Source organism: Caldithrix sp. (assembly GCF_056497305.1).
The window spans coordinates 1-54739 of record NZ_JBSMDE010000144.1 but is presented as its reverse complement, the minus strand read 5'-3'; the positions used below and the strand labels follow the sequence as shown (position 1 = coordinate 54739).

26 protein-coding genes and 1 pseudogene are annotated in these 54739 nt (G+C 46.5%); 21 read left to right on the top strand and 6 right to left on the bottom strand.

All coding sequences use genetic code 11. The annotated features are described in order from the left end of the window. Window positions 1-4: 4 nt before the first annotated feature. The gene (locus tag ACWB0I_RS12140; RefSeq protein WP_479388333.1) at window positions 5-277 is read right to left on the bottom strand and encodes a hypothetical protein; all 273 of its coding nucleotides are present in this window, start codon (window positions 275-277) and stop codon (window positions 5-7) included. A 132-nt stretch (window positions 278-409) separates the two neighbouring features. On the opposite strand from ACWB0I_RS12140, the gene ACWB0I_RS12135 reads away from it, so the two are divergent. The 18 genes from ACWB0I_RS12135 (at window position 410) to ACWB0I_RS12050 (ending at window position 42933) form a co-directional block, all read left to right on the top strand. Next, window positions 410-1237, top strand: coding sequence for a tetratricopeptide repeat protein (locus tag ACWB0I_RS12135; RefSeq protein WP_479388332.1), 828 nt, complete (start codon window positions 410-412; stop codon window positions 1235-1237). A gap of 9 nt (window positions 1238-1246) precedes the next feature. Then, a complete protein-coding gene (gene mfd / locus ACWB0I_RS12130; protein ID WP_479388331.1) occupies window positions 1247-4567 on the top strand; it encodes a transcription-repair coupling factor in 3321 nt (1106 codons plus the stop codon). A gap of 72 nt (window positions 4568-4639) precedes the next feature. After that, a complete protein-coding gene (locus ACWB0I_RS12125; RefSeq protein ID WP_479388330.1) occupies window positions 4640-6352 on the top strand; it encodes a peptidylprolyl isomerase in 1713 nt (570 codons plus the stop codon). Next, complete coding sequence (locus ACWB0I_RS12120) at window positions 6349-7185, top strand: peptidyl-prolyl cis-trans isomerase (protein ID WP_479388329.1); 837 nt, start codon at window positions 6349-6351, stop codon at window positions 7183-7185. Before ACWB0I_RS12125 ends, ACWB0I_RS12120 begins: the two co-directional genes overlap by 4 nt. Before the next feature lie 14 nt (window positions 7186-7199). Continuing rightward, a complete protein-coding gene (locus tag ACWB0I_RS12115; RefSeq protein ID WP_479388328.1) occupies window positions 7200-8486 on the top strand; it encodes a peptidylprolyl isomerase in 1287 nt (428 codons plus the stop codon). 2 nt (window positions 8487-8488) lie between these two features. Further along, window positions 8489-9802 (top strand): sigma 54-interacting transcriptional regulator, encoded by a 1314-nt coding sequence (locus ACWB0I_RS12110; RefSeq protein ID WP_479388327.1) that lies wholly within the window; start codon window positions 8489-8491, stop codon window positions 9800-9802. Between the two features lie 20 nt (window positions 9803-9822). Further along, entirely contained in the window at window positions 9823-11421 is a 1599-nt protein-coding gene (locus tag ACWB0I_RS12105; RefSeq protein WP_479388326.1) for a sensor domain-containing diguanylate cyclase, read from the top strand. Window positions 11422-11513: 92 nt separating this feature from the next. After that, window positions 11514-12662 (top strand): tetratricopeptide repeat protein, encoded by a 1149-nt coding sequence (locus tag ACWB0I_RS12100; RefSeq protein ID WP_479388325.1) that lies wholly within the window; start codon window positions 11514-11516, stop codon window positions 12660-12662. Beyond that, window positions 12659-14404, top strand: coding sequence for an HD domain-containing phosphohydrolase (locus tag ACWB0I_RS12095; RefSeq protein WP_479388324.1), 1746 nt, complete (start codon window positions 12659-12661; stop codon window positions 14402-14404). Before ACWB0I_RS12100 ends, ACWB0I_RS12095 begins: the two co-directional genes overlap by 4 nt. Before the next feature lie 112 nt (window positions 14405-14516). Next, window positions 14517-15005 (top strand): hypothetical protein, encoded by a 489-nt coding sequence (locus ACWB0I_RS12090; protein ID WP_479388323.1) that lies wholly within the window; start codon window positions 14517-14519, stop codon window positions 15003-15005. Between the two features lie 16 nt (window positions 15006-15021). Next, window positions 15022-29157, top strand: coding sequence for a hypothetical protein (locus ACWB0I_RS12085; RefSeq protein WP_479388322.1), 14136 nt, complete (start codon window positions 15022-15024; stop codon window positions 29155-29157). Window positions 29158-29178: 21 nt separating this feature from the next. Continuing rightward, window positions 29179-31092 (top strand): PorV/PorQ family protein, encoded by a 1914-nt coding sequence (locus tag ACWB0I_RS12080; RefSeq protein ID WP_479388321.1) that lies wholly within the window; start codon window positions 29179-29181, stop codon window positions 31090-31092. A gap of 15 nt (window positions 31093-31107) precedes the next feature. After that, on the top strand, window positions 31108-34731 hold the full coding sequence (locus ACWB0I_RS12075; protein ID WP_479388320.1) for a SpoIIE family protein phosphatase: 3624 nt from the start codon (window positions 31108-31110) through the stop codon (window positions 34729-34731). Window positions 34732-34757: 26 nt separating this feature from the next. Further along, complete coding sequence (locus ACWB0I_RS12070) at window positions 34758-35468, top strand: STAS domain-containing protein (protein WP_479388319.1); 711 nt, start codon at window positions 34758-34760, stop codon at window positions 35466-35468. 15 nt (window positions 35469-35483) lie between these two features. Then, a complete protein-coding gene (locus ACWB0I_RS12065; RefSeq protein ID WP_479388318.1) occupies window positions 35484-35981 on the top strand; it encodes a DUF456 family protein in 498 nt (165 codons plus the stop codon). A 70-nt stretch (window positions 35982-36051) separates the two neighbouring features. Then, window positions 36052-36696, top strand: coding sequence for a DUF4159 domain-containing protein (locus ACWB0I_RS12060; RefSeq protein WP_479388317.1), 645 nt, complete (start codon window positions 36052-36054; stop codon window positions 36694-36696). A gap of 172 nt (window positions 36697-36868) precedes the next feature. Continuing rightward, window positions 36869-40258 carry a hypothetical protein gene (locus ACWB0I_RS12055; protein WP_479388316.1) on the top strand — a complete coding sequence of 1130 codons (3390 nt, stop codon included), beginning with the start codon at window positions 36869-36871 and terminating at the stop codon, window positions 40256-40258. Between the two features lie 26 nt (window positions 40259-40284). Then, window positions 40285-42933 carry a patatin-like phospholipase family protein gene (locus ACWB0I_RS12050; RefSeq protein WP_479388315.1) on the top strand — a complete coding sequence of 883 codons (2649 nt, stop codon included), beginning with the start codon at window positions 40285-40287 and terminating at the stop codon, window positions 42931-42933. Between the two features lie 152 nt (window positions 42934-43085). Here ACWB0I_RS12050 and ACWB0I_RS12045 read toward each other — a convergent pair whose 3' ends face one another. The 3 genes from ACWB0I_RS12045 to ACWB0I_RS12035 form a co-directional block, all read right to left on the bottom strand. Then, window positions 43086-47948, bottom strand: coding sequence for an Ig-like domain-containing protein (locus ACWB0I_RS12045; protein ID WP_479388314.1), 4863 nt, complete (start codon window positions 47946-47948; stop codon window positions 43086-43088). Window positions 47949-48038: 90 nt separating this feature from the next. After that, window positions 48039-48929 (bottom strand): formylglycine-generating enzyme family protein, encoded by an 891-nt coding sequence (locus ACWB0I_RS12040; RefSeq protein ID WP_479388313.1) that lies wholly within the window; start codon window positions 48927-48929, stop codon window positions 48039-48041. Between the two features lie 138 nt (window positions 48930-49067). Continuing rightward, window positions 49068-49559, bottom strand: coding sequence for a Spy/CpxP family protein refolding chaperone (locus ACWB0I_RS12035; protein ID WP_479388312.1), 492 nt, complete (start codon window positions 49557-49559; stop codon window positions 49068-49070). A gap of 33 nt (window positions 49560-49592) precedes the next feature. On the opposite strand from ACWB0I_RS12035, the gene ACWB0I_RS12030 reads away from it, so the two are divergent. From ACWB0I_RS12030 to ACWB0I_RS12020, 3 genes are all read left to right on the top strand, one after another. Beyond that, window positions 49593-49928: a hypothetical protein gene (locus ACWB0I_RS12030; protein WP_479388311.1), complete on the top strand. Its 336-nt coding sequence runs from the start codon at window positions 49593-49595 to the stop codon at window positions 49926-49928. 1331 nt (window positions 49929-51259) lie between these two features. Beyond that, window positions 51260-52276: a lipopolysaccharide heptosyltransferase II gene (waaF, locus tag ACWB0I_RS12025; RefSeq protein WP_479388310.1), complete on the top strand. Its 1017-nt coding sequence runs from the start codon at window positions 51260-51262 to the stop codon at window positions 52274-52276. A gap of 99 nt (window positions 52277-52375) precedes the next feature. Then, window positions 52376-52759 carry a DUF1893 domain-containing protein gene (locus ACWB0I_RS12020; RefSeq protein ID WP_479388309.1) on the top strand — a complete coding sequence of 128 codons (384 nt, stop codon included), beginning with the start codon at window positions 52376-52378 and terminating at the stop codon, window positions 52757-52759. Between the two features lie 69 nt (window positions 52760-52828). On the opposite strand, the gene ACWB0I_RS12015 is transcribed toward ACWB0I_RS12020, so the two are convergent. After that, window positions 52829-53989: a radical SAM/SPASM domain-containing protein gene (locus tag ACWB0I_RS12015; RefSeq protein WP_479388308.1), complete on the bottom strand. Its 1161-nt coding sequence runs from the start codon at window positions 53987-53989 to the stop codon at window positions 52829-52831. A 53-nt stretch (window positions 53990-54042) separates the two neighbouring features. Then, window positions 54043-54739: pseudogene (locus tag ACWB0I_RS12010) on the bottom strand (hypothetical protein); the annotation flags it as partial.

Below are 54739 nucleotides of genomic sequence, written 5' to 3'. Positions count from 1 at the left end.
GCATTTATTCTTGTTTGGGTAAACCGTTTATCATTAAGATTTCAGGATAGTAGGTCTCGATTTTTCGTAAGTATAATGTTGTAATTAATTCCAAACAAGGTGCTGTAAAGGAAAAAACGCGCGGAAGTTCACGCATTAAGTAAAAGAATTTTGACCAATTTATTCTCTTTTTGTTAAAAGCCCACTCTAAAGAGTATTGCAGCCCAATGGCTTCTAAAGTTAAATAAAATTTTTTTGTGCCAATCAGTAAAATCCATAACATTTCTACTTCACTCATAAATTTAAATTTGCAAGGAAAAACGAAGAAATGGCCCGGTTAAAAACCTGCCCAGACAAAAAAATAAATTTGCCATTACCTTTCCATTCTGGTTATTTTAAATGATTTAATTAAACAAAATCAGGTAACAACATGAAAAAACAAAGCGCATTGGAAATCGCCCGTAAATATTTGAGCAATCAAAACTACAAAAAAGCCAAAGAAACCTATTTACAGGCTTTAAAAGAAGCGACCGACGACCAGACCAGAGCCTTCATCTGGGCCGAACTGAGCTGGACCTTTTACAATTTACAGTCGTTCCAGAGTTGCATTGAAGCGGCTGAAAATTGCCTGAACCTTAATGCCGATTACAGCGCCAAAGAAGATCTGTACCGTTTGATCGGTTTTAGCTACATGAGCATGGGGCAGGATCAAAAAGCGATTGAAAATTTAGAACAATCGATTCGCATTGATCGCAGCTCCGTCAAACAGCAGTACGCTCTGTTTAATCTGGCTAAATTGTATTTTAAACATCAAAAGTACCAGCAGGCATGGGAACTGCTCAACGAGGCAGAGGGTTTCTTTTTTCAGAACGATAAAGATTACTGGCTTTCGATTCTGTACATGAAGGGCTTTGTAAAATATTATCAGGACCAACTGGAAGAGGCGGAAAGGATTTTTGAAGAATTGCTGGAAAACGCCGCTGAGGGCAAACAGCGCGCAACGGCCCTGTTTGGTCTGGCCTTTATCGCCTTTGATCGTAAAGATTATCTAAAAACCATCAATTTGTGCGAGGCCACGGCCAAACTGGACGAAAATTTTTACGACAAAGAAACCCTCGGCTTTTTGACGGCCGCTTCCTTCCACTACCTGGGAAGGAACGATGTTTTTGAAAAGTATTATCAGCAAATGATCAAAACCTATCCCGAAGGCCGCTATCGTAAAGAACTGGACATGATCAAATCCAAAATTAGCAACTGAAGCGGAGCAATGAACTGGCTTAAGGAAAAACTAACCGGGCTTGCGGCGTTTAAAGAACTTCTGCAGCATGTGCAAAAAAATAAAACCGTTCAAATAAAAGGTCTGAGCGGTTCTTTGCGGGCTTTTGTTGCCCAGGGCCTGAGCGAAACATTAGATCGCCCTTTGCTCTACATTGCCAATGATCTGGATTCCGCCGAAAAGCTGCGCGACGATCTGGAGCTGCTCGGCTTGAAACTGCCCTTTGCTTTTATGCCCCCTCTTAAATTTGAACCGTACGACACGGTAGAAGCCAGCCCCAGCCTATTGCGTCTGCGCATTGAAGCCACGCAAACCTTTATCGAACATGAAAACTGGTTGTGCGTTACCACCCCTCAGGCCCTGCTGGAATCCTTACCCCTGCCGGAAGAATTTGTCGATTTTCAGCTGTACCTCAAAATTGGCATGGAAATCAGCTTTGAAAAATTAATTCCACAGCTGGCTGAAATAGGTCTGGAGCGCGTGGATATTGTGGAAAATGTAGGGCAGTTTAGCGTGCGCGGTGGCATTGTGGATGTGTACGTCTGGAATTACGACGATCCGTTGCGCATCGAATTTTTTGGCAACCAGATCGATTCCATGCGTTTTTTTGACGTTATTTCGCAGCGCTCTGTCAAAAAAATTGACGAAGTAACCCTGTTGCCCAATTTACAACATCGGGAAAACAAAGCGTTTATCGATCAACTGCTCCCGCAAAATACCATCCTGTTTTTTGAAGACCAAAATTTAGCCTACACTAAGGTAGAGCAGTTTGGGTTCAAAGCGCGTCAGAATTTTAAGGACCAGCAGGAATTAGGCATCGAAGCTCCGCCGCCGGATGCCGTTTTTATGCCTCAGGAGCGTTTTGACCAGATGGTTGACCACCTGACGGTTTGTAAAAGCGATTTAATCCACGATCCTCAGGCCCCGCTGGTCGATTTTAACGCGCGCCCTCATCCGGATTTTAACGGAAGCATTAAACTATTTGTCCGGTTCCTAAAAAAACAGATGGCTGAACAGCCGCAACGTCTGATTATCATTCAGGCGCCCAACGAGGAACAGAGGGAGCGTCTCAGGGAGATTGTTGAAGAAGAAGGGCTGCAATTCCGCGGTAAAATAGAAATCGGCACCCTGCACAACGGTTTTAGTCTGGATGCCCTGCAACTGGACATTTTAACCGACCACGAAATTTTTAAGCGCTACAAACGCAAGAAGGCTTACCGCCGATTTAAAAGCGGCGAATACCTGCGGCAGTTGAGCGGTTTGAATTTGTACGATTACGTGGTGCATGTGGATTACGGCATCGGGCAGTACCTGGGCATGGAAACCATCAGCTACGGCAATGTTAAAAAAGAGTGTATTAAAATCGGTTACCAGGATGGCGATTACCTGTACGTTACGGTTGATCGCCTGAATCGCGTGCAAAAATACAGCTCCGAAGGCGGTAGCGCGCCCAAACTGACTAAACTGGGAACCAGCGAATGGGAGCGTGCCAAGCTCAAAACCAAAGAATCCATCCAGAAGATCGCCACTGAGCTCATTCAAATTTACGCTGCCCGCAAAGCCCACGGAGGCTTTAAATTTTCGGAGGACAATTATCTGGTAAAGGAATTGGAGGCCAGCTTCCCCTACGAAGAAACGCCGGATCAGTTAAAATCCATTCAGGAAGTAAAAGCAGATATGGAAAAAGCGCAGCCCATGGATCGCCTGCTGTGCGGCGACGTGGGCTTTGGCAAAACCGAAGTGGCTCTGCGTGCCGCCTTTAAAGCCATTCTGGACGGCAAACAGGTGGCTTTGTTGGTGCCTACTACCATTTTAGCCTTTCAGCATTTTGAAACCTTTAAACAGCGTTTTAAAGAGTTTCCGGTAAATATTGAAATGTTGAACCGTTTCCGAACCCGGGCCCAGCAAAAAGTTATTTTAGAAGGGCTGGCCAGCGGAAAAATCGATCTGGTCATTGGCACGCATCGGTTGCTTTCGGAGGATGTAAAGTTTAAAGACCTGGGTCTGATGATCATTGACGAAGAACAGCGCTTTGGCGTACGGCAAAAGGAAAAATTAAAAAAGCTGCGCGTTTCGGTAGATGTGCTTTCCATGACGGCCACCCCCATTCCACGCACCTTACACACGGCGTTAATGGGGGCGCGCGACCTTTCCAATATCGATACTCCGCCGGCCAACCGCCTGCCTGTTCACACCGAAATCATCCACTGGAACGATCGGCAATTGCGGCACATCATTTTAAAGGAAATGAAACGCGGCGGCCAGGTCTATTTTGTGCACAATCGTGTAGAAACCATAATGGGCATCAAAGAAGCCCTTGCTCAGATTGTGCCCGAAGCGCGTATTGCCGTGGGGCATGGTCAGTTGCGTGAAAAGCAATTGGAACAGGTCATGCTCGATTTTATGGCCCAAAAATACGATGTACTGCTTTCCACCATGATCATCGAAAATGGGCTGGACATTCCCAATGTCAACACCATCATCATCAATCATGCCGATAAGTTCGGTTTGGCCCAGTTGTATCAGTTGCGCGGCCGCGTAGGGCGATCCAATGAGCAGGCGTACGCCTATTTGCTGGTACCGCCCATGGAAAAATTGAGTTCTCTGGCGCGTAAACGTCTACGGGCCATTATGGATTTTACCGATCTGGGCAGCGGCTACAAAGTGGCCCTGCGCGATCTGGAATTGCGCGGCGCCGGAAACTTACTGGGCAAAGAACAATCCGGTTTTGTGCAAAGCGTGGGCTTTGAAATGTACTGTAAAATTCTGGAAGAAGCGGTCGAAGAGTTGCGCCAGGGAGTGAACATCGAAGAGCAGGAGATTGAAGAAAAGATCAAACCTGGCCGGGCCACAGACCCCAAGGTCGATGTCGATTTTGACCTGTTGATTCCCCAGGAATACATTCCGATTGAACTGGAGCGCATTACCATCTATCATCGTCTGGTCAACTTCAGAGCCGTGGAGCAGATCGAAGAGTTAAAAGAAGAATTGATCGATCGCTTTGGGCCTTACCCGCCGGAAGTGGAGCGCTTTCTGATGGCCATTGAGCTTAAGATTCTTGCCGGCCGATTATTTGCGGAACGGATTGTACTTGCCAATCGTAAAATAAAACTCTTTTTTGATCAAGCAGCCGAAAATGAAGCGCTATTTTTTGACAAGTACATGCCGGCCATGATGCATCAGACCATGGCTCCGGTACGCTTTTTAAATCAAAAAAGGTTGGGGGTTGAGTTTGAATTGGAGGGGAGCAAAAAAGAAGAACAAATGGCTTTTGCTATTAAATTATTGCATTACATCATAGCTGAGTCGTAAATTAACTTAACAAAAGCATTTTTAAGGATTTCGGTTTAGAAAAGAAGAAGTTAAAATTTTAAAGGAGATTCCATGAAAAAGCTACTGGCCATTGGCGCTTTAATTTTGGGTCTGTATTGGATTTCGGGCTGCGGCCTTTCGGAAGATACCGTGGCTAAGGTAGGAAAAGAAACCATCACGGTTGATGATTACAAATTCGTACTGAATCGTCGTTTTCCCGGCAAAGCCATTGCAAAAATCGATTCGGCGCAACGCTGGAGCATTTTAAATTATATGATCGACAAGTATTTGCAGGTCAATGCAGCCAGGGATATGGGGCTGGACACCACACGCCTTTACCTGAGCGAAGTGGCCGATTATCAGGCCCGGCTGATCGGCAACAAATATTTTGAGAAGGTTATCGTCGATGTGTTGGTTCCGGAAGAGGAAATTCGCCAGGCTTTTGAAAAACAACGCGATGAGGTCAAAGCGCGGCACATTCTCATTCAGTACAAGGGGGCGCGCAACAGCAGAGCCAAACGCTCCAAAGAGGAGGCCTTTAAACTGGCCGAAAAAATAGCCCGCGAGGCAAAAAGCGGTAAAACCAGCTTTAACTATCTGGCCGAAAAATATTCCGACGATCCTTCCGCCAAAGGAAATAAAGGCGATTTAGGCTATTTTACCTGGGGCCAGATGGTTGATGCCTTTCAGAAAAAGGCCTTTTCCATGAAGCCCGGCGAAATTTCCGATCCTGTGGAAACGCCCTATGGCTTTCACATCATCAAAGTGGAAGATCGGCGTAAAAATCCCTTCTTTGACGAAAATAATTACGAATGGCAAAAGAAAGACATTAAACGCAACCGCTATTTTGCGCACCAGGATACGGCCTTGAAAATGTGGAATGCCAAAAAGAAAGCATTGAAAGAGCAGTACCAGGCTACCATTCTGAAGGCCAATGTAGATTCCGTGACGCGCTTAGCTAAAAAGAAACGTCAAAGCGGCCATTACAAACCTAAAAACTACACCCGGGCAGAAAAGGCAATGGTCCTGGCTCAATGGAATGGCGGACGCTTAACCCTGGACGACATCTTTTTGATGTACGGCGGCCGACGCTTTGTGGCCCTGCAGCGCCGAATTACCGATCCTGCTAAATTCGAGAACATTGTGGATCAGATTCTCTTATCCAAACTTATCGAAAACGAAGCAAAAAAAATGGGCTTGTTTGAGGATTATGAAGTAAAAACCAATTTAAAAGATTTTAAAGTGCAAAAACTCTCTTCGCTGGCTTACAGCAAAGAGGTGAAGCAAAAAGTGGAGCCCACAGAAGATGAAATCAAAGCCTACTACGAAGAACATTCAAATGAGTTTGTAAAGCCGGCCGAAATTGAGCTGTGGGAAATTTCTTTAAAAGATGAAAAAACGGCCAACAAAGTTTTACGTCTGGCAAAAAAGGGCTATGACTTTGAAAAGCTGGCCGAACAGTACAGCGAAGATCAATATTATCGCAAGAAAAAAGGCTACATTGGTTTTAAAACCAAAAACCGACGCGGCGAAGTTTCCAAATTGGCTTTTAAATTAGGGGAAAACAAAATCGGCGGGCCGGTAAAATACCGCAACTTTTACGTGGTTTTTAAAACCGGTAAGCTCCATCCAGAAACCATTCGCAGTTATGAAGAAGCCTACCAGCAGGTTAAAGTACGGGTACGCAATGCGAATTTGAAAAAACGCCGCGACCAATGGTTAGAAGAATTAAAAGATCATTACTCTGTAAAAGTAAACCGTAAATTAGTGGATTCGTTGCAATGATCAAAACAAAGTTAGTGACCATTAGCCTTTTTATTTTTATCCTTGGCTTACTGGGCTGCCGGCGTAGCGAAAAAATTCCGGACGACCTGGTAGCCCAGGTGAACGATCGTTATCTGCGCCTGACAGAAGTTAACCAGAGTGTGCCAGAAGGCATCCCCGATGACCTGGCGCTCTCTTTAAAAAAGAATTTAATTTCTAAATGGGTAGAGAATGAAACCCTCTACCAGATGGCTTTGGACGACAATGTAACCCTCGATGAATACCAGCGTTTTCTGGTAGAAGAATACAAAAAATCCCTGATCGTTCAGAATTATCTGGACCAGACCATCAATCCTTCGTTCAAGGTTTCGCGGCGCGAAATAGAAGACTATTACAAAGCCCATCAGGATGAGTTCCGAAGGGCAGAGGATGAAGCGCATGTGATTCATCTGTTCATGGATCAATACGACCAGGCTATCTTTAAGGAGATCAGAAACGCGGACAATCTGATGCAAATTATTAAAAAGTACTATTTTGACGAAAAGTCGAGTATCGAACAGCCGAATGGCGACCTGGGCTACGTGCCGGTGTCTCAATTGCCGGAAAAGCTGGTTAAAGCGATTAAGCGATTGCAGACCGGCAAAATTTCCAGGCCGATCAAAATTGGCGATGGCTACCATTTTGTACAACTCATCGATTACCAGAAAAAAGGCACCATCCGCGATCTGGCCCTGGTCGAAGACGAAATTATTTTACGCCTGAAGAAACAAAAGCGCGATGAGATGTACCAGCAAATAGTTCAGCAGGCGCAGAAAAAAGTTCAGATTCAGACCTATTTAAGTAAAATTCAATAACAACAGGAAAGCTCATGAAAAAGGCACAATTATTCATTCTTTTAATCAGTTTTGTGATCGGTATGGGGCAGGCCTATGCCCAGCAGTTAGTGGAGAGCATTGCGGCCATTGTCGATAAAGAAATCATTTTGCGCTCAGAAGTTGATCAGTTTACGCAGAACTACATCTTGCAGAACCGACTGCAAATCCGTCCGGGCTCAGAGGAGTACAACAAACTGCGCAAAAAGATGCTGGAAGGCTTGATTGAGCAAAAGTTGCTGTTAGCTAAGGCCGAGGCCGATACCGTAAAGGTGGACGACCAGATGCTCGATCAACGCGTTGAGGAGCGCATTAAATACATGATTGAGCAGGCGGGTTCGCAGGACAAGTTAGAAGAAATCTTTGGCAGCTCCATCAGCCAGATTCGCAAAGATACGCGCAAGTTGATGAAGGAGCAGATGCTGGTAGAGCAGGTGCGCGCCAAGCGCTTTCGGGACGTAAAGGTGTCTCGTCGCGAGGTAGAAGAGTTTTACAAAATGTACAGAGACAGCCTGCCTTCCAGGCCGGCTACCGTGGATATCAGCCATATTTTAAAGGTCATCAAACCCTCGGAAGAAGCGCAGCTAAAGGCTTACCGCAAAGCAGAGATGATTCTGGAAAAACTTAAAAATGGAGAAGACTTTGCCAAACTGGCCAAACTCTATTCCGAGGATCCGGCCTCTGCCAAACGGGGAGGCGATTTAGGTTTTACCCAGCGGGGCGATCTGGTGCCGGAATATGAAGCCGTGGCCTTTAATTTAAAGGATGGAGAAATTTCCGGAATTGTGCAAACCCAATTTGGCTTTCATATTATTCAGTTAATTGAACGCCGGGGAGAACGCATTCACACACGGCACATTTTAATTCGGGTGCAGCCTACCAAAGAAGACGAAGAACGCATAGTCAATCAGCTAAAAGAGATACGCCAGAAAATCCTGGAAGGCGCGGATTTTTCTGAAATGGCCCTAAAATATTCGGATGACGAAAATGTGACCAAAGACCGCGGGCATTTAGGAACCTTTGAGCTGGACAAATTGCAAATTCCTCAATTCCGCCAGGTGTTGCAAAACATGGAACCGGGACAGATCAGCGAACCGTTTAAAACCGATTACGGTTACCACATTGTCAAATTAAATGCCAGGCAGGAAGCTCATAAATTAACGCTGGAAACGGATTGGGAACAAATTGAGCAAATGGCTCTGAATTTTAAAATGCAAAAAGAATATCAAAAATGGCTGGCCCGTCTGAAAAAAGAGATATTTGTTAAAATAAATGATTTTTAAACATGGTTCGTGTGTTAATCTTAGAACCATCGGCAGAACGCAGAGCTTTACTTGAAAAGCACCTGGATGGTTCGCAGATAAAATTGAAGTTTTTTGAAGATGTCAACGATTTACAGCAAAAGGTAAACAACCACGAACCACACCTTGTTTTAATCGATATTGATTTTTGGGAAGCAGAGTATGGCCCGATTGTGGACGAAATTCAGGAGAATGCATTTGACCATCGGGTAATCGGCTTCAGTCAAAAACCGCAAGCCGAACTTTTACAATTCAGTTTAGAACATCAATTGTTGGTCATTCCCCTGTCCAATGCCTCCTTTTTTACGCGGCCCAATATCTTAACAGCCATTCAGGACGATCGGAGGGGGCAGGGCGAAGCATCGCTTCCGGAAGCGGATGTGTCCTTCATCGGCCGTTCGCCGGTCATCCAGGCCATATTGCAAAAAATCGATTACATTGCGCTTAGCGAGGTGCATGTTTTAATCACCGGAGAAACCGGCAGCGGGAAAACTGTTCTGGCCAAACTGATCCACTTAAAATCGAAAAGGCGCAAGCAGCCGTTTTTTCACATTAACTGTGCGGCCATTCCTGAACAGTTGCTGGAGGCCGAACTTTTTGGTTTTAAAAAAGGCGCTTTTACCGGAGCCGTACGCGACACCCAGGGCAAGTTTAAGGCCGCTGGCCGGGGTACAATCCTGCTGGATGAAATTGGCGAAATGCCGGTGCATTTACAGGCCAAAATTTTGCGGGTTCTGGATGAAGGGCTCTATTTTCCTGTGGGATCGGTAAAAACAGAGAGTGTTCATGCCCGTATTATTGCGGCTACCAACAAAAACATCGAAGACGAAATAGCCAGTAAAAAATTTCGAAAAGACCTTTATTACCGTCTGAGCACCATTGAAATCCATATTCCGCCTTTGCGTGAACGCCGCGAAGATATTGCGCAACTATTTGATTTTTATCTTGATAATTATGTAAAAAAGTATAATATTAAAAAACCGGCAATTCAGCCGAATGTATACGATGTTTTACGCCAGTACAACTGGCCGGGGAACATCAGAGAATTGCAGAATATAGTTGAAACGGTAATGTACATGAAGCCTCAGCAAATAACCATTGAAATGCTGCCTCAGAAGCTGTTCAGTAACATTCCTTCAACTCTGCTCAGAGCAGCCAATGAACAATGGACCCTGGAAGAGGTGAAAAGAGAGTATGCGCGTTACATTTTTAATCGAATGAATAGAAATAAAACTAAGAGTGCAAAAATTTTGGGTGTCGATGTCAAGACTTTCAAAAAATTACTTAATCAGGTTTAATCATTTTTGTGAGGTTTGATATGGGAAATATGTTGAAAACTTTGTGGAAAATCCCTGTTGTCAAACATGCGATTAAAAACAAAATTTTACTACAGAGCCAATTTGTTTTTAATAAAATGGTAAAAGAGTTTGTCACAGCAGAGGAGTCCTCCGAACAATGGCAGGCCCTTTCAGGGGCCATCAAAGAGTTAACCTATCCTTTTCGAGACGATTTTCATGTTTTGTACCATAAAAAAGGCAATAGCGATGTCTGGCAGGAGCTTCAGGAAGCTCTCAATTACAAAATTAAAAACACAGTTAAATTGGAGATGATGATTGACAAAAATCTGATTTTAAAGTTAAAGCCGTTGAAGAAGTTTCTGATTCCGCCGGAGGGCATGACCATTGACGAAGCCTTTGCCTTTACTTTAGGCCCCGGCCATTACTACATTCTGGCTCATCAGGTCAGCGATCCTTTTGTCAGGCAGATGTTTAAAAATTTTTATTATCAGTTTGCTTTGCTGGCGCACAGTTTAAACGCCAAAATTGAAAAAAACAATTTAAGCCGGCAAATTCAAAAGTTAAAGGCCGATTTGCTGGAGTCCAGCGACAAAATTCTGGAAGTGGAAAAAAATCTTAAAAAGCGCTTGCATGAAATCGACCAGATTTTTCAGGTAAGCAATGAACTGTTTACCATTCACGATCGAGAAGGTCTGATCAACACTTCCTTGCTTACCCTGGTTGGGCAATTGGGTTGTGACCGGGCCTTTATTCTGCTCAAAAATGAAAAAGAGGGCGACTTTTCAGAGTTCTACTCCAAAGGGTTTGGAATTGAGCAAAATGTTTTCAAAATAGAGCAGACTCATCCTTTGATTGCTTATTTTGAAAAAGGCGGCGAAATTCTCTATCAGGATGAGATCCGGTTTAAAGGGGAAATGGCTGCCCTGGAACCGTTCTTTAAAGAGACCAATGCGCGAATGGTGGCCCCTGTGCTGGCCAATGAGCGGTTGATCGGCATCATGGTTTGCGGTGAAAAACTATTTGGCGGATCGTACGATTTAATCGACCGGCGCATCTTTAAAGTGTTGAGTAACACCATTAATCTGGCCTTTACCAATCTGCACATTTACGAACAGGCCGCCGGCGAGGCCTTTGTGGACAAGAATACAGGCATTGCCAATAAAAAATATTTTGAAAAACGGGTTCAGGAAGAAAAGAGCCGTATTTTGCGCCAGAACAGCTCTCTGGGGCTGTTGTCCATCCGTTTGAAAAATCAGGAAAGTTTAGAAAAACTGGACAGCAATCAGTTAAATCGTTTTGATCGGTTATTGGTGCAGCAGATTAGCCCGGTAGTTCGCACCGAAGATTTTCTGGCCTATATTGAACCAGGTTCATTGGTGTTGTTGATGCCGGGCATAACGGAAGAGACTATTCAGGTAGCGGTAAACCGATTTAAAGACCAGTTGGCCGGGCTCAAATTGCCTGATGACCTTCCTTTAAAGGATCTGGAGCTGGATTTCAATTTTGTAATTTATCCTGAACAGGAAGAAGAATTTGAAAAGATTGTTGCAAGCTTGATTGAAGAAGAACAGCCCGAAGAAGGCGAAAAGTTTTTTTCTGATTTTGATTTTGGGCTCTGATGGCCAGAAATAAATTGCCTTTTTTCAGAAATCATTGTAAAATAAGAAATAAATATTCTTAATGTAGCTCCGATTATTAGGAGAGTGAGAGCATGCCTGATATTGGGTTTAATGATAATGTAGCTATTGGCAATAGATTGTTTCACGTCCAAACCGCGACAAACAAATCCAAAGGTTTGGTGCGTTGCGAAATTTTTGAAAAGGGTCGTTTGATTACTATACAAACGTTTCACTATGAACGACGTAAAGGAGAACAGACCACCCCGCCGGAAGACCACATCAAAAACTTTGTAAAAGATGTCCACCAGTCAACCATTGATGAAATCCGATTCCTTTTTAAAGTGGCCGATCGAATCAATCAGGCGCCGAACAGTAACTCATTGATTAAACTGGGTACACTCTTCCTCAAACATAACCTGATTTCCGATGCCATTCGAACGTTTAAAAAGGTTTTAGAAATCGATCCCAAATCGAACAGGGCTTTAATTCTTCTGGCTACCACCTATACCAGGCTCAATCGGAACGACGAGGCGATCAATTTGCTAAACCGTGTCGTTAAGTCGGGTTACACCTATGCTGATGTTTACAATCGCCTGGGCATGGCCTATGCCAATAAAAAGAATTACTCTAAAGCGCTGAATTATTACCAGGAAGCTTTGCGCATTAATCCCAATTACCATGAAGCGCAGTACAACACGGCGATTACCTATCTGGACAGCATTCTAACGCAGAAGGAAAACACCTATTTGCCGCCGCCTTCCATTCGAATTGACCGGGCCAGGCAGTTATTGCGCAAGGTTAAAGAGGCCTCCCCGCTTTTTAGTGAGGAACATTTTTTAAGCGTTGAACAACACATCGACCGCTCAGAATTTCAGGAGGCCATTCGTCTTTTAGTCAGTCAACGGGAACGGTTGTTCCCGCAGGACACCAGCAGCTTAATCAGTACCAGCTTCTATTTAAAATTCATGTACGATGGCGTCAATTTAACCGATCGCGAAATTCAGCAATATGAACAGGAATTAAAAGAAGCCATCAAAGTTAAGCCCGAGTATGCCGATTTGTGGAACAGTTTAGGGGTGGTGCATTTAATTCAATGCCGCAACTTATTTTTACAGGCATTAAATGAATTTGATCGCGCCCTGGAAATTAATCCTTCTTACGAAAAGGCCATGAAAAACAAGAAATTGGTTGAAAATGACGGTAAAGAATTTCTGATCTTATTAAGAGCTATTTTAAAATGATGAAAACAGAACCTTTTATTTTTGAGAAAAAGGCTGGCCCTGTATTTGCCGGGCTAAAAGCCGTTGTTTTACTAATCAGTGTTTTGATCATTTCCTTTCCACCGGCCAGAGTTCATGGATTGATCTACTCTCTGGCCCTGGCGGGCCTTATTCTTCAGGCTCTGTCTCTGGTGAGCTGGTTGATCTTTACCTATCAAAAGAAATTTGTCCCTTCGATGGCAGCCTTTGTTTTGGGGCTGGACCTCATTACCTTATTTGGCGCTCTTTATCCTCTTTCCGGCGGATCCGCGCTATTTATGGCTGCTCCGGCTCTGTGTATGGTGAGCAACGCCCTGCTGTTAGAAGAAAAATATTTTAAGCGCATTAACTACCTGGGCGGCCTTTTGCTGATGGCCAGTAGCCTGGCTTATGGTTTTGCGTCCTACATTCCGGATTTTCTGTTTCAATTGGTAAGCCAGTCGATTGTGTACGGTGTGCTCAGTTTCAGTATTTACCAGGGAAAACGATTAATCAAGCAATTTCAACTTGAGAAAAAAAAGCTGGAAAGCCAATTAAAACAGGTTCAAAAAGAAAGAGAGCATTACAAAAAGAGTTTAACTATTTTACAACAAGGGTCAGAAGAGCTAAATAGGAATATTAAAAGGCGTGAGATTGAAATTCAAAATATTCTGACCATAAGCGAACAGATCCAGATAGGGAAAGATTCCAAAGATGTGCTTCGGTCTTTTTTGCTAACGGCTCTGGGGCAAATGGGCAGCAGCCACGCTTTTATTATGGCCCGTGAAAAGAAGAATCAGAATTACTGGGGCGTTCTGGTGGAAAAAGGTTTGCGATCTGTTAAAACCGATCAACTGCGTATCTTTCTGGATAGTAACATTATTACCATTTTGCGCGCCTTCAGAGACCCGGTGTTTGTCAAAGATTTACCCAAAGACAATGTTTTTACCGATGAACTGCAGTTTTTGCAGCAGTTTGAAAAAGATGTCATCTGTCCTATTTACACTAAAAATCGTATTATTGGAATAGTGGTGTTCGGTCCTAAAGTGACCGGCGCAGATTACACCAGAGAGGAGTTTAATTTAATTTCAGTGGTGGCCAACCAGAGCGCGTTTATTCTGGAACAGGTGCAGCAGTCGGACGAATACCGCGATCAGTTTGCCAGGACGGTGAGGGCCATACTTTATGCCATGGAGGCCAAGTTTATCTTTAATCGGGGGCATCTGATCCGTACCGCAAATTATGTTTCGGTGACGGCAAAACGCCTGGGTTTCTCTAATAATGAGATTAAACAGCTGGGGCTGGGGACTCTGATGCATGATATTGGTAAAACAGCTATTGACGATCGCTATCTGTTGTACGATAAGTCGCTTTCAAATACTCCCAGAGACGAAAAGATCAAAGAACGCATTTTGACGCACACACTGGAAGGCGGGAGGATTTTAAAATCTGCCGGCTTTAATGAATTGATGATCGACATGGCTGTCCATCATCACGAGTATTTTAACGGAAGAGGCTACCCGCATCGTATCGGAGGAGAGGAGCTGTCCCTTGAAACGCGCTTGCTGGCTGTTTGCAATGCTTATGATGCCATGACCTCCAGGCGCCCTTACCGCGATGCCCTTTCGGAAATTCAGGCCATCGAAGTTTTAAAACAACAGAGCGGACAGCAATTCGACCCGGAAGTGGTGAAAGCCTTCATTGATATCGTCAAGCATGTTACTCCAAAACCTACTAAACATTAGGCTGCCTGAATTTGAATTAATTTTTTACTTGTGTTTTGCATCACTGAGAAAAGCTCAGACAGAGACGAAATTTAAAAATAATCATTTTAATAGGTTGATGAGGGAGTGTAGAATGAAAAGAATCAATTGGTTTGTGCTTCTGCTTTTGCTAAGCGCCCATTTACTACAGGCACAAAATTACACCATTTCTGTAAAATCCAATTTCAATCCTCATAGAACGGAAAACTGGAATGTTAGCCTTCAGCTAAACGGAACACAAAATGTTAAAAATGGGCTGGCGCTGAGTTTTCCTTCTAGTACCCATTTTGTCCCGGTTCAGATTTTCTCCGGAGAGAAATTGTTCTGGTTAAAAAACAGCGAGTCCGTGCCGGATTCGCAAAATGTCATCCACTGGACGCGTGTCGATTCGCTGTTAATTTTGCGTTTTGCTCCGGGGATTACTTTGCTGGGAGGAACCTTGACCATTCAGCTAAATCTGAACAATCCACGGCCGGGGCAGGACCGGGGGCTTTTAAAATGGTTGTCTTTGCAACAAAACGGCCAACCGGGAACGGTGCTCAGCCAGGCTGAAATCAATTTTCAGCAAAGTGTTACCAGGTAAATGAGGTGTGTAACAAATGAATAAAATCATCCGCTTCCTTTTCATTTCACTATTTTTCGGGGTGAGTCCCCTTCTGGCCAATCAGGGCGGTAATGACGCCTTTGGGCACATGTGGACCGATTCCAAGGGAACTGTGACGGTTCCTTACAGCTGGATTGACATTTATTCCAGTAGCAATCAGATTTTTGCCGCCGGATTCAATGATGAAGCCCCTGTGGGCGTAAAGCTCCCGTTTAAATTTACCTTTTATGGCGTGGCTCACGACAGTCTGTTCATCTCACCTAATGGCTGGGTAAGCTTTAAAAATCCAGGCACTAATTCTTATCCGGTGAATGATTCCCTGCCTGGAGCCGGGGCACCGGACTCGATTATTGCTCCTTACTGGGATGATTTAATCACCGATTCACGTTATGATGGCGGCGTTTTTTATGCCGTTCAGGGCTCCTCTCCCAATCGAAAGGTCATTGTGCAATGGAATGCGGTTGATTCGGACCTGGGACAGACTAAAACGCTCATTTTCGAAGTGATTCTGTTTGAACATTCAAATTTGATTAAAATACAATACCACACCGTGGATTCTGGTTACAATGGCGGTGGAACGGCTACCATCGGTATTGCGGCCAACAGCAGCGATGGCTTAACCTATTATTATGGGAGCGGCCTGGGCCTGGGCCCGCTCACTTCGAATATGGCCATTCTTTTTCACAACAAATCATTAACCTCAGGCGTAACGGCGGCCATCTCGCCTTCCAGCGGGAAGGCAGGTTCCTACACCACCTTTCACTACACCTTTTATGATATCGATCTGCTCGGAGCAAAAGGATTGGGTAAATTAGACCGTTTTGCCATTAAAAATCCGTTTGCTTCGGTCCCTTCGGTCAATGCCATTTACATCAACGGCTCTTCCGCCTATTTGCAGAATAGCCAATCACAACCGGATGATCCGGGTTTTGCTACCTGGTATTACGATAATGCCAGTGACTCCCTGTTTATCCGAACATCTTCATTTGATGTGATTGATAGTCTGCGCGTTGTTTTTGGGTTGAGCCTGCCCACTTCGCTTTCTCAGAACAATGCATTCCCCAGCACCTATGACGCCGTTCTGGATTCCAGCGCCCGGACTGCTACCTCAGATGGCGGATATAGTGTAAATGTGGTCGCTGACAATGTTTCCTATTACACCTTTTCGCCTTCCACAGATCAAAGCATGACGGCCGGGGGCAGCGTGAATTTTACCATCACGGCCCGCGACCAGTACGGCAACGGGGTGATCAATTCGGGCACGGTCAATATCAGCACGCCGGGCAGCAGCACAGCCACAGTCAGTCCCTCCAGCAGTTTGACCTTTAACAACGACAGCACCTTGAGTTTTAGCGTGTCGGACACAGTAGCCGGCAGTTTTACGGTACGCGCAGTCAATGCCAGCAACAGCGATGTAAACGGAGAGAGCGGTTTAATCACAGTAAACGCGGCCGCAGCCGATCATTTTGTGCGTCTCACGGCCGAAGATGCGATTGAAGTGGGCAACGATCGTTTGTTGCAATTTCGTCTGGAAGATGCTTACGGAAATGTGATTGAAAGCGCTTCAGTAACCTTTACGCGTGTACGGGGCAATGGCACGTTTTCCAATGGTCTGGACAACATCAGCGTGACCACGGATGCCAATGGCGTGGCTGAAGCGCTTTACAGCGCCAGCACCAGTACCAGTTATGGTTCGGACAGCATCGATGTGGTTTCGGGCAGCGTCAGCAGCACTTACGTGATGAGTTTACAGGCCGGGAGTGTTTCCTATTACACCTTTTCGCCTTCCACAGATCAAAGCATGACGGCCGGCGGCAGTGTTAATTTTACCATCACAGCCCGCGATCAGTACGGCAACGGGGTGGTCAATTCGGGCACGGTCAACATCAGCACGCCGGGCAGCAGCACAGCTACGGTCAGCCCCTCCAGCAGTTTGACCTTTAACAACGATAGCACCTTGAGTTTTAGCGTTTCGGACACGGTGGCCGGCAGTTTTACGGTGCGCGCAACAAAGAGCGATAATAACGATATTAAAGGCGAAAGCGGTCTGGTTACCGTTAATGTAGGTTCCCTGTCTTATGTATTGATTCGCAGTGAGGCCAACAACGGCGGAAGCGAGGTGGGAAATCAGAGTTTGACCACCGATGATGCTTTAACCCTGTACGCAGCCGGATATGATCAATATGGTAATTACATTTCAGACAGCGATGTAACCTGGAGTTCGACCGGCACTCTGGAAAGCGTTAACGCTACCGGTACCAAATACACGTTTAGCCCGTCCCAGGCCGGGGGGAGCGGACAAATTGTGGCCACGCCTTCTGGAGGAGCCACGGCTGATCAGACCGGCACCATTACGGTTTCTACGGGTGCGCTGGCCGAATTGCGTTTACAAACATCAGACTGGGATGGAGGGCAGACTCTGGGCGACACTTCCATTACAGCCGATGAAACGTTAACCCTGTTTGCCATTGGATATGACGCGGACGGGAATTACATTGGGCAAACTTCAGCCAACTGGACGTTAAACAATTTGAGCGGCAGCCTCTCCCCTGCGAATCCAACGACTTCTGTAACCTTTACACCCGATTTAGCGGGCAGCGGATCTATTGAAGCCTCGGCTGCCAGCAATTCACAGATTTCAGATCGTACCGGGCGAATTGCCGTGAATGCCGGAGCCATATCCTATGTGTTGATCCGCGATGAAGCCAACGGAGGTGGGCAGGAGGTTGGTGCGGTTACTTTAACGGCCGGACAAACCCTTACCCTGTATGCCGCCGGCTATGATAGCCATAATAATTTTGCAGCAAATGCCGATGTAGATTGGTCAACAACAGGCACATTAAGCGGATTAAGCTCCAATAATACCAACACCTATGTGATCACGCTCAATCCTACAGAACCGGGATCGGGAACGGTAGTGACCAGCAATGCCAATGGCTGGACAGATGACGAAACCGGAACCATTACCGTTAACAAAGCCGAATTAGCCAGCATTAAAATCCGGACGGCGGCTAATAATGGCGGAGTGGAACTGGATGATTCAACGGCTATAGCCGGTGATAGCTGGACGCTTTACGCGGCCGGTTATGATATCTACGGCAATTACCTGGGCGACGTAGCTGTGAAATGGTCGGCTTCCGGCGATTCCATAGGTTACTTTTCCACAGTCGATTCCGCTTCTTCCAATGTTTTTAATTTTACCCGAGTAAATTCCGGTAAACTCAACATTCACAAATATTATGCTGGAAATACCTTAAGCGATGCCTCGGGCATTTTAAAAGTCAGCGCAGGAGCGCCTTTCAGTATGGCTTATGTTTCATCCAGCACGTTTAGTGGCTCTGCCGGTTCCGAATTAGATGACTCGCTGGCGGTAAAAGTGCTGGATGCTTTTAATAATCCTGTACCCGATGTGACGGTTAATTGGAAATTACAGGATCAAACGGGTTCCTTAAATCCAACGACCGATTTAACCAACGGTCTGGGTATTTCGCGCAGTAAATGGAAATTGAAAACTTCGGTTGGCAAAGATTCGGTCTATGCGGTGGTAAATGCGATTCCAGATTCTTTAAAATTTACGGCTAATGTTCTGGAATCGCAGGCCAATAGCATCAATCGTTGGGTGGATGCCAGTAACGACAGCGCGCGTAGTGGTGTGGTTCAAACCCAATTGGCGCAACCCCTGGTTGTAGAGGTAACCGATAGTCTGGGCAATCCTGTAAACGATGTGCCTTTGACCTTTGCTGTTCTCAATTATCCGCAGAGCGGAGGCGATTTTGCCTTTTCTCCAGGCGCTTCGACGACGAGCGATCAGACCGGGCGGGCTTCTGTCTATTTTACGCCGGGCAGCAAAAGCGGTTTGTATCAGATTACGGTTTACAATGAAAATCTGTTGAACAGTGGCAGCGTATTCTTCAGCATTACAGCCGATCCGGCGGCAGCAGATCATCTTGTGTTGCTTAGCGAAAACAATAAGCAGGACACGGTGGCTACCACCTATGGTGATTCTGTGCGCGTTAAAGTGGTGGATGCTTACGACAACCCGGTGAGTGGCGTCACCGTTACCTGGCAGGCAACCTCAAGCGGACAGGTGAATCCCTCTTCTTCTGTTTCCAATGTCAACGGACAGGTAGCCACTCAGTGGACTTTACGCCAGATGGTTGATCGCGACACCTTAAAGGTCAGTAGTTCCGGTTTGAGCGATCTCTTTGTTTACGCCAATCTGCTCCCTGACCAGCCCTTTACCGTAATTGCCGATTCAGGCGATCAGCGCACAGGTGTTGCCGGCAACAGTCAATTGCTGCGGGCTCGCGTTGAAGACCGCTACGGGAATGTCATTTCTTCACAAAACATTTCTTTTGAACCGTTGAATTCGGACGGCTTTTTGTCCAGTTATTCGGTCAATACGGATGCCAACGGTCTGGCTCAGACGACCTACATCAGCCCGGAGAATGTCGATAGTTCAAAAGTGCGGGCGTACATTGCCGGAGTGGACAGTGTTTTGTTTACGGTTTATGCCATTCGCTATCAGAGCAATTCTCTGTCGCCGAAAATTGTCAACTTAAATCAGAGCGTCGCTTTTTATGTTACGGTGAACAATCCAGGGCAGGATGTGGTGCCGCTGGATACCAGTCAAACAACCTTTAGCTTTGCCAATGCGCTTTACTCTACCAAACTCGATTCTCCATTAACCCTTGCTCTGGGCAGCAATCGGCTGAAGTTTAAATCGAAAACCATACCCGCCAGTATTGACGCCGGTAATTATACGCCTAAATTGGCTTTTACGGGCACAGGAGCTTATGCGGGTTTGAAAGGCAATACGCTTACCGATGATGGCGAATTAAGCGTTGAGCCGGTTCGTTTATTGTCCGTAACGGTTCCGGCTCCCAGGACGGTCCAACGCGGGCAGCAAAAAGATCAGATTCGTCTTAAAGTTCGCAATTCCGGTAACTATGACGTCAAAGTCGATTCCGTTCATCTGACCTTTACACCGGATTATGGCTTTCAACAGGTTCGAACAGCCGGCGTGGATACCATACTGGCCGGTACGGATGTCACTTTTGACTTTACGGTCACCGTTCCGGAAACGGCCCCGGAGGATTCCATTGTAGTAGATGCTGAAATTTTTGTTACAGCGCTTTCAACCGGCGAGCGTGTTACGGATAATTCCGCAGATCAGACCGATTATTTCCTGATTACCAGTCAGGCCGATTTACAATACGTGTCGTTTGCGCCGCAGGTGGTTTCTGAAAACCAGCAGGTTCAATTTACCTTTCAGGTGCAAAATCTCGGACAGTACGATGTTATTCTGGACAAAACGCAAACCCGGCTGGAATTTGGATCGCAAACTTTTTACCTGACCGATAATCAAACTGTAAGCGGCAACAGCACCAGTGAATTAACGTTTGCCAGCGCCACGCTCTCGCTCTCGGCAGCAAGTAGTCCTTATGCCGGTGTGCTGTACACGGTGGGCACTGAAAATACGCAAACCGTTTACGACACGCTTTACACCGCATCCGGCAATGATTCGTTAACTGTGCAGACCATTGCCCAGCTGAGTATTGCTAGCATTACGTTAAGCGACACCCTGGTGAGCCAGGGAGAACAGGGCGATACGTTACGCATTCATTTACAGAACAGCGGGCAGGCCACGGCTCGCATTGCTCTTGGCGATAGCGTTACGTTGCACTACAATTCGGATTACATCTTTTCACCTTTGCAATCTTTTCCCTTTGACATACCCGGCAATTCCGGCAAAGATCTAAATTACCTGATCAAAGTAGCGGCCGATGCTCCGCTGGGCCTGGATACCATCCGCGCAGAAATAGGCTATCAGGATGTCAACAGCCAGACCGACTACCATGCCAGCGATCCACAGAAATACGATTCCTGGCAGGTCCTGGGCCAGGGCAGTTTATCGATTTTGTCTGTGTTAACCGATTACGATTCGGTTAGTACCGGACAGGACAGCATTCTGGTGATCATGCGTTTTGCCAACAACGGGCAAAATAGCGTGCGTATTGACAGCGCCGGTCTTAGTTTCTCTTACGGCAGCTATGCCGCTTCGACCATTAAACGCGTGCTAAATAAAACATTAGCCGTAGGTGCAAGCGATACTCTGCAATTTAAGGTTCAGGTTGATTCCGCTTCCCTCACTGGAACGGCCTCTTTGAACGGTTGGTTGTACGGCCATGATGATTATTCGGGCGCCGTGCTTTCGGATAACGGAGCCGATACCACGGACAGCTGGCTTATTGTAAGCGCAGCGGATTTAATCGCACAAAATTTTGAGCCGGAACGTATTTCTTCGGGCCAGATGGTAGAGCCCTGGGTTATTGTGCAAAATCAGGGACAGGCCGATGTACAATTTGATCCGAACAAATCCTATCTCTACCTGGAAGCCGACCCCAGTTTTAAACGCTATCTGGTAAGGCCGTTATCGTTAGGCGGCCAACAGAGCGACACCTTGTTTTTTGAAAGCGACCCGGCCAGCGGCGCATCCGGCCAGTACGCTTTAAAAATGAATTTAACCGGCAACGAAAATGGTTCGTTTTACAATCAAAACATTGATGTGCCAGACCCCTTAACCATTGAACAGGGGGCTGTGTTAACCATCGATTCCGTCATCGCTACTGCAGAGAATATTTCTCAGGGCACCGATACCGCTGTGGTGGTGACCGTTCTGAATGAAGGAGAGGCCACCTTACTGGTAGATTCACTCTATCTTTCGGCCTATCCGCAAATCGAATCGGTTTCGCCGGCTTTACCAGCGGCTGTGGCCGGCGGAGCTAAACAGCGGTTTACCTTGCATTTTTCGGTTCCTGCCGATGATGCGGAAGGCTTAAAAGTGCTGGATGCGGTGGCTCGGGGCCGCGATCAAAATCTGGTAACCAGCAATATTGACTCGACCCTGTCTGATGATGCTGCCAATGTTCCGGATAGCTGGACCGTCTATTCTGCGGCCAGCGTCCAGATTACGGCCATCACCTCGCCCGATTCGGTCGTTTCGCAGGGCGATACCGGTAAACAAATTCTTGTTACTCTGAGCAATACCGGCCATGCTCCGGCTTTAATTAATGAGCTGACCATTTTAAAAACCATTGGCCTGTACGACTTTACCTATCCTAACTTGCCATTTACCCTGGGTGGCAGCTCCGATACCACCATCACAGTATTAACAGATGTAAAAAACAATTCGGCAACCGGTTACGATACTCTTTCTGCACGGGTGAATTTTACGGATGTCTATTCCGGTTTAACAACAGAAACGACCGGCAGCCAACAGTTGATCTGGCAAATTATTACCGGCAATCCTTTAATTACCGTCATCTCTGTCAAGGCGACGCCGGAAGAGGTGTCGCGCGGCCAGCAGGGCATTAATGTTCTTATTCACCTGAAAAACAGCGGCGATAAAGACGCAGAAATTCAGAACCTTTCGCTGAACTTTTTGAATGGCATTGCCAATTACACCCAGGGCACGGTAAGTCCCGCGCCAGGAACCTTGCAACCGGGTGTGGAAAAGACCTACACCATTCCTGTGGATGTGAAAGCCACGGCAACTGTCGGCCCGGATACGTTCTGGGCGGTGGTGGATGTACATGAACCAGCCACCGGCCGCGATTATTCGGTTGAAAATAGCGACGTCAATGACGCCTGGACCGTTCAATATCGCCCGGATGTTTCCATCCCTAAAGTGGTGGTTGATCCGGACACGGCTTCGACAAATCAACAAAATCTTGCGGTAAAAGTGGTGGTCAGCAACGCCTCGGCCAACTATCGTGCCGATGCCCAGATCAATTCCGTGGAAATTGTGGTGCGCAAGGATGGCGAGCCGTTTACAGACCAGTTTAATATTACGCGTTTAAATGAACCCACCCTACCCATAGTTTTGCAAAGCGGTAAACGACTGGAATTTGAATTTGACGTAGATGTCAAACCGGATGCGGAATCGGGCAATTACGACTTTTATGCCCGGGTCAATGGCGAGGATGTGAATGATGGCCTGGCTTTTCAGATTACCCAGGTTGATACCCCGGGGACTTTGACCGTTCAGACCATGGGGCAGTTGGACATTACACAGGTTTGGGCTGTTCCGGACACCATCAGTGAATTGCATGATCATGGCAAATTATATGTGGAATTTAACAATAATGGGCAGGCCAGTGTAGAGGTGCGCACGACCAGTGTGAATTTTGATCAGCCGTATGAATTTAATCCTACTTTAATCAGCCACAATACACCTTTTACGGTTAATGGATTGCAGCAGGATACCCTGATCTACTCTCTGGAAATGCCGGACATCAGCACAGATAGTTTGCAGGTTCAGGTAGATGCCAGCCTTACGGGCATAGATCTGAATTCCAATGAGGAAGTCACGGCTCAATCATCGTCGCCTGGCGCGTTTTTAGTTGAAAGTAAAGCTGCGGTTGAATGGGTCGAAACCACTCCTACTTCCTGGGCTGTGGATACGGCAGCCGTTCAGTTAAGAACCAAATTGATCAATAATGGAAAAGCAACCGTTGAACTGGACACCAGTACAACCCGCCTGCAAATTCGCAATATTAATTCCAGTACGGTAGTGCATCAGATCCCGCTGGACCTGCAAAGCACGAAAACCATTGCAGGAAAACCGGATTCTACACAACTCGTTTTCCGGGAAGAGGTGCTGCCCATTGCCACCGGAGAGTACGAGCTCTTTCTTGTCCTAACCGGTACGACCAATGATTCGGCCTATTCCGAAGAGCTTTACGCCGGACAGTTTGCTTTTGGCGACAGCATTATTTCTATCAAATCGGTCCAACTTCAGACCGATGATCATGTGGTCCAGGGTAGTGATTCTCTGATCGTTTACATGAAGGTGTCCAATACTCAGGAAGCCAAACCCATAGACGATGCCTTAACAAAACTGATTTTTAAAGGGCCCAACGATGAAGACCGTGATGCCTTTGTTCTTAACCTGATGCGGCTGGATACCCTGACCATATTAAAACGCGAGGAAAACAATATTCTCAAATTTCGCTTTGATCTGGCGGAAAATTTTCCAGCTAACGACGTGACAAAAATTTACGGTCAAATTGGACTGGATAATGGAAACATCATTAAAGTTTCCAATACCTACGATGAGCTTTTTGTGCAAACAGCGGGCAACGCCTATTATGTGGATCAGACATTTGCGCCGGATACCGTTATTTCTCTGCAAAAGGTACAGTTCACACTCAGTCTGGAAGATACCGGCAAAGCTTCGATTACCCTTCCCAAGTCGGAAAATTATCTTGAAATTCTCAATACTAATATCGATCCCATTCCACTTTCGGCCAATTACACCATTACAGGTAAAGATACGGCGAAAGTGGTCTTTGAGGAAGTTCAGTTACCGGCTGACCTGGCAGTGGGTACTTATGATGTAAAATTGCATACTATGGGAGAGACGATTGGTAACAATATGTTCAGCCGGGATACGGTGCTATCGGGTATTCTGAAAGTTGTGGAACCCGGTTATTTGTACTTTAAGAAGATCGATTTCGAGTCCCAGATTGTACGGCAGAGCGAAGAAAATGTGGCGGTTCAATTCCGCTTGCTAAATAGCGGACAGTCCGATGTCTTTTTATACGATGTTGATTTCACGTTCAAAAAGCTAAAAAGCGGTCAGGATGTTTCGTCTGGTTGGGTCATGGTGCAGGGGACGGTAACCGATACGACCATTGCCGCCGGTGACAGCCTTGATTTTACGGTCTCTTTTAATCTGCGCGCCTCGGCCGACACGGGGCTGGTCTATGTGCAGCCAACAGTCCGATACTATGATGTCCGGCGTGCCGCAGTCACGGCCTCCTCAGACTCTGTTCTGGTTAATGATCAGGTTCAGGTGGTGCGCCCGGCCTTCATTCGCATCGACTCTCTGCTGGTCAGCAAAAACAGTCAGACGCCGAATGCACCCTATGTAAATCTCGACCAGCAGGTGCCGCTAACGGTTCAGGTTTCAAACCTTGGACAGGATACGATCCAGAGCGCAACCATCAAAATCTACCGCGACAATTCAATTCTTTTAGGAAGCGTGCAGCTGCAAACCATTCCGCCGGGCCCTGATTCGGTACGCAGCGGCCTTTTAAACTGGCAGGCCAGCCAGCTGGGCGTCAATACCCTCAAGGCGGAAATTGCCAGCGCCATCGATATGATTGATCGCTCGGTGAGCGTTTTACAGCCTGTGGACAATATTGAACAGATCACGGTGCAACAACCCAGCCAGCTAATGATCCACACGCAAATCACTGCTCCGCAGGGGGCGCAGGATTCGGTGGTGAGTCTCAATCAACAATTTGTGGTGACAGCCCAGGTGCAAAATTTAGGTACCTCCCCCTACGGCGAGGGGCAGTTAGTGATTCGGTTGCCGGACAACTATCAATTGGTTGGCCAGGCCGATGACAGTTTGCGCAATTTTTCCATGAGTCAAAATGCCGTGGAGTGGACAGTAAGGCCCATCGGCGTTACGCTGGGAGATCAGTTCGACAGCATTCGCGTTCGGTTCAAAACCATACCGATTGATTCCAACACTGCGCAAACGGCGCTGGTGGCCAGTTTAGAGGATGCCTTACCGGTAAAGGTGGAAAACAAGGGTATTGTACAGACGATGTTGTCTATTCCCGCGCCAACAGGGGCCATCGACAGCGTGGTTTCGGCCGGCCAGGAATTTACCGTACAGGCCCAATTCCAGTTTTTAGGCCCGGTTGCGCCGGAAAATAAGCAGGCGCGCATCATTTTACCGGATGGTTTTTCTGTTAAAGACAGTTCTTTGCAAAACCTGCCGGACGGCCTGGACACGCAGACGGTTAGCTGGCGTCTGGTCGCGCCCGGTACCGCTTCTTCCGAAACGTTTAATATCTACGTAGATGCTATTGTATTGGATGCCAACAGCGGGCAGGCCATGAGCATTCGTTCGTCGGCCTTACCGGTTAAAGTGGTCACCCCGCCGCAAATCTTTTTAAGTAGTAAAATCGCAGCTCCGGAAGGGGCTAAAGATTTTGTTGTCTCCACTGGTCAAAAAGTGGTTTTGCAAACCCTGATCGGCAATGCGGGACAGGCCGGGTTTGACACCAGCGGCACCATTCGTCTGGAAGCCAGCGGAGGCATTGTCTTTACCTTGAATCGTAAAACACAACAAGCCAATACTTCGCAAAATGTGATCGAAGGCTTTAAGGTAGGAGCCTATAGCGATACATTGCTTATGCCTTCCGAACCCGGGCAGGGCGTGGTTTATCTCAGGATTCTGGATGATGAAAGACCCGCAGATGTGAACAGTGGCCAACCGGCGGTGGTAAAACGCGATTCGGTGGGTATTGTTTTTCAGATTGTGAAACATGCGGACCTGGTGGTGCAACTGGATAAGAGCGAAGCCGTCCATGATACCCTGTTCCGCTCTACAAATCAACAGTTTGCGCTGTCTGCTTCGGTGATTAATAATGGAAGTGCGCAAATTACGCCGGCCATCTGGGTCCGCCTGGATACACTGGGCAGCCATCTGACTTTGCAGGAAGGAGATTCCTTAAGCCATAAAGTGCAAACCGGTCAAAAGACCACCTGGCAGGTTCTGGCGCCTTCAGTGAATTTTGATGGTCAGATTCGTGTGGTGGCCGACACAACGCATCCTGCGCTGGATGAAAACAGTGGGCGCTGGGCATTTTCCAATCCTTCGGCAGCAGCCGACACCTTAATTCTAAGCGTTAAAAAGATCGATGATATTGAAATCATCAGCCATTTTGTTAAAAACAATAACGATAGTCTGGTGGTCTCCACAGATCAGGCGCCTATTCAGATTTTTTCACGTCAGGTTTTTTATTACCTGCTGGATGGGGACAAAAAAGTGATTCTGAATCCTCCTCAGGGATTCACCTCGCTGGACACCAGCCTGACGCGTTCTGTGGATCAACAGATTGTGGATTTAACCTGGAATGTAAGAGCGCCGCAGGAGCCCATGGACTGGCAACCCATGGTTATTACCACCCTGGCCAAAAGCGCTTCGATCCCCAATTTAAATCAGGTGGTTAAAAGAGATACCCTGTACATTAAAGTGCAGGACAAAGCGCGTTTGAGTTTGACGGCTAAAATCGTTGAACCGGCTGGCGCCATTGATGATTCCGTTTCTCCAGGACAAATTTTTAAGCTGCAGGCCCTGGTTGAAAATCAATCGGAGGAAACGCCGGTTCAGGGACAGGGGACAATGGTTCTGCGCACGGGCCAGGCCTTTGAGATTGTAGATGCCCAGGGCACCCCATTAGCCAGCGATTCGTTAAAAGTCTTTAACGAAGGACAGCCGGTCTTCTGGTGGATTAAGGTTCTGGAAACGAGCGCGCGGGCCCGCGGACAACAACGTACGCTGGGCAAATCCATCCACGATCGGCTGCAGTTACTCGAAACACGCAATTTAACTCCGGAAATCCTGGCTGCTCAGATCTTGCAGGACAATCAACTGGAAATTGAAGTCATTGAACGTCCGCGGGATGCAAATTCAGACCAGCCGGCTTTTATTCAAAACGATAAAATCCTTAAAACCCTTTTCATCAGTCAAAAAGCGCAAATCACCATCCTTTCTTTTCCGAAGGACACGCTCTCGACCGGACAGAATTATCCTTTTAGCGTGCAAATTCAGAAAACAGAGAATGTGATTAATCCTTATCTGCTTATTCATGTTCCTTCCGGTAAGCTGGGAGAAAATCCGGAGCCCATTCCCTTTGGCGCCAATGATAAGGCCCTCTGGAACCTGAAAGTGCCCGAAGATTACAGCGGAAGCGGGACGGAGTCAATCGAATTACAGGTGATCGGTATTGATGAAAACAGCGGATTACAGGTTACAGATCAAAAAACAACCACCCTGACCATTCAACTTAAGGCCACACTGGCTTTAAGTGCGCCCCAACTGGAACCGGCTACGGTAGCGAATTCCGGTTTACTCTCTCAGGGACAACAACTCACTATTTCGCTGAAAGCGCAATATGCTCCGCTCAACAGCTCTCTGCATTACGCGGCTCTGAGTGGCAACGGAAGCGTGGCCCTGGACAGCGCCATCTTAAAACAGGGCTTTAAACTTGTTCAGGGTTCAACTCTCAGGCAAACCTTCTCAGACACAGGACAGGTATTGAGCTGGACCATCAAAGCGCCGTTTGAAATTCTGACAACCAGTTTGAACTTTAATTTTGACCAGTTGCCATTAGATGCCAATACGCAGCAGCCGGTTGCGCTGGACAGAAATTTAAGCAAAGTGGCCATTCCGATTCGTGTGCGACAAAAAACGATCACCATCCGTACGGAACCGCTGGATATTGCCGATACCAGTCTGACCAAAGCGCAAACCAATGTTCCGCTGATGTCGGTTGTGGTGTCCAACAAAGAGTTTGATGATCCCCTACACGTCAATGGTTTAAAGCTGGCTTTCTATGGTACCAATGATGTTCCGAATGCGGAAAACCTGCTTTCGACCCGCGCCCTTCTGCAAATGATTAAGTCCCTCCGCGTGATGGATTACGCCGATGTTCAGGGAGCCGCCAAACCGACGGTAAGTTACGCTGAGTTGATCTTAACGGATTCCACCGACAATCCATTCTGGATTCAGTTCGATCAAACGGCTGATCTGGAGCCCAAAACAGAGAAGAAATTGGTGGTAGTGGCGGATTTTCAGGACAATGTGGTCAATCGCATGTTCCGCGCGCAGTTGCAGGAAGTTAGCGCCTATGACTTTGATGCCGACAAGCCATTGAAAACCGCTGATTCGCAGGGCAATAGTCTAACAGAAAGTGATGAACTGATCTCGAAACCTTTTACGCTTGTTTCAAGCGATCCCAAGGAAGCTTTTGGGAATTTCCCCAATCCGTTTGGCAGGCTGCACCCTTACACAAATATCGCCTTCTTACTGGAGCAGAATTCCGATGTAGAGATTAAGATATTCACCTTAACTGGTGAGCTGGTATGGAGCAAGAGTTTAAGCGGTTTACAAAGAGGCTTTTACGATCGGCTTGTGCGCTGGGATGGGAAGAATGACCGCGGTGAACGGGTTTTAAATGGCGTCTATTTGTGTACCATCGATATCAAACCTCTTGCAGGAGGGGCAAACAAGCGTTTTATTACAAAAATTGCTTATATTAAGTAAAGAAGAAAATGGTGTAAGATCATGAAAAGAACGAATATAAAAAGAGCGTTAAGCGTTGGTTTAATTCTTTTTGGCCTGTTTGCCGGCCATCTGTTTGCCCAGCAGGGCGAAGGGGGCACGGAGAGCAATTTGAGCATGGGCTTTGGCGCACGGGCCTTTAGTCTGGGCCGCGCCTTTACGGCTCTGGCTGACGATCCCACAGCGGTGTTCTGGAATCCGGCCGGGTTGGAGTTTGTTTACCAGCAAAGCGCTACCTTTTTTCACACCTCCTTGTTCGAGGGCGCCAATTACGATTTTTTAGGGTACGCCTTTCCAACCTTGAACTTAGGCACCTTTGGGCTGGGGGTGGCCCGAATCGGCATCGGCGGCATTCGACAAACCGATGAATTTAATACGCAATTAGGCACCTTTTCGTGGGAAGAATACCATGGCTTTTTTTCCTACGCTAAAAAATTACCCTTTGATATCAGCAGCGGTCTGACCATTCGTCTGGTACGCCGCGCCTGGAATGGACTTGTGGATCAGGGCAACTTAGTAGACATGGGCGTGGGCATGGATCTGGGCCTGATGTACCGGCCGCAAATCTTTACCAGCGCCCTGTTGAGGGACTGGTCCATCGGACTGAGCCTGCGCAACTTTTTTGCCCCTCAGGTTAAAGAGGGCGATAATGTGGATGAATTTCCACTGTCTGTGCGTTTAGGAATTTTACGACGTATTTTACTTAAAGGCTTCGGCAATCAGTTTAATGTTATGCTTGATCTGGATTACTCACAAAAACGTTCCATGCGCTTCCATTTTGGCGCAGAGTACAAATTCCGCAATCTGGCCATGGTGCGTCTTGGCCTGGACAACAGCTCCCCCACCTTCGGAGCCGGTTTGCAATACAGCATCTTTCAGATCGATTACGCCTTTTCTTCCAGCCCTTACAGCAATGTGTTTTCCAGTGTGCATCGCTTTTCCGTTTCACTGAGTTTTGGGCCTACCCGCGACGATTTGTTAAAGTTGGCCGAAGCGCGTAAAAAAGAGGAGGAAGAGAAGCTGATTGCCGCCATTCGTGAGGCAGATCGTCAAAAAATGATTAAACAGCATCTGGAACAGGCCGATAAGTTTTTTAAGGAAGGACAGTACCTGGATGCGATTGTAGAATATCAGCAGGTATTGAGCTACGACGCCTTTAATCAAAAAGCCAAAGTGATGCTGGATTCGGCCGATGCTCTATTGCAGAAGAGATTGGATGAAGAGCGCAGAAAAGCGGTGCAAACGGCATTAGATAAAGAAAGAGCGGAAAGCGACCGACAATTCATACAGGAACATTTTGAAAAAGGAAGAACGTATCTGAACAATAATCAGTTTACGCAAGCATTAATCGAATTTAATTTGGCTCTGGAACGAGCGCCAGACGATCCGACCATCCTGGAGGCGATCAATACCACCAGGCGACGCTTGAATCAGGAATTGAATCGTCTGGTGACAAAAATTCGTCAGGAATTCCGGAAGGGAAACTATTCCGAAGCTTTGCGCCTGGTTGGGGAAGCGCGCCTATTGGGTGGCGACAACCAGGCCTTGCAACAGGAAATTGAGACCTTGAGCCAGCGCATTAAAGTTCAGGAAACAATTCAACGAGGTCTGAGTTTCTTTGAATTGGGTGAATATGATCTGGCTTTAAAGGTATTTGAAGAAGCCTTGAAGTTAAATCCGGATAACGATCTGGTCAAACAATACTATGAGAAAGCAAAGATCGAAGCCCGCAGTAAACAGGAAGCGTTGAGCCCGGCAGCCGAGAAAAAATTTCTGCAGGGCGTGGATTTGTTTGTTAAAGGAAAATATCAGGAAGCGATTGACATCTGGCAGGAAATTTTAAAAGATTATCCTTACAATAAAAAGGTGTTGACGGCCATTGAAAACGCCCGTGAACGTTTGAAAAAAAGTAAATAACTTGTGGTAATTTAAATGTTCAAAAATGTAAAAAAAGAAGAGATCACCATTCCGGCGCAAATGAGTTATTTAACTCAGGTGCGCGATTTTATCGAACGGATCGGCAAAAAATACAAATTTGACGATAAAATCATTAATTCCTTTAAATTGGTGGTCGATGAAGCATGTACCAATATCATCCGCCATGGCTATCGCGATATTAAAAATGGCGAAATTACTTTAAAAGCAATTATCCGCCGATTGAGTTTGACCTTTATTATCATTGACCAGGGCACCAGTTACGATCCCCGCCAGGCCAATACTCCAGACCTGGATAAGTACATCAAGATCGGGAAAAAGGGCGGTCTGGGTATTTTAATGATGCGTAAATTAATGGATGATATGCAATATGCGGTTACAGAGCGTGGCAATGAATTACGGCTTACCAAATTTCGGGATGAAACGCATGAGCCCTCATTACTAAGCAAATGGCACGCCTTAAACCTGAAAACCAAGTATTCCATTGTGGCCAGTATTATCTTTACGATTATTGCCTTACTCTTTTTTATTCCGGTTTATTACAGTACTGAATCCAATATTAAGGACAACCTTTACACCCTGTCGGCTACCGCTGGCGAGGCCCTGGCTGCGAATATTGTGGATGATCTGCTGGCCGAAAATTCTGCGATTCTCTTTGAGAAGGCCTACAAAGTGCGTGAAAGCCACCTGTCGTTCATTCAAGAAGTCTTTGTGACCGATACAGCGCAAACCATTTTAGCCTGGAGCCGACCAGAGGTCATTTATCCTTTCAAAGCTCTGCATTTTACCCCCGTTTCAGAAAAAGCGGATACCATTCAAAAAGCCCTGCGTGTAACCTATGCGGTAAATGATACCCTGACGGTGAACGATCTGATCATCCCGGTTATCATGGCCAATGGCCTGCAATTGGGAGAGGTGCATGTCTGGATCAATAAAACAACCATAGATGATCTTGTAACCCAGCGCAAAATCCGAATCATTATTTATTTGATCATCGTCCTGCTGGTAGGCTATGTGCCCATCTTCTTCCTGATTCACAAAATTTTACAGCCCTTTCACAGTCTGGCCGATTGGGTGCGTCAGGTGGTGCATGGCAAGCTGGATCAGGATGAAATTGACATTGATGCTTCCGATGAGATCGGTGAGATTGCCCAGGCTTTCAATGAGATGACCAATAAATTCCGTGAAGCCCAGGTGACTCTGGTAGAACAGCAAAAATTACAAAAAGAATTGCAGGTGGCGCAGGAAATTCAGCAGATGCTGTTGCCCAGCGATTTCCCCAAGGTGGAAGGTTACGATATTTCTTCCTATTACGAAGCGGCCAAAGAGGTGGGTGGCGACCTGTTCGATTTTGTTGAAGTGGATGACGATACCATCGGCATTTGTGTTGCAGATGTCTCCGGTAAAGGTGTGCCGGGTTCCATGATCATGACCATGATCCGCACCGCTTTGCGCCTGGAGGCAAGGGGCAATAAAAATCCGGCGGAAGTGTTGGCCCGGGTTAACGATTTTGTGGTTGAAGATATGAAGCGCGGCATGTTTGTAACCATGTTCTACGTGGTGCTCGATTCGCGCAACCGCGAAATCCATTTTGCCAGCGCCGGCCACAATCCCATGATTTTGTACCGCAACTCGACCAGGCAAACCTATTATTTGAATCCGCCGGGCTTTCCGGTTGGTATCCAGTTACCGGATCCGGATTTATTCCGACGTACCATTAAATCCGAATCCATCCGCCTGCGCGAAGATGACATTCTTGTCCTGTACACAGATGGTGTTACCGAGGCCATGAACCGCAAGCGCGAGCTGTTCCGCGAAGAACGCTTTCTGGATGCCATCCGTCGCAATGCCCATCTGAGCGTGGCTGAATTTATTAAGTCCATTAATCAGGAACTGAAAGAATTTACCGGCGGGGCTCCTCAGAACGACGACATAACGGTTGTAGCCATCCGCGAAAAGATGATGCCCAGCGAAGTGATCATCAATACTCAGCGGGAATTAAAGCGTCTGATCGATTCCGGAATGAAAGTGAAGGACGCTTTGCAAAAGCTCAAAGTTTCGCCGGCCCACTACTATCGCTACAAACATCTTATTGAAAGCAAGGGCTTGAGCGCCCTTAAGGAATTTCTGTCTGTAATGGACGATCCCATTGAAAGAAAACATTTAAGCATCGAAGTTAAAACCAAAATTTACGACATTGTACGCAAGCATCCGGAATTTGGCCCAAAACTGATCGCCTACGAATTACGCAAAGATGAGTATGGCAACATCAAGGTGGACCCAGATCGCATTTATGATGAACTGGTCAGGATGCGCCTGAATACGGAAGAACTGCGAAGACGCTGGATCGAAAAAGGAGGTACCCGTCCCTTGAAACAACCGGGTACGCCATTACTGACCCTGGATGGGCAGGTCATTCTGGATTTTGAGTCCAGTGAACAGGTGATTGCAAAACGTACAGGGAAAGCCGTACCAACCTTTGTCTCCGGGATGCCTCAGGAAGAAACGTCGCAGAAAAAGGCGGTAAAGATTGTTAGTAGTAGCGGGCAAACGGAGCAAGAAAAAGCAAAAGCGGAAAGCGCTGCGGTTGAAAGCGAAACCGCCGGCCAGGAGCAGGTGGAAATGCCGGTCACAGAAACCAGCGAAGCTGCTCCCGCGGTTGAAGAGACCGACCAGGAGGCCGTGCCAGAGGTTCAGAAAATTGAAAAAGCGGAACCAGAGCAAACGGCGAAGGCTGTTTCTGAAAAAGAAGAAGTAGAAGCAGAACAAGAGCCGCTTGCCCTGCAATCTGAAGAGGAACCCGAAACAGAAGAGGTTACTGAGGAAGTCTCCGCTCCCGAAGCCGAAGTAACCACCGAACCAGCAATAGAGGAGAAAACCAAGACAGGGGAACAGGAAGGGGTTACTTTCGAGGTACCTGAAGAAGTTGAGCCAGAATCCTTTAATGTTGAGAAGTTGGTAGAAGAAGAAACGCCCACAGAAATAGACTTGTTGCCTGAGCTGGAAAAAATAGAAGATACGTCAAACATTCTTATGACTCCGGGGCCGGAAGAACCTGTTTCTGAAGGGAAAGAACTAATTGGCAATACCTATTCGGTTGCTGAGTTACGTCAAATTATGCTCGATAAATACAAAAGCGAAAAAGCCGAAGAATTTTTCAGCCTGGTTAAGGATGACTACACCCAGGTGGTCGAATTGTTGGACAAAGCGGTTCAGGAAGATCATCTACCAGAGGTGATTAACAAATTGAATATTTTATTAAAAATAATTAAAACCCATCCGATGTTAAAAAGTGCGGATATGCAGGCCATAAGGCAGTTGTTCATAGAGATGCACAGCTTGTTTTCGTTTTACAAATTGCATCTGGATGAACTTGATTCTGCCGAAATTTTGAAAGGAATGAAAGATATATTGAATTATCTTAAAAATAATAATATATTTAAATCTTATGATAAATTGGTCGAAGCAATAAATTCAGTGGGTATAATGAATTTTCAATTATCTCGAACCTATCAAAAAAAGCAAATTTCTGCCGATAATCCGTTACAGCGAATAAGAGAGCAATTGAAGAATAAAAAAATAATTTCGGACGATGCCATATTAGGGCCAAAATCTGAATAAGAGGGCCATGGCCAAAGGAGGAATCAATGGAAGGTATTCAAGTTTCAACAGAAGTAGCGGGTAGCCGGAATCATATCTCCATTATCAAGGTTGGCGGTTACATTGATACCACAACGGCATCTGAATTGGAAAGAGCGCTTGATTCCCTATTGAAACAGGGGCGTTTTAATATTATTGTAGACCTTGGCAATGTTGACTACATCAGTAGCGCCGGTTGGGGTATTTTTATCAGTGAGATCAAATCCATCCGCGAGAACGGTGGCGATTTAAAGTTAGTGCGCATGGTGCCGGATGTCTATGAAATCTTTGAATTGCTGGAGTTTCATCACATTTTGGATGTTTATGATTCGATAGATGAAGCCATCAATAAATTTGAAATGGTTGAGAGCGGCGCTACGGCAAAACAACCGGCTGCAGAGCATAGCACAGCGAAGCCGGAGCCGGCTGTCAGCCAGGGCCCGTCTCAAGCTGCGGAGCCCGCGCCGCAGGCAAGGGAAACACAGGAAACAAAACCGGAAGAACGCCCCGTTGATCTGGCTAATCTAAGTCTGGAAGATAAAATTAAGGAGATCATTAAAGAAGATCCTGCTCTGGGCGCCTATGGTATTAAAAAGAGATTAAACACCGAAAAGTACGGTTTTACGCGAGTTGGTTGGTTTAAGGTGCGCTCCATTCTCTCCAGATTGGATCTAAATTCCAGGTCCAAGCGTTATCAATTTGCAATGAGTGCCAATTAATCAGGGAAGTTTTCTATGACCACTATCTTAGAAATTGCTTTAATTTCTGTTGTTACCGCTTCAACAATTGCTAATTTTTTTGGCATTCCGGGTAATGTCCTCATTGCTTTGGGTAGTTTGTTTTACGCTATTTCTACAGGATTTAGCCAGTTTTCCTTTGGCTTTGTGTTAACGATTTTTGGCGTAATGCTTCTCTTTGAGTTTCTGGAATTTCTTTTAATTTCCTTTTCGGCTCAAAAATATGGTTCTTCCAAATGGGGAGTAGCCGGAGCGATTGTTGGCGGTATTATCGGCGCCATTTCTGGTGCCTTTTTTACACCCGTGTTAGGCGGGCTGATTGGTTCGTTTATCGGTGTGTTTTTAGGTACATTTATCGTTGAATTCATCAGAATCCCCAATCTTAAGGTTGGCCTAAAAGCGGCCTATGGCGCTTTTCTGGGACGCATTGGAGGACTGAGTGTCAAAATCATCGGCGCCGTGACCCTGGGCGTTATGATTTTTACGCACCTCTAAGATAATCTTGTTCAGTATCAAGTTTTGCCTTAATTTATCCTGAAATGTCAGCACATTTCGGGATTTTTTTATGGCAAAAAAAATAATTCTGCTCTTCTTTTTGGCGCATCTTGGACTGTCTCAGCCCATTGCCCCCGTACGCATTCACTATTCCGGAGGTGGGGACTGGTATGGTAATAAAACAACCTGGCGTAATATCTTACACCGTTTTCACCAGGAATTCCAGATTAACGTTGCCAGCCGCGAAGTGGCCCATCGAATAACAGACCCGGAGTTTTTTCAATATCCGATTGCTTACATCGCCGGGCATGGGAACATTCGCTTCTCCGATGATGAGGTTCGCCTGCTCAGAAAATATCTGACCTCGGGCGGCTTTCTGTTTGCCGATGACGATTACGGCATGGACCTGGCCTTCAGACGGGAGATGAAAAAGGTGTTTCCTGAGTTGAATTTTGTGGAATTACCGTTTTCTCACCCGATTTACCACATCTATTTCCAATTTGACCATGGTTTGCCCAAAGTGCACGAGCATGCCGGGGGACCGCCCAAGGGGTTCGGATTGATCTACCAGGGACGCCTCGTCTGTTTTTACAGCTGGAATACCGACATCAGCGATGGCTGTGAAGACCCCGAAATTCACGGCGATCCGGCTGATGTTCGGGAGCAGGCCCTGAAAATGGCGGTGAACATTTTTCTTTATGCTTTGTTGAATTAAAAGAATCAAATGAGGCTCTTTTGGTGGTACCGGTTTTTGAGAAAAAGAAGCGATTCTGCCTTTAGGCCAGAAAAGGTCGGCGTGTTTTAGGTTGCAGTAAATTGAAGGGGAGTGTCTTACAATACAAAGTAAATAGAATTCACTCCGCTATTTCCAGATCAGGTTTTAAACTATGACAGACAATTTTGTTAATAAAATTTATCGTTTTGGAAAACGTTATTTTGGCTTAGCGGCCCTGGCCTCGGCTTTCCGCTTTTTAATCATTTTACTGCTGCTCTGGTTAAGTGCGGCCATGGCCGATCAATTTTTCTACTTTTCCAGATTGACACGCTGGGGATTGTGGTTTATTAACCTGGCCATTGTGGGCTGGCTGTGCTTTAAACTGCTGTGCATCCCTTTAAAAAGATATCTTTCCCTTGCAGCTAACAGTGACCTTTCGCCACTGGCCCGCTTTCTGGGAAAACTCTTCCCCGAAATTGAGGACGATCTGGTCAATGCCTACCAGCTGGTTCGCCGGCACCACGAAAACCACATTTCAGACGAATTAAAGGCCGCCGCTGTGCAGCAAATTGTCGCCCGCTATCAACACTATGACTTCGAGCGAGCGATCTCCCTAAAAAAGTTGTTCCCGGAATGGAAGTGGGCGCTCTCTCTGCTGCTGGCTTTTTTAATACTGATTTCCCTGAATGGTCGAGCCTTATGGCATTCTACTCTCCGTTTACTCAATCCGGCCAACCCCTACGCTGCTTTACCGGAATTTACCTATCGGGTTACGCCCCAGGATACCGCCGTGGTCAGGGGCGACCCGCTAAAAATCCAGGTTTCCTACCAGGGGCCACCCCTGGCGCATTGTTTTCTGCGCATCGAACAGGAAGGCCGGACGCATTTAAGTCTTTGCCAGGGCAATGAGACGGATTTCTGGCTGGAAATACCCAATATTCAAAAGCCGTTTTATTTTCAGGCTATGGGCGAACCGCTCATCAAAAGGGGAGTAGAATCGTTTTTTGAATCAAAAAAATTCAGAGTCAAAGTTGTCACTCTGCCTTTTATTAAAGTTCTGGATGTTACCATCGATCCCCCGGCTTACACGGGTTTAGGCAGGCAAAAATTGGAACGAAATATTGGTGATATTCAGGCTCTGCAAGGATCGAAAATCCATTTACGTATTTTAAGCAATCAGCCTCTTAAAAGCGCATGGGCCATTTTTACTACCGGTGATTCCTTACCCTTGCAAGTGGATAACCGCCTGGCCAGCGGACAATTCATTCTGCAGCGGGAGGGCAGCTATTTTATTGCACTGACGGATACGGCTGGCTATCGGAATCGCAATCCCATCCACTATCAAATTACATTGCTCAAAGATTACCAGCCACTGGTCGAAATTACCCGTCCCGGTGAAGACCTGGAGTTGACACTGGATTCCCAGCTCGCGCTTGAGATCGAAGCCCGCGACGATTTTGGCATTGCTGCGCTGAAACTGGGCTACCAAATTGTGCATCAAATGCCCGGCGCCGATTCCACCTGGCAATTTGTGACCTTGCCGCTCCAGCAATCTGGAGCGCGGCAGGTGCTGGTTCAGCATCTGTTGGATTTTAATACCTTGCCTCTGGCCTTTGGCGATGTGTTCAAATATTTTGCGCTGGCCCTGGACAACAATAGAATAAACGGTCCGGGAAAAGGTCAGAGCCGCATTTACAGCATTCGTTTTCCATCCCTGGAAGAAGTGTTCCAGGCCGTGGATGAAACGCAACAGGAAAAGGCGCAGGACCTGGAAGACGTGGTGAAAGAAGCAAAAGCCCTGAAAGAAAACCTGAAAAAGATCGAACGCGAGCTGAAACAATCTAAAAAGTTGAACTGGGAAAAGAAAAACCAGTTGGCGCAGGATCTGGAACGGCAAAAACGAATAGAGAAAAAAATCGAGCAGATCCGCAAAGAGCTGGAAGAGGCCGTTAAAAAGCTGGAACAAAATAACTTAATCAGTCAGGAACTGCTGCAAAAATATCAACAGCTGCAGGATTTGTTCAGAGATGTGCTCACCCCGGAGCTGGAAGAAGCTCTGAAGAAATTGAGTCAGGTTCTGGAAAAGAGCGCCAATCCCAAACAGGTAGAAAAGGCGTTGAAGGAGTTTCGTCTCAATCAAAAAGCGTTTGAACAGAGAATTGAACGCACCATGGAGCTCTTGAAGCAGGTGCAGTTAGAGCAAAAGATGGAGGAGCTGGTCAAAAAGGCGGAGGCTCTGCAGCAGCAACAGAAAAAGATTTCCGAGCAATTAGAAAATTCAGAAAAAATAAGCAAGGAACAAAAGGAGAATTTACTCCGTCAGCAAAAAAAGCAGGCACAGCTCAAAGAGCGATTACAGTTTGATGTGCAGGAAGTGGAGAAAAATCCCCGACTGGCAAAATTTCCGGAAAGCACCAGACAACTGGATTCTGCGCTGGCCCGGCTTAAAGACCAGGCTCTTCAGCAAAGCATGGAAAACGTGCGGCAAAATATACAACAAGGCAACTGGCAACAAGCACAGCGCCATTCTCAGCAGTTACAACATCAATTTCAACAGATGGCCAGCACTCTGCAGCAGGCTTATCAAAAGATGTTAAATCAGAATAAACAACGTATTGCCCAAAAGATGCAAAAATCCCTGGAACGCCTGTTGCAACTCTCTCGTGATCAGGAACAATTACAGCGTCAGACTCAGCAAACTTCGCAGTTGAGCGAGCAGTTCAATCAGCTGATACGCAAGCAGGGACAATTAAATGAAAATCTGAACAGGGCCATTTCAGATATCGTCCAGCTCTCCCGCGAAACATTTTTAATTCAACCTCAGATGAGTAAAAGTTTACAAAATGCAGCGCGGAGTATGAGCAGGGCTTTACAGCAATTGAGTGAGCGTTTCAAAAGTAGCGCCATGCATGCGCAGATGCAGGCCATGGCTGCTCTAAATCAGAGCGCTGGACAGATGATGAAATCACAGCAACAAATGGCCGGTAGTTCATCGGGGACCGGATTTGAACAGTTTGTGCAGCAATTGCAACAGATGGCCGGGCAGCAGGGGCAGATCAATGGAGAGACCATGAACCTGTTTGGCCAGGGCAATCAGGGAAAACTGACCATGCAGCAGCAACAGGCCATGCGACGCCTGGCAGCCAGGCAGGCGGCCTTAAAACAGGCCCTGGAAGAACTCAATGAAAAAATGGGGCAGCGTCAGAATGTGCTGGGCCGTCTGGGACAGGTGGCCCAGGACATGGATAAAGTGGTCAAAGACCTGCTCAATAAAAATATCAGTCGTAAAACCATTGAACGGCAGCAACGCATTTTGTCGCGTATGTTAGACGCCCAAAAATCGATTCGTGAAAGAGAGCACTCCAAAAAACGAAAAGCAGAGCGAGCTAAAAGATACCTGGCCCACGATCCCCGAAAATTAGGTAATATTTACGATCTGGATTTAAAACAGCTACAGGATGCCATGCGCAATGCGCTGCAACAGGGCTACAACAGGGATTACCAGCTTTTAATTGAAGCCTATTTTAAAAAGTTAATTCAAAGTTACCAGCAGAAGCAATAACCGTAAAAAGGGAAGGATTTTCCGGAATGCGCCTGTGGATGGTATGGTTGCTGATCCTCAGTTTACTTTCGCCTTCATTTGGGGCTTTGCTGTTTAAGCAGGTCTATCGCTTTGAACAGGGAAAGCTTGTTGTCCAAACAAGCGGGCTGCCTGTGAAGCGCCCTAAAATAGCCCTGGTGTTAAGCGGTGGCGGCGCGCGCGGTATTGCGCATATTGGCGTACTGAAAGCGCTGGAAAAATATCACATTCCGGTAGATTTAATCGTGGGCACCAGTATTGGTAGTGTGATCGGTGGGCTCTACGCTTCCGGCTATTCCACCGACGAAATTCTTAAAATTACCAGCTCGATTGCCTGGGATGAAATTTATCAGGACCGGACACAAAGAACCGCTCTCTTTTTAGGGCAAAAAGGAGAACAGGATCGTTACCTGATCAATCTGCGCTTTAAAAACGGTACGCCATTCATTCCGGTGGCCATTTCACCCGGACAGCGCATTCTAATGACCCTGTCAGACATCATACTTCGTGCTCGGTATCAGGCTACCGACAGCTTTGATCGACTAAAAATTCCGTTTCGGGCCGTGACAACCGATCTGGTGAGCGGAAAGACGGTGGTGCTTAAAAAAGGCAATCTGGCCGAAGCCATCGATGCATCGAGCAGCATCCCTCTTCTGTTTGTGCCCATTGAACGCGATTCCATGTTATTAGTGGACGGTGGTTTACGCTCTAACCTTCCGGTGCATGTGGCTCGCTCAGAAGGGGCGGACATTGTCATCGCCGTTGACGTGACCTCGCCCTTGCGAAAAAAGGAGCAGATCAATGCGCCCTGGCAAATTGTCGATCAGGCCACAACCATCATGGCGGAATTGGAACGGCAACTGGAAAAGGAGTCGGCTGATGTTTTAATTGAACCGGAAGTGGGTTCCCGGCGTAACGACGATTATTCCAATTTGCCTGAATTGGTAGATATCGGCTACAGGGCCGCCCGTCAGAGTATGGAACAAATCAAAAGGTTGATGGCTCAAGAAAGCAGTAAGGCCGGGAAAAAATGTTTTGTGCGCGCCATCCGTTTTAACCAGCCCCTGGTTGATGCAGAAACGTTGTTGCGCTTCAAATCCCTGGAAAAGGGGGAACATGAGTTAACCACTGTCCTGCATCTGGCCCGGCAACTGGCGAACCGCGGGCTCTATCGAAGTGTTGAAGTATGGGCCGATACGAGCAGTGATTCGCTGACCCTGGACATTCGAATGCAATCCTTCCCTATCATCCGCACCATTCAATTTAAGGGGCTGACTGAGGAAGATGAGCAAAGCATCAGACAATTCATGTTTTTACAGGAGAACCAGCCGCTCAATCTGGCCTGGTTAAAGGCCGATCTGGAACATATTACGGATTTGTATCGTCAGGATGGCTTTTCGCTGATGCGCGTGGATAGCTTGCTCTGGGATGAGGGTAAACAGGTTCTGACCATCGGCATCAATGAAGGGAGGATCAAAACCATTGATATTGTCGGAAACGAAAAGATCAGGGACTATGTGATTGCCCGGGAATTCAGTCGTCAGAAAGGCTGGGTCTTTAACTGGAAAAAGATTGCCCAGGCCATTGGGAATGTGTACGCTACACAACTGTTCGAACGCGTAACGGTGGATATTATTGAAGCCTACCCGGATTATCACCTGAAAGTGCGCGTTAAAGAAAAATCAACGGTGGTCATGCGTCTGGGCGGTAAATACGACACCGACCGCAAGGCGCAAATGTATCTGGAGTTTGGCGATGAATCTCTGCTGGGCATGGGCGTAAAAGCCATGCTGGTAGGCCGTTTTGGCAATCGGGATGGTAAATTGGGATTCAAGCTGCGAGACGACCGGATCTTTACAACCTATTTAACGTTTGATCTGCAGGGTTATTACACCTGGGAAATCAATCCTGTACACAACAAGGACGGAAGTTCGGGCGCCTATCGTGAAGAGCGCCGGGGAGCGCGTTTTCAGGTGGGGCAGCAACTCAAACGCCTCGGGCAATTTATTGTTGAATTACGCCACGAAAACGTCAAAGACCGGGCCGAAGACGGGACGTTTCAATTTCCGCAAAATATTGAATTACGCACTTTTTCAGTTCGGGCCGTGGCTGACAAGCGAGATCGCATTGATTTTCCCACAAAAGGCATTAATAATTACTGGGCCTGGGAATCGGGCAACAAACTGGTGCTGGGCAGCAGCGAACCGTACACCAAAATTTGGGTCAATTTAGAGGGCTACTACTCTTTTCGGAAGCAAGCGACCTGGCACATTCGATCGTTTTTTGGCCTGGGCGATCGTACGTTACCGTTTTCCGAAAATTTCAGACTCGGAGGATTAAATGAGTTTTACGGACTGTACCAGAACGAGTATTTTGGAAGGCAGCTCTTTTTGTTAAGTGGCGAGTATCGGTTAAAATTGCCATTAAAGCAGTATTTCCAGGATAATATCATGTTCAGGAATTTTTATCTTTCGTTCCGCTATGATTTTGGCGGCATCTGGTCCGAGCCCCAATTAGTCTTTTCTGCCAATGATTTTTTCTCCGGTATTGGAGCTGCCTTAAGCATCGACACTATTTTAGGCCCTCTGCATTTTGCTCTTGGCCGCCTGAACGGAGGAAACACAGTGGGCTACATTTCGCTGGGTTTTAACTATTAAAGCAACACATTGTAACTCAAACTTCGGTTTGAGCCTGCTCGAGCTAAAGCTCGAGTTACGCTGGCTACCTGTTACAAAAACCATTCCTGCATCAAAAAAAATCCGGGTGCAGTAAAAAACCACACCCGGAATAAACAATGAATGGCACTGGTCTATTTTAAAAGCACCATCTTGCGGATGAAGGAGTGACCGTCTTCTGTTGTTAAACGGTAAAAGTAGATTCCGGAAGACAGGGAAGCGCCATTGAAGGTAACCACATGATAGCCAGCCGGTTTAAAGCCATCGAACACGGTAGCCACCTTTTTACCCAAAATGTTGTAAACCGTAATTTTAACCTTTCCGGCAATGGGTAGGCCAAAGCGGATTTTGGTTAAAGGATTGAAAGGATTCGGAAAATTCTGGTGTAATTCAAATTGTTGCGGAATCTGTGAGAACAGATCATCCTGCAAGCCTGTTGGGGCAGTAACTTCCACCTCGATGGTGTCTCTCGCAGTGGCCGAACTATCATCGCTGAGGATGCAGGTAAGCTGGACCGTTCCGGCAAATTGCGGCGCGCTTAAAATAAGTTTGGTTGACTCTGTATCGTACTCAAATTTAAGGGAGTCATTGCTGGCCATGAAATTCCAGCTCAGCAGAGAGTCTGGTGTGTCGATGTCAAAAGCAAAGTCATTCATAGTCAGCGTGTAGATTGTGTCATTGTCAAAGGAAATTCTGTCGGGCAGATTTTTGATTTCAGGTGGATCATTAATCGCTTTTACGGAAACAAAGACGCTGGTGGAATTTCCGACCAGTCCATCGTCAACCTTTAAAGTCAGTGTATCGTTGCCAAACCAGTTAGCCGGTGCCTTCAACAGAAAAGCGTTGTCCCGTTTTTTAATCGAAACAACCTTCCCGCCCGTCAGATCAAAATGTAAGGTGGAGTCCGGATTGTCTTTGTCTTCCACAAAGGGGTACCAGTTGCTGATGGTGTAAAGCAAGGAGTCGTCTTCCTTAAACGTTAACAAGGGCAAGGGCTGAGTAAACTTGACCGTATCGTTAACGGCCAGCACTTCGAATTTAACGTTCATGCTGTCGGCCAACCCGGCTGTGTCGCGTACAGTTAAGGTCAACCACTCACTGCCGTTCCACTCGGTTGAAGGCGGTTCCACAAAGAGAAATCGTTGGGGCGTGATGGTTGCCGAAAGTTCTTTTTGTCCTTTTACCGACCAGCTAAGCAAACTATCGGGATCATCTACATCGGTAACGTAGTTATCCAGGGCAAATACATCAAAGGTCTGTCCTTCCATGATGGTCTGATTCTCTAAAGGCGTGATCAGCGGGGCGTCATTAACCGGGGTAACGGTGATGAACACCCGGCCGGTGTCCAGTCCGCCATTGCCGTCGCTGATTACGTAATCCAGACTGTCTTTTCCGAAAAAGTTGGGGGCCGGCCGAAAGGTCAGCTCACTGTTGGCCAGAGAAACCTGGCCGTGTAAGGCTGAATCGCTGTTAACCACTTGCAAAGAATCGCCGTCAATGTCCCAATCGTTTTTAAGAGGGGCAATGACAATGCTGCTGTCTTCGGTTACTACAACGGTATCATTGACTGCTAACGGCGCATCGTTAACCGGCAGTACTGTAAATTGCACCGAATCCTGATCGGTGGCGCCGGAGGTGTCGCTGACGGTAAGCACCACGATTTCCGAACCAGACCAGTTTTCATCAATTGGTCGGGCCGTCAGAATGCGCTCTTCAGAAATCGAAATGGTAATGTTTTGCGTGGGAGCAACCTGCCATTGCAGGGTACTGTCCGCATCATCTACATCGCTTACGAAATCATCAAGCTGAATGGGATCAAAAGGTTGGCCTTCATTGGTCTGTTGTTCATGGAGACCGCTGATCAGCGGAGGGTCATTTACCGCTTCAATGGTAACAAACACGTAAGCCGTGTCCTGGCCTCCGTTGTTGTCACTAACAACGTATTGAAAAGCATCTTCACCAAAATAATTTGCCGAAGACGCGTAGAGAATGAGTGAATCTGCCAAAATGCTGGCTGTACCGTGCTGAGCGCTCAGTACCTGGATCACACTCAGGGGATTCCCTTCGGGATCGGAATCGTTTTGCAGCACAGAAATTTTCACCAAAGAATCTTCAAGAGTGCTGGCATGATCATCAGCCGCAACTGGAGGATCGTTAACCGCCTGTACGGTGAAGGTGACGGTATCCTGATCGCTTAAGCCGGAGGGATCGGTAGCCGTGAAAATAATGTTTTCGCTGCCGTTCCAATCCGCATCGGGTGTGGCGATGTGGGCAATATGATCATTGGAAATGGAGACCTGTAAATCCTGGTTGCCGCTGTACGTCCAGCTAAGTTCAGAATCGCTGTTATCAGCGTCATTCACATAGTCGTCCAGTAGAATATCTGTAAAACTTTGCCCTTCTTCAATAGTTTGATCTGGAATATTGCTGACAACCGGAGCGTCGTTAACCGCCTGTACCGTTACCGTTACCGTAGCTTGAGCTGTACCCCCGTTGCCGTCGTCAATGGTGTAGGTAAACATATCGTCGCCGTACCAGTCTGCTTCGGGCGTGTAAACCACCTGATTATTTTCGATGACAGCGGTGCCGTGCGCCGGAGAACTCACAGCGCTAACCGTTAAATAGTCGCCATCGATATCCGAATCATTGGCCAGAACATTGATGGTAGCGGCCACATCTTCGGAGGTGGTAGCCTGGTCGTCTACAGCAAGCGGGGCGTCATTGATGTTGTTAACCGTAAAGGTGGCAGGATCTTCACCATAAGCTCCATCGGGATCTGTGGCCCGAAATGTGATGGTTTCCGCGCCAAACCAGTTTTCATCAGGCACCGAAATCGTTGCGATGTGGTCTGCAGAAATGACAACCGTAAGGTCCTGATTTCCGCTGTACGTCCAGGTCAATTCCGATTTTTCATTATCCACATCGGTTACATAATCATCCAGTGCAATGGAAACAAAGGACTGGCCTTCATCGATGGTCTGATCTGGAATATCGGAGACCACAGGCGCATCGTTGACGGGATTTACCGTAAACACAGCCGAATCGCTGTCTGACAGGCCGCCCGGATCGGTGGCTGTAAACGTGATGGTTTCACTGCCGTACCAGTCTTCATTCGGGGCACTGATGGTTACCACATGATTTTCATCGATAGTGACCGATAGGTCCTGGTTGCCACTGTAGGTCCAGGTTAAATCGGATTCCACATTGTCAATATCATTAACGTAATCATCCAGATCGAACGTGGTAAAAGATTGCCCTTCATCAATAGTCTGGTCCGGAATGTCAGAAACAACCGGCGGATCATTCACATTGTTTACGGTAAACGTGGCCGAATTGCTGCCGGAGAGGCCGCCCGGATCGGTTGCTGTGAAGGTGATGGTTTCACTGCCGTACCAATTGGAATCTGGCGTTTGAATGGTGGCAACGTGGCTTTCGTCGATGGTGACGATTAATTGCAGATTGCCGGAATAGCTCCAGGTCAGTTCGCTGTCCGCGTTGTCTTCGTCTTCTGCGTAATCATCCAGATTGATGGTTGCAAACGATTCGCCTTCATCGACGGTTTGATCGGGGATATCTGAAACTACCGGCGCGTCATTGGCTGCCACAACGGTTAGAGTAAAGGTTTGCGTATCGGTTGCCTTGTTCAAGTCGGCTACCTGAACGGTGACTGTGTAATCGCCCGCCTGTTCATCGGTTTGTGCTGTTCCGGAAAGGAGTCCGGTGGTGGAGTCCATGCTCAGAAAGGCCGGCCCCTGGATCAGGCTGTAGGTTAAAACTTCTTCGGCGTCCGGGTCTTCGGCTACTACCTGGTAAGAATACAATTGATCTTCAGTAGCTTGTGTAACAGGATCGGAGACGATTTGCGGAGGCGTGTTCTGGTATTCAAAAGGGCCCATGTCCACAACCGGATTTCCGTCCCGGTCGCCGTCAAAGGGCCGGAGTTGGCCGTCAAAATCCACACTCGGTGCATTGGTGTTGCTTCCGGCATCAACCACAGGCGAGTTGGCTTCAAAATGGAAATCGTTGTTGGCCGCGTCTGAAAATTGCGGATCAGCGTCCATATTGCCTTCGCCGGAATAACCGCCTTCTACATTCGAGTAGGTTAAATCGGGCACGCCAAAGATTTGATCGCTGGAATTGGCTGAGTTACCGCGAACAATCAAATTTTTACCGCTTAGCAAACTGGACGAACTGTAAAGGAATATTCCACCGCCGGAACCATTGAGCGAAGAATTGTCGTAAAGCAGATCGTTAAGCATGGTCATATTGGTGTTGGCAAACGATCCGATCCCGCCGCCGCCGAGTCCGTCGGCCTGATTGTGAAGGAAGAGATTGTTCTTAAGATGCGGTGAGGCTAATTCGAAGACAGAGGAACCTTTGACGCCAAGGCCGCCGCCATATTGTCCGGCAATATTGTGGCGGATCAGATTAAATTCGATTTTAGGACTGCCTTCTGTAAAGATGCCGCCGCCGGCTTCGATGGCCTTATTGTTTTGAATGGTGCAGTGTTTGACGATGGTATTGGTGTCGATCGAGGCAGCGCAAAACAGAGCGCCACCGTTTTTTTCGTAGGTCTGTCCGCCGGAAAGATCGATGTCGGCATCGCCTTTTTCGATTCGGCAATAGATCAATTTGTTCACTGTGGAATTCCCGGAAAGTAATTTAATGCCGCTCCATTCCGTGGCGCTGCCCGGAGCATCATCCATAGTAAAAATGATGGAATCCTGGGCCGTCCCTTCAGCGATGAGTGAACCATACACCAGAAATAAAACATCGTCATGAAATTTCACAGTAACGCCGGGCTCGATGGTCAGAATGACTCCGGCCTGAACGATCAGCGTGTCATTGGGGACATCTACAATCCAGACACCGTCGCCGGAGGCATTGTTTTTGCTCCAGGTGGTGTTGGAACTAATCGTCGATTGACTCCAGGTGTCGGCTAACAAAAGCGATGTGGCGAGGAGAATAAAAAGTATTAAAGTAGAAAAAATCCGCATGGGGTGACCTCCTGTCAATTTTTTTGAAATCTCAAATTTAATGTAAAAAATCGATCGAAAATGCAAATTGATTCATATCAAATTTGGGAATTAAGGAACGGTGGTCAAAACCGGATTTGGTTGCGCAAACGCGCGATCGGCATCCATGGCGCATCTGAAACCCAAAAATTCAAAGCGCACCTGAGGCGGGTACCAGGTTCTGAAAGTGGTGCGCAAATAATCTCCGCTTCTGTTCCATGATCCTCCGCGAATGACTTTGTACCTGCCCTGAGCCGGACCGCGGGGATTTTCTGAAGGGGATTGGCTGTAATAACGGGCATCGTACCAGTCCGCGCACCATTCCAGAACATTGCCTTCAAGGTCATAGATGCCAAAGGGATTGGGCGGGAAATAACCCACCGGAGATGTAAAGGGGAAGCCATCTTCATAGCTGCTCATGATAACGCGTCTGGGATCTTTTTGAGCTAAGGAAAAGTCGGCTACATTACCGTAGGATTTGATGTAGGCCCGTTCCATTTGTAAAGGATAGGTCAGACTGGGGCCTGCAGCCCGGGCTGCGTACTCCCATTCAGCCTCTGTGGGCAACCTTTTACCGGCCCATTTGGCGAAGGCCCGGGCTTCGTGCCAGGTTACGTTGACCACCGGATGATCGTCCGAATTCCAGACAGGCTGCATGGGCATCTTGCGTCCGGTGGCAATACAAAATTGTCGAAATTCTGCTACCGTAACTTCGTATTTGTCCAGGTAAAAAGCATTAACGTAAACTTTGTGAATCGGTTTTTCATCGGCTCTTTTGTTCGAGCCTATCAAAAACCAGCCACCCGGAATCAGCACCATGCCATTAATTTCCTGGGGTAACGAAGGCCCGCTTGCTGATGGCTGCGGACGCTCATCTTTTTTTAGAAAGAGATTGACCCTGGGCTGACATGCGCTCCATAATACGATGAAAGGCAAAAAGATTAAAATGAACTTTTTTAACATGGGATTTCCTCAACATAATTCTCATACCTTTAGTTTCGAAACCAGAAACAAAAACTTGATGTTAAGGAAAAGGATTGGTAAAAAAATAGCCCTTCTTTTTGAAGAAGGGCTATGGGGGATATGTTCATTGGCTTTTAATTATTGAGCTCGCTTTCTGGGGCCCATCATTTTGTGGCGGGGCATCATGCCCATTCCATGTTTCATGCCTTTGCCTTTGTGCCCGCTCAGATACATGGCGTCGAATTTCTTCTTTTGTTCATCGGTTAACAAAGAGCGAATCTTGCGGTGCGTCCTGGCTCGTTCCAATGCCATTTTCAGTTTTAAGTCATGGATTTTCTGTAGTTGATTTTTTAACTGACCTTCAGAAACGCCCTCATCGATGACCATTAAACGGAAATCTTTTTCCAGTTTTTGTAAATCACCCTGCATAGATAGCATCTTTTTTTGCATCGCAAGATGGATATCTTCGATTTTGCTGCGTTGTTCATCGGTTAAGTTCAGACCTTTAAACATGTGCATTGCCGGTTTGTCTGGCATGGGTGCTTTTGGACCAGGGCCTGGCTGCGCGAAAACAGCGCCGATTAACATCAGGCTAATGAGAACTGCGGAAAACGTCTTTTTGAGTAACATAGGGTTACCTCCTTTGTTTGGTTTTACTTTTGAATGCGTTCGAATGTGTTTTGTTCAATTTTTGTGCCAATTATTTCAATACCTGTTTTTAAGCGCTCTGGCAAAGAAATGATCTATCTAAAACAAAAATTGACGAAGTCATTCGGCAGTTTTGCCGAGATAGATGGTGAGCAGGAAGAGACAGGTCATTTGAGAAAACTTCCAAAAAAAGATTTGTCTTGCCAAAACGAGAAGCAAAAATTTTTAAGCTGCATTGGTAAAACAATGGTTGATTTTTTTATGATTCCAAGATCGGGCCTGCCTTCCTACTCAAACGGTTTAATCTCCTGCCAAAGGCAGGGAAAGGGAAAAACATTGCAATTACAATAGGATCTTTGTGAGGAAGCGATCTTTTATTTGACTTTTGGCTGTAATAGCAGTATTGTCCTAAAAAAAGGAGAACAATGAGCTGGGAATGTGCCCATTTACGCTGGATTAAACAAGGTGCAAAAAAAATAAGGATTTGCCGTTTAAATGGCCGTGATTGCTGGCCTGGAGAAGGCCGGTGTGTGCTAAAAGGTCGGTTTGTTACCACGGCAACAATAAAAAAAAACAAAAGTCAGAGAGGGGAAAAGGCAGCAGATTGAGCCTATCGGTCTCAGCGATTATTGATCGTCAAGCTTCGTGTATTTATGCCCTAATTTTCTGCTTAAAATAATGTTTTTGAATACTGTTATTCAAAAGAGGTAATGCATTAACGTGCGAAAATTTTTGTGCTGTGTGAGGGAATAAATCTGTTGAACCGTTGAATTGTTGATTGGTTGAATGGTTGAATGAGCATTGGGCTGACATAGCGAATTCCCATTGTTCGTGAATGGTATTTCCACTATAGGTGAGAAAATTCCCCCACCATGCCTTCCCCCTCTCCCAGATTTGTATTCTGGGAGAGGGGGATCGAGGGGGTGAGGGCTAATTGGTGAAATGACTTTTGCTGTTGCAGGGGAAGAGTTAAGAGTATAAGAGTGTAAGAGTGTAAGAGGTAAATGGTTCATGGGCACCGGCTTGTCATTTTTTAAAGAAGTTTTTAGGTTGCAGCTATGCTGCTTTAGAATCTGTGAATTAAGGAAAATCGATTCCGTTTTTAGGCATTTTTTATTGGCTCTATCGAGCCAAAGCGACTCTGGGGAGTCGCGCTACGGGATGCAAAAATTTTTGTGCTACCTTAGGCTGAAAATTTTTACTTTTCTTTCCGGCTGCCTCGAGCAATACGAATGGTAAAGTTAAATCCAACAGACCGAATTCTCATTAGTTGGGAATTTGCCAATAAGAAAAAATTTCAATACAGATGAGAAAATTTCCCACACAGGTCTTCCCCCCTCCCAGACGTTTATTCTGGGAGAGGGGGATCGTGGGGGTAAGGGCAATTAATTTTTTGCGCCCTTTGTGGCTCCTCAGTGCTTTCCGCGGTTTTTAAAAGTTGTGGCTTTGCTGCTTTAAAATTAAAGGTTTGCAATTGGAGCGCTCTGCTTGAAAAAGAAGCGGTTTTCCAGAATGTTGGAAAGATGTCACCGGAGATCCCGAGCCTATATTTTCTTTTCTTGCAAAACGGTTGAGAGAAGAATTGGTTCAGGGCGTCAGATGAGAGAAGGTTGCCCTTCCTTCCCTTTGACTTACATGGCCTCTTTTTCTTAACTTGCTAGTTGTACAAACAGGAAAAGAGGATGGCTTTTAAAAAGATTTTACTGGTGCAAACAGCCTATTTGGGTGATGTCATTTTAACCACGCCCTTAATTCGATCTATTAAACAGTTTTTTCCCGGGGCGGAGCTCGATGTGCTGGTGATTCCTCAAACAGCCGGGGCGCTGGCCAATAATCCGCACATTAACCAGCTCATTTTGTTTGATAAGCGCGCTCAAAAATGGCCGGCTTTTAAAGATGTGTTGCAAATTTTAAAATCGCGTAGCTATAATCTGGCCTTAAGTCCGCACAGCTCATTCACCAGTGGGCTGTTAATTCGTCTGGCTAAAATACCTGTACGAATAGGCTTTTCCAGAAATCCCATTCGGTTTTTTTTAACGCATAAGGTGCCTGTGCCCTCTACTGGGTTTACTATTGAAAAATATTTGCGGTTACTTTCCCCTTTTAGCAAAGATCAATTTTCCATTCAAACCGAACTTTTCCCGACAGAAGAAGATCGAAACACGGCCGTCCAATTTTTACAACAGGTAGACGCTCAACGCCCTACTATTGCCATTGCCCCTGGCTCGGTCTGGCCGACCAAACGTTGGCCAGCTCAATATTACGCCGAATTAGTCAGAGAATTAAAAGATCAGTTCAATCTGATTTTCATCGGTAGCGCTGAGGAGCGTGAACTTTGTCAGCAGATCATCAAACAGGCCGGCGCACAAAAAGCTTTAAACCTGGCCGGGCAGTTAAGTATCCTGCAATCCGCTGCCGTTATTGAAAAGTGCGATTTGATGATTTGCAACGACAGCGGCGCCTTACACATTGCCAACGCCATGCAGACCGATGTGTTTGCCTTCTTCGGGCCCACGGTTCGACAATTTGGCTTTTTCCCTTTTAGAGAAAATGATTGGGTCTTTGAAATCCCTGATTTGTACTGTCGTCCTTGTGGCAAACACGGCCATCGGGAGTGCCCTGAAGGCCATTTTCGTTGTATGTTGGAGATTAAACCTGAGGCTGTTGTGCAAAAGGTTCAGGAAAAATTTTCTTTCTGAAAGGCAAAATGATAGTTGAGCTTTTCCCTTTGAGCTCTTAATTTGAATTGGTAAAACTTTTTGTTGGTAAGAGAAAAGCATTGTAATCGAAAGCAGAGCATGATGAAGCATTCACTCGAAGTGTTTAATGGAGATACCCTGATTTTTGCTTCGGACAGACACTGGCTCCATCCGTTATTTGAGCTTGAAGCATTCTTGAACACACAAACCCAAATCCATCCGAGAAGCCAGTTGCATGTCAGAGACAAAATCATCGGTCGGGCGGCTGCTTTGATTTTAATCTACCTGGGCTTTAAAAAATTACATGGCCAGACCATGAGTCTGCTGGCCAAAGAAGTGCTGGATTATTACCGGATTGACTACACCTTTGAGCGCCTGATTGAACGTATTGCCTGCCAGACCGAAGAGTTACTGCGTAAAGAATGGGACGGTAAAACCGCCTACCAACTGGTCAAAAAGCGGATCGAATCAAGGTCAAGGTGAATGGTTTTTATTCATGGGTGTGGGTGCGCTGCCTTAGCCTCGTTGTTGTTTGTGTCTGGCCTATGTAAATCAGACTTCTTCGACTTTTTCCTTTTTCTGAAAGAGCGAGGCTTCTTTTAAAAAGCGTTCAATGGAAACGCGGTCTGCAATTTCTACAATGCGCGCGTAAGGCTCTTCCATTCCTTCCGTACAATTTCGACACATCTCGATCTCCTTTCGGTTGCTCAATACCTGCCGGCGAAAGGCCATGTATTTTTCATTTTTAAAGACCTGCCGGAAGGGTTGATTCTGTTCAAAGATATGAGCCATGGCGTAATCAGCGTCTTTGTCGAAGCAGCAAGGACTCACCGAGCCATCCCAGTTAATGGTAGTATTGAGCCAGAGGCGTTTGCACCAGTTAGGTAAGTCGCTTTTTAAAGAAAAATGTTGGCCATCGTATTGATAGCGGCTTAATGTTTCATTTTCAGGTAGAAATTCAAAACCCTGCTGGTCATCGTAGATCTGCGCTGTTTTAAAAGAAATACGTTCTACCTGATTTTTACGCGCAATTTCAATGATCTGTGTTAGTTCATTTAAATTGTGTTTAAAAATTAAAAATTGCAGTTCGATCATGGGCCGTTTTGATTTTAAGTGACGTTTAGCTTCCGAAAGATATTCCAGGGCTTGCATGACCAGCTGGAAATTGCCACCCACACGGTATTTGGCGTAAGTCACCGGATCGGTTCCATCGAGTGAGAAAATAATTTGATCCAATCCGGAATGAACAATGGCTTTGGCTTCATCCAGGGAGCGAATAAAATGTCCGTTGGTCGATGTTTGCGTCATGACGCCAAATTGCTTGGCGTAAGCCACCATATCTAAAAATTGCTTGTTTAAAAACGGCTCGCCCTGATTCCAGAACTGAATTTGATAAACGTACGGACCGATATCCTTCATCAATTTTTTAAAATTTTCAAAGTCCAGGCGTCCCCGCGGTCGGGCCATATCGCCGTTACCGGAGGGACACATGGGGCATTTCAGATTGCAGATGTTGGTCGGTTCTACCATGACGATAGGTGGGATACCCCAGACCATCGGTTTTTTTAGCCACCGACTCAGCCCCATGGAAAGTAGTACTTTGCTCAAATTCCAGATGCGAAGCGGAGTGTGGCGAATCCGGAAAATAAACAGTGAACGCAGAAGGGCTTTTAAGGGCACAATCCCCAATTTCAGTCGATTCAAAAAATTCATTAAAACTTCCCTTGTAAAGTATCTGGCAAAAAATGCCCTCTTGTTTAATAAAACTACAGAGGCGGCAAATTCATTTCAACTTTAAAAAGAAACTTTCCATTCTGTCGGTCTGGAAACCAGTAAAGAGTCAAAATGAATTCATACCATTTGCCCTGAGTGTTGATCTTTCGTTTTCCCATTTCAAAAGAAAAGAATTGACTGTTTGCTCTTTCGATCGGGCCAATCAGGCCAAGAATTATGGGAAACCAGCGGCCCCAATACAGGCCAACCCGCGTTTGTTTATGGTAATATTCAGGGCCGATTTGCAAAATGGGTAGTAAAAAAGCCCAAAAAGTGTAAGCCTGTGCTGTTAGCGTAACCCTGTCCTGACGTGTGAGAGAAAAGCCAAGCAGATCGCCATAATGGTAGCCAACTGAGATGGAAGGGAAAAACTTATACCTGGATTCCCCGATGAAGTCTGGTGGAACGAGTAATACTCCACCGGCCATTCGAAAATAACGGTAAAACTTTAATGGTTGGATTCGGGAAGAGGGGACAGCCCAGATCCCTTTAGCATGCGATCGGGCAAATGACTCTGCTTCCTTAAACGAAGCGCTGTCTTTTAAGGCGGGCAGAGGCCGAAATTTAGCAAAGCCTCGTCTTAAATATTCCAGGTTAATGCATTTTTGCTTGTACCAGGCCAAAATGAACTTTTTAGAAAAGGTGGAGTCAATGATTTTAATGGCGGGAGAGCGCTCAATAAATATTTTC

Excerpts from the sequence above, each read along its gene's own strand:
- ACWB0I_RS12065 (WP_479388318.1), top strand. The coding sequence starts at position 35,484 with ATGACCACTATCTTAGAAATTGCTTTAATTTCTGTTGTTACCGCTTCA.
- ACWB0I_RS12105 (WP_479388326.1), top strand. The coding sequence starts at position 9,823 with ATGGGAAATATGTTGAAAACTTTGTGGAAAATCCCTGTTGTCAAACAT.
- ACWB0I_RS12100 (WP_479388325.1), top strand. The coding sequence starts at position 11,514 with ATGCCTGATATTGGGTTTAATGATAATGTAGCTATTGGCAATAGATTG.
- ACWB0I_RS12030 (WP_479388311.1), top strand. The coding sequence starts at position 49,593 with ATGCGTTCGAATGTGTTTTGTTCAATTTTTGTGCCAATTATTTCAATA.
- ACWB0I_RS12020 (WP_479388309.1), top strand. The coding sequence starts at position 52,376 with ATGATGAAGCATTCACTCGAAGTGTTTAATGGAGATACCCTGATTTTT.
- ACWB0I_RS12045 (WP_479388314.1), bottom strand. The coding sequence starts at position 47,948 with ATGCGGATTTTTTCTACTTTAATACTTTTTATTCTCCTCGCCACATCG.
- waaF (WP_479388310.1), top strand. The coding sequence starts at position 51,260 with ATGGCTTTTAAAAAGATTTTACTGGTGCAAACAGCCTATTTGGGTGAT.
- mfd (WP_479388331.1), top strand. The coding sequence starts at position 1,247 with ATGAACTGGCTTAAGGAAAAACTAACCGGGCTTGCGGCGTTTAAAGAA.
- ACWB0I_RS12070 (WP_479388319.1), top strand. The coding sequence starts at position 34,758 with ATGGAAGGTATTCAAGTTTCAACAGAAGTAGCGGGTAGCCGGAATCAT.
- ACWB0I_RS12140 (WP_479388333.1), bottom strand. The coding sequence starts at position 277 with ATGAGTGAAGTAGAAATGTTATGGATTTTACTGATTGGCACAAAAAAA.
- ACWB0I_RS12075 (WP_479388320.1), top strand. The coding sequence starts at position 31,108 with ATGTTCAAAAATGTAAAAAAAGAAGAGATCACCATTCCGGCGCAAATG.
- ACWB0I_RS12035 (WP_479388312.1), bottom strand. The coding sequence starts at position 49,559 with ATGTTACTCAAAAAGACGTTTTCCGCAGTTCTCATTAGCCTGATGTTA.
- ACWB0I_RS12120 (WP_479388329.1), top strand. The coding sequence starts at position 6,349 with ATGATCAAAACAAAGTTAGTGACCATTAGCCTTTTTATTTTTATCCTT.
- ACWB0I_RS12090 (WP_479388323.1), top strand. The coding sequence starts at position 14,517 with ATGAAAAGAATCAATTGGTTTGTGCTTCTGCTTTTGCTAAGCGCCCAT.
- ACWB0I_RS12055 (WP_479388316.1), top strand. The coding sequence starts at position 36,869 with ATGACAGACAATTTTGTTAATAAAATTTATCGTTTTGGAAAACGTTAT.
- ACWB0I_RS12085 (WP_479388322.1), top strand. The coding sequence starts at position 15,022 with ATGAATAAAATCATCCGCTTCCTTTTCATTTCACTATTTTTCGGGGTG.
- ACWB0I_RS12125 (WP_479388330.1), top strand. The coding sequence starts at position 4,640 with ATGAAAAAGCTACTGGCCATTGGCGCTTTAATTTTGGGTCTGTATTGG.
- ACWB0I_RS12115 (WP_479388328.1), top strand. The coding sequence starts at position 7,200 with ATGAAAAAGGCACAATTATTCATTCTTTTAATCAGTTTTGTGATCGGT.
- ACWB0I_RS12050 (WP_479388315.1), top strand. The coding sequence starts at position 40,285 with ATGCGCCTGTGGATGGTATGGTTGCTGATCCTCAGTTTACTTTCGCCT.
- ACWB0I_RS12015 (WP_479388308.1), bottom strand. The coding sequence starts at position 53,989 with ATGAATTTTTTGAATCGACTGAAATTGGGGATTGTGCCCTTAAAAGCC.
- ACWB0I_RS12110 (WP_479388327.1), top strand. The coding sequence starts at position 8,489 with ATGGTTCGTGTGTTAATCTTAGAACCATCGGCAGAACGCAGAGCTTTA.
- ACWB0I_RS12080 (WP_479388321.1), top strand. The coding sequence starts at position 29,179 with ATGAAAAGAACGAATATAAAAAGAGCGTTAAGCGTTGGTTTAATTCTT.
- ACWB0I_RS12060 (WP_479388317.1), top strand. The coding sequence starts at position 36,052 with ATGGCAAAAAAAATAATTCTGCTCTTCTTTTTGGCGCATCTTGGACTG.
- ACWB0I_RS12040 (WP_479388313.1), bottom strand. The coding sequence starts at position 48,929 with ATGTTAAAAAAGTTCATTTTAATCTTTTTGCCTTTCATCGTATTATGG.
- ACWB0I_RS12095 (WP_479388324.1), top strand. The coding sequence starts at position 12,659 with ATGATGAAAACAGAACCTTTTATTTTTGAGAAAAAGGCTGGCCCTGTA.
- ACWB0I_RS12135 (WP_479388332.1), top strand. The coding sequence starts at position 410 with ATGAAAAAACAAAGCGCATTGGAAATCGCCCGTAAATATTTGAGCAAT.